General features: G+C 44.9%; 62 protein-coding genes (2 of these 62 cut by a window edge). 44 read left to right on the forward strand and 18 right to left on the reverse strand.

Annotated features, from left to right (window positions below; genetic code table 11):
- Window positions 1-113, reverse strand: the beginning of a protein-coding gene (locus tag R7093_RS04820) for a sigma-54-dependent Fis family transcriptional regulator (protein WP_047102709.1). 1,654 nt of this gene lie to the left of the window's left edge; only the first 113 of its 1,767 coding nucleotides appear in the window; its start codon is at window positions 111-113; its stop codon lies off the left edge, out of view.
- A gap of 239 nt (window positions 114-352) precedes the next feature.
- Here R7093_RS04820 and R7093_RS04825 point away from each other — a divergent pair, with 239 nt between their 5' ends.
- Window positions 353-1,873: an aldehyde dehydrogenase family protein gene (locus R7093_RS04825; RefSeq protein ID WP_005377169.1), complete on the forward strand. Its 1,521-nt coding sequence runs from the start codon at window positions 353-355 to the stop codon at window positions 1,871-1,873.
- Between the two features lie 126 nt (window positions 1,874-1,999).
- Here the strand turns inward: R7093_RS04825 and exsE2 are convergent, their stop codons facing one another.
- Together exsE2 and exsC are read right to left on the reverse strand one after the other, a co-directional pair.
- Window positions 2,000-2,305 (reverse strand): T3SS regulon translocated regulator ExsE2, encoded by a 306-nt coding sequence (exsE2, locus tag R7093_RS04830; protein WP_005377171.1) that lies wholly within the window; start codon window positions 2,303-2,305, stop codon window positions 2,000-2,002.
- Between the two features lie 8 nt (window positions 2,306-2,313).
- Window positions 2,314-2,760, reverse strand: coding sequence for a type III secretion system regulatory chaperone ExsC (exsC, locus tag R7093_RS04835; protein WP_005377174.1), 447 nt, complete (start codon window positions 2,758-2,760; stop codon window positions 2,314-2,316).
- A 388-nt stretch (window positions 2,761-3,148) separates the two neighbouring features.
- On the opposite strand from exsC, the gene R7093_RS04840 reads away from it, so the two are divergent.
- The 20 genes from R7093_RS04840 to R7093_RS04935 all read left to right on the forward strand — a co-directional run bounded on the left by R7093_RS04840 (window position 3,149) and on the right by R7093_RS04935 (window position 19,257).
- Window positions 3,149-3,562 (forward strand): YscW family type III secretion system pilotin, encoded by a 414-nt coding sequence (locus tag R7093_RS04840; RefSeq protein WP_047102708.1) that lies wholly within the window; start codon window positions 3,149-3,151, stop codon window positions 3,560-3,562.
- A 609-nt stretch (window positions 3,563-4,171) separates the two neighbouring features.
- Window positions 4,172-5,032: an AraC family transcriptional regulator gene (locus R7093_RS04845; RefSeq protein ID WP_047102707.1), complete on the forward strand. Its 861-nt coding sequence runs from the start codon at window positions 4,172-4,174 to the stop codon at window positions 5,030-5,032.
- Window positions 5,033-5,180: 148 nt separating this feature from the next.
- Window positions 5,181-6,161: a T3SS regulon anti-activator ExsD domain-containing protein gene (locus tag R7093_RS04850; protein ID WP_005377193.1), complete on the forward strand. Its 981-nt coding sequence runs from the start codon at window positions 5,181-5,183 to the stop codon at window positions 6,159-6,161.
- Window positions 6,162-6,173: 12 nt separating this feature from the next.
- On the forward strand, window positions 6,174-6,602 hold the full coding sequence (locus R7093_RS04855; RefSeq protein WP_318146536.1) for a YscB family type III secretion system chaperone: 429 nt from the start codon (window positions 6,174-6,176) through the stop codon (window positions 6,600-6,602).
- Window positions 6,599-8,473, forward strand: coding sequence for a type III secretion system outer membrane ring subunit SctC (sctC, locus tag R7093_RS04860; RefSeq protein WP_250154981.1), 1,875 nt, complete (start codon window positions 6,599-6,601; stop codon window positions 8,471-8,473). Before R7093_RS04855 ends, sctC begins: the two co-directional genes overlap by 4 nt.
- Before the next feature lie 5 nt (window positions 8,474-8,478).
- Window positions 8,479-9,780, forward strand: coding sequence for a type III secretion system inner membrane ring subunit SctD (gene sctD, locus R7093_RS04865; RefSeq protein WP_132937104.1), 1,302 nt, complete (start codon window positions 8,479-8,481; stop codon window positions 9,778-9,780).
- Window positions 9,767-9,970 carry an EscE/YscE/SsaE family type III secretion system needle protein co-chaperone gene (locus R7093_RS04870; RefSeq protein ID WP_005377198.1) on the forward strand — a complete coding sequence of 68 codons (204 nt, stop codon included), beginning with the start codon at window positions 9,767-9,769 and terminating at the stop codon, window positions 9,968-9,970. The genes sctD and R7093_RS04870 overlap by 14 nt, the downstream gene beginning before the upstream one ends.
- A gap of 18 nt (window positions 9,971-9,988) precedes the next feature.
- Entirely contained in the window at window positions 9,989-10,237 is a 249-nt protein-coding gene (sctF, locus tag R7093_RS04875; protein ID WP_005377199.1) for a type III secretion system needle filament subunit SctF, read from the forward strand.
- A gap of 3 nt (window positions 10,238-10,240) precedes the next feature.
- The gene (locus tag R7093_RS04880; RefSeq protein WP_170893413.1) at window positions 10,241-10,600 is read left to right on the forward strand and encodes a YscG family type III secretion system chaperone; all 360 of its coding nucleotides are present in this window, start codon (window positions 10,241-10,243) and stop codon (window positions 10,598-10,600) included.
- On the forward strand, window positions 10,597-11,232 hold the full coding sequence (locus R7093_RS04885) for a YopR family T3SS polymerization control protein (RefSeq protein WP_053307006.1): 636 nt from the start codon (window positions 10,597-10,599) through the stop codon (window positions 11,230-11,232). The genes R7093_RS04880 and R7093_RS04885 overlap by 4 nt, the downstream gene beginning before the upstream one ends.
- Window positions 11,233-11,240: 8 nt before the next feature.
- Window positions 11,241-11,585: a type III secretion system inner rod subunit SctI gene (sctI, locus tag R7093_RS04890; protein WP_005387149.1), complete on the forward strand. Its 345-nt coding sequence runs from the start codon at window positions 11,241-11,243 to the stop codon at window positions 11,583-11,585.
- Window positions 11,585-12,331, forward strand: coding sequence for a type III secretion system inner membrane ring lipoprotein SctJ (gene sctJ, locus R7093_RS04895; RefSeq protein WP_318120226.1), 747 nt, complete (start codon window positions 11,585-11,587; stop codon window positions 12,329-12,331). The genes sctI and sctJ overlap by 1 nt, the downstream gene beginning before the upstream one ends.
- A complete protein-coding gene (gene vscK, locus R7093_RS04900; RefSeq protein ID WP_005377204.1) occupies window positions 12,324-12,989 on the forward strand; it encodes a SctK family type III secretion system sorting platform protein VscK in 666 nt (221 codons plus the stop codon). Before sctJ ends, vscK begins: the two co-directional genes overlap by 8 nt.
- Window positions 12,968-13,606, forward strand: a complete 639-nt coding sequence (locus tag R7093_RS04905) for an HrpE/YscL family type III secretion apparatus protein (RefSeq protein WP_005387146.1) — start codon at window positions 12,968-12,970, stop codon at window positions 13,604-13,606. Before vscK ends, R7093_RS04905 begins: the two co-directional genes overlap by 22 nt.
- Window positions 13,607-13,791: 185 nt before the next feature.
- Window positions 13,792-14,223, forward strand: coding sequence for a type III secretion system chaperone (locus tag R7093_RS04910; RefSeq protein ID WP_005377206.1), 432 nt, complete (start codon window positions 13,792-13,794; stop codon window positions 14,221-14,223).
- A 3-nt stretch (window positions 14,224-14,226) separates the two neighbouring features.
- Entirely contained in the window at window positions 14,227-15,390 is a 1,164-nt protein-coding gene (locus R7093_RS04915) for a VopS family T3SS effector adenosine monophosphate-protein transferase (protein WP_149192510.1), read from the forward strand.
- A 255-nt stretch (window positions 15,391-15,645) separates the two neighbouring features.
- Complete coding sequence (locus tag R7093_RS04920) at window positions 15,646-16,092, forward strand: type III secretion system chaperone (RefSeq protein ID WP_236147238.1); 447 nt, start codon at window positions 15,646-15,648, stop codon at window positions 16,090-16,092.
- A gap of 10 nt (window positions 16,093-16,102) precedes the next feature.
- On the forward strand, window positions 16,103-17,080 hold the full coding sequence (vopR, locus tag R7093_RS04925) for a type III secretion system effector VopR (RefSeq protein WP_226084279.1): 978 nt from the start codon (window positions 16,103-16,105) through the stop codon (window positions 17,078-17,080).
- Between the two features lie 230 nt (window positions 17,081-17,310).
- Window positions 17,311-17,769: a CesT family type III secretion system chaperone gene (locus R7093_RS04930; RefSeq protein WP_005387141.1), complete on the forward strand. Its 459-nt coding sequence runs from the start codon at window positions 17,311-17,313 to the stop codon at window positions 17,767-17,769.
- A gap of 9 nt (window positions 17,770-17,778) precedes the next feature.
- A complete protein-coding gene (locus R7093_RS04935) occupies window positions 17,779-19,257 on the forward strand; it encodes a CesT family type III secretion system chaperone (protein WP_318146537.1) in 1,479 nt (492 codons plus the stop codon).
- Window positions 19,258-19,346: 89 nt separating this feature from the next.
- Here the strand turns inward: R7093_RS04935 and R7093_RS04940 are convergent, their stop codons facing one another.
- From R7093_RS04940 to vscN, 10 genes are all read right to left on the reverse strand, one after another.
- Window positions 19,347-20,249, reverse strand: coding sequence for a DMT family transporter (locus tag R7093_RS04940; RefSeq protein ID WP_372035280.1), 903 nt, complete (start codon window positions 20,247-20,249; stop codon window positions 19,347-19,349).
- Between the two features lie 106 nt (window positions 20,250-20,355).
- Window positions 20,356-21,066, reverse strand: coding sequence for a helix-turn-helix domain-containing protein (locus R7093_RS04945; RefSeq protein ID WP_031781101.1), 711 nt, complete (start codon window positions 21,064-21,066; stop codon window positions 20,356-20,358).
- Between the two features lie 102 nt (window positions 21,067-21,168).
- Window positions 21,169-22,218 (reverse strand): SctU family type III secretion system export apparatus subunit VscU, encoded by a 1,050-nt coding sequence (gene vscU / locus R7093_RS04950; RefSeq protein ID WP_042523790.1) that lies wholly within the window; start codon window positions 22,216-22,218, stop codon window positions 21,169-21,171.
- 15 nt (window positions 22,219-22,233) lie between these two features.
- Window positions 22,234-23,019, reverse strand: coding sequence for a type III secretion system export apparatus subunit SctT (sctT, locus tag R7093_RS04955; protein WP_005387128.1), 786 nt, complete (start codon window positions 23,017-23,019; stop codon window positions 22,234-22,236).
- Entirely contained in the window at window positions 23,016-23,282 is a 267-nt protein-coding gene (gene vscS, locus R7093_RS04960) for a SctS family type III secretion system export apparatus subunit VscS (RefSeq protein WP_005377227.1), read from the reverse strand. The genes sctT and vscS overlap by 4 nt, the downstream gene beginning before the upstream one ends.
- A gap of 13 nt (window positions 23,283-23,295) precedes the next feature.
- The gene (vscR, locus tag R7093_RS04965) at window positions 23,296-23,946 is read right to left on the reverse strand and encodes a SctR family type III secretion system export apparatus subunit VscR (RefSeq protein ID WP_005377232.1); all 651 of its coding nucleotides are present in this window, start codon (window positions 23,944-23,946) and stop codon (window positions 23,296-23,298) included.
- Window positions 23,943-24,911 (reverse strand): SctQ family type III secretion system cytoplasmic ring protein VscQ, encoded by a 969-nt coding sequence (gene vscQ / locus R7093_RS04970; protein ID WP_047102698.1) that lies wholly within the window; start codon window positions 24,909-24,911, stop codon window positions 23,943-23,945. The genes vscR and vscQ overlap by 4 nt, the downstream gene beginning before the upstream one ends.
- Window positions 24,908-26,119 carry a type III secretion system needle length determinant gene (locus R7093_RS04975; protein WP_047102697.1) on the reverse strand — a complete coding sequence of 404 codons (1,212 nt, stop codon included), beginning with the start codon at window positions 26,117-26,119 and terminating at the stop codon, window positions 24,908-24,910. Before R7093_RS04975 ends, vscQ begins: the two co-directional genes overlap by 4 nt.
- A 9-nt stretch (window positions 26,120-26,128) precedes the next feature.
- On the reverse strand, window positions 26,129-26,590 hold the full coding sequence (locus tag R7093_RS04980; protein WP_047102696.1) for a type III secretion protein: 462 nt from the start codon (window positions 26,588-26,590) through the stop codon (window positions 26,129-26,131).
- Entirely contained in the window at window positions 26,587-27,909 is a 1,323-nt protein-coding gene (gene vscN / locus R7093_RS04985) for a SctN family type III secretion system ATPase VscN (protein ID WP_047102695.1), read from the reverse strand. Before vscN ends, R7093_RS04980 begins: the two co-directional genes overlap by 4 nt.
- Before the next feature lie 185 nt (window positions 27,910-28,094).
- Here vscN and sctW point away from each other — a divergent pair, with 185 nt between their 5' ends.
- The 13 genes from sctW to R7093_RS05050 all read left to right on the forward strand — a co-directional run bounded on the left by sctW (window position 28,095) and on the right by R7093_RS05050 (window position 38,934).
- Window positions 28,095-28,988, forward strand: coding sequence for a type III secretion system gatekeeper subunit SctW (sctW, locus tag R7093_RS04990; RefSeq protein ID WP_005388156.1), 894 nt, complete (start codon window positions 28,095-28,097; stop codon window positions 28,986-28,988).
- Entirely contained in the window at window positions 28,969-29,253 is a 285-nt protein-coding gene (locus R7093_RS04995) for a TyeA family type III secretion system gatekeeper subunit (protein ID WP_005377239.1), read from the forward strand. Before sctW ends, R7093_RS04995 begins: the two co-directional genes overlap by 20 nt.
- Window positions 29,240-29,614: a type III secretion chaperone SycN gene (sycN, locus tag R7093_RS05000; RefSeq protein WP_005377240.1), complete on the forward strand. Its 375-nt coding sequence runs from the start codon at window positions 29,240-29,242 to the stop codon at window positions 29,612-29,614. Before R7093_RS04995 ends, sycN begins: the two co-directional genes overlap by 14 nt.
- Window positions 29,611-29,988 (forward strand): type III secretion system protein VscX, encoded by a 378-nt coding sequence (gene vscX, locus R7093_RS05005; RefSeq protein ID WP_005377246.1) that lies wholly within the window; start codon window positions 29,611-29,613, stop codon window positions 29,986-29,988. Before sycN ends, vscX begins: the two co-directional genes overlap by 4 nt.
- Before the next feature lie 5 nt (window positions 29,989-29,993).
- A complete protein-coding gene (gene vscY / locus R7093_RS05010) occupies window positions 29,994-30,335 on the forward strand; it encodes a type III secretion system chaperone VscY (RefSeq protein WP_005377248.1) in 342 nt (113 codons plus the stop codon).
- The gene (gene vcrD / locus R7093_RS05015; RefSeq protein WP_086013853.1) at window positions 30,319-32,445 is read left to right on the forward strand and encodes a SctV family type III secretion system export apparatus subunit VcrD; all 2,127 of its coding nucleotides are present in this window, start codon (window positions 30,319-30,321) and stop codon (window positions 32,443-32,445) included. Before vscY ends, vcrD begins: the two co-directional genes overlap by 17 nt.
- Window positions 32,445-32,858 (forward strand): LcrR family type III secretion system chaperone, encoded by a 414-nt coding sequence (locus tag R7093_RS05020; protein WP_005377252.1) that lies wholly within the window; start codon window positions 32,445-32,447, stop codon window positions 32,856-32,858. Before vcrD ends, R7093_RS05020 begins: the two co-directional genes overlap by 1 nt.
- Window positions 32,859-32,918: 60 nt before the next feature.
- Complete coding sequence (locus R7093_RS05025) at window positions 32,919-33,203, forward strand: LcrG family type III secretion system chaperone (RefSeq protein WP_005377254.1); 285 nt, start codon at window positions 32,919-32,921, stop codon at window positions 33,201-33,203.
- 10 nt (window positions 33,204-33,213) lie between these two features.
- A complete protein-coding gene (locus R7093_RS05030; RefSeq protein WP_031778956.1) occupies window positions 33,214-35,037 on the forward strand; it encodes a virulence-associated V antigen in 1,824 nt (607 codons plus the stop codon).
- A 12-nt stretch (window positions 35,038-35,049) separates the two neighbouring features.
- On the forward strand, window positions 35,050-35,535 hold the full coding sequence (vcrH, locus tag R7093_RS05035) for a SycD/LcrH family type III secretion system chaperone VcrH (protein WP_005377258.1): 486 nt from the start codon (window positions 35,050-35,052) through the stop codon (window positions 35,533-35,535).
- Between the two features lie 7 nt (window positions 35,536-35,542).
- On the forward strand, window positions 35,543-36,742 hold the full coding sequence (gene vopB, locus R7093_RS05040) for a type III secretion system translocon subunit VopB (RefSeq protein WP_005377260.1): 1,200 nt from the start codon (window positions 35,543-35,545) through the stop codon (window positions 36,740-36,742).
- 10 nt (window positions 36,743-36,752) lie between these two features.
- Window positions 36,753-37,757 carry a type III secretion system translocon subunit VopD gene (gene vopD, locus R7093_RS05045; protein ID WP_005377262.1) on the forward strand — a complete coding sequence of 335 codons (1,005 nt, stop codon included), beginning with the start codon at window positions 36,753-36,755 and terminating at the stop codon, window positions 37,755-37,757.
- Window positions 37,758-37,962: 205 nt separating this feature from the next.
- Complete coding sequence (locus R7093_RS05050; RefSeq protein WP_005377264.1) at window positions 37,963-38,934, forward strand: TAXI family TRAP transporter solute-binding subunit; 972 nt, start codon at window positions 37,963-37,965, stop codon at window positions 38,932-38,934.
- A 293-nt stretch (window positions 38,935-39,227) separates the two neighbouring features.
- Here the strand turns inward: R7093_RS05050 and R7093_RS05055 are convergent, their stop codons facing one another.
- The 5 genes from R7093_RS05055 to R7093_RS05075 all read right to left on the reverse strand — a co-directional run bounded on the left by R7093_RS05055 (window position 39,228) and on the right by R7093_RS05075 (window position 44,125).
- Window positions 39,228-39,998 (reverse strand): sulfite exporter TauE/SafE family protein, encoded by a 771-nt coding sequence (locus R7093_RS05055; protein WP_005377266.1) that lies wholly within the window; start codon window positions 39,996-39,998, stop codon window positions 39,228-39,230.
- An 81-nt stretch (window positions 39,999-40,079) separates the two neighbouring features.
- Window positions 40,080-40,595: a hypothetical protein gene (locus R7093_RS05060; RefSeq protein WP_005377268.1), complete on the reverse strand. Its 516-nt coding sequence runs from the start codon at window positions 40,593-40,595 to the stop codon at window positions 40,080-40,082.
- 279 nt (window positions 40,596-40,874) lie between these two features.
- The gene (locus R7093_RS05065) at window positions 40,875-42,401 is read right to left on the reverse strand and encodes a tripartite tricarboxylate transporter permease (RefSeq protein ID WP_318146538.1); all 1,527 of its coding nucleotides are present in this window, start codon (window positions 42,399-42,401) and stop codon (window positions 40,875-40,877) included.
- A gap of 19 nt (window positions 42,402-42,420) precedes the next feature.
- A complete protein-coding gene (locus tag R7093_RS05070) occupies window positions 42,421-42,915 on the reverse strand; it encodes a tripartite tricarboxylate transporter TctB family protein (protein ID WP_005377273.1) in 495 nt (164 codons plus the stop codon).
- A 238-nt stretch (window positions 42,916-43,153) separates the two neighbouring features.
- Window positions 43,154-44,125: a tripartite tricarboxylate transporter substrate binding protein gene (locus tag R7093_RS05075; protein WP_005388181.1), complete on the reverse strand. Its 972-nt coding sequence runs from the start codon at window positions 44,123-44,125 to the stop codon at window positions 43,154-43,156.
- Window positions 44,126-44,391: 266 nt separating this feature from the next.
- On the opposite strand from R7093_RS05075, the gene R7093_RS05080 reads away from it, so the two are divergent.
- The 10 genes from R7093_RS05080 to R7093_RS05125 all read left to right on the forward strand — a co-directional run.
- Window positions 44,392-44,790 carry a GFA family protein gene (locus tag R7093_RS05080; RefSeq protein ID WP_318146539.1) on the forward strand — a complete coding sequence of 133 codons (399 nt, stop codon included), beginning with the start codon at window positions 44,392-44,394 and terminating at the stop codon, window positions 44,788-44,790.
- Window positions 44,791-45,054: 264 nt separating this feature from the next.
- Complete coding sequence (locus tag R7093_RS05085; RefSeq protein WP_005377279.1) at window positions 45,055-45,768, forward strand: GntR family transcriptional regulator; 714 nt, start codon at window positions 45,055-45,057, stop codon at window positions 45,766-45,768.
- A gap of 12 nt (window positions 45,769-45,780) precedes the next feature.
- Complete coding sequence (gene prpB / locus R7093_RS05090; protein WP_042523753.1) at window positions 45,781-46,677, forward strand: methylisocitrate lyase; 897 nt, start codon at window positions 45,781-45,783, stop codon at window positions 46,675-46,677.
- A gap of 132 nt (window positions 46,678-46,809) precedes the next feature.
- A complete protein-coding gene (prpC, locus tag R7093_RS05095) occupies window positions 46,810-47,952 on the forward strand; it encodes a 2-methylcitrate synthase (RefSeq protein ID WP_318146540.1) in 1,143 nt (380 codons plus the stop codon).
- A gap of 156 nt (window positions 47,953-48,108) precedes the next feature.
- The gene (gene acnD / locus R7093_RS05100) at window positions 48,109-50,700 is read left to right on the forward strand and encodes a Fe/S-dependent 2-methylisocitrate dehydratase AcnD (protein ID WP_169629147.1); all 2,592 of its coding nucleotides are present in this window, start codon (window positions 48,109-48,111) and stop codon (window positions 50,698-50,700) included.
- 9 nt (window positions 50,701-50,709) lie between these two features.
- Window positions 50,710-51,906 (forward strand): 2-methylaconitate cis-trans isomerase PrpF, encoded by a 1,197-nt coding sequence (gene prpF / locus R7093_RS05105; protein ID WP_005377286.1) that lies wholly within the window; start codon window positions 50,710-50,712, stop codon window positions 51,904-51,906.
- A gap of 77 nt (window positions 51,907-51,983) precedes the next feature.
- Complete coding sequence (locus tag R7093_RS05110; protein ID WP_182039219.1) at window positions 51,984-53,861, forward strand: propionyl-CoA synthetase; 1,878 nt, start codon at window positions 51,984-51,986, stop codon at window positions 53,859-53,861.
- Window positions 53,862-54,050: 189 nt separating this feature from the next.
- Window positions 54,051-54,530, forward strand: coding sequence for a GNAT family N-acetyltransferase (locus tag R7093_RS05115; RefSeq protein WP_005377290.1), 480 nt, complete (start codon window positions 54,051-54,053; stop codon window positions 54,528-54,530).
- Between the two features lie 191 nt (window positions 54,531-54,721).
- Entirely contained in the window at window positions 54,722-56,053 is a 1,332-nt protein-coding gene (locus tag R7093_RS05120) for a trypsin-like serine protease (protein WP_182039218.1), read from the forward strand.
- A gap of 385 nt (window positions 56,054-56,438) precedes the next feature.
- Window positions 56,439-57,436: the 5' portion of a bifunctional NUDIX hydrolase/phosphatase PAP2 family protein gene (locus tag R7093_RS05125; RefSeq protein ID WP_017633779.1), read on the forward strand. Its footprint extends 448 nt past the window's final position; 998 of the gene's 1,446 nt are visible here — the first part of the coding sequence; its start codon is at window positions 56,439-56,441; the stop codon falls past the right edge of the window.

Genomic DNA, 57,436 nt, shown 5'->3' on the forward strand with positions numbered 1-57,436 from the left:
GCTGGCGTTACTCGAATATCTTCAGGGCGTCGACGCTGTTTTAAACCCGCTTGTTCACTTCTGACCCATGAAGTTGAAAGCCAATTGTTATCGCTAATATGTTGAAGTTCCATGACTGTACCATTTTGTCACAGTGAGGGTGTGCCATTTTGGAACACTTGAACATTGGTGTTCACACCATACATCCGCTCAAACATCGCTCACTTGGTTTGTTATCGCTTGGTAATCATAGTTTTACATTTAATTAACAACAAGTGTGGCGTAGTTGGCGTGTGACTTGCGTAATGCTCTTTGTGAACAGTGCGATACGACACTGCAATAACACATTGAACGAGAAACAAAAGGAAGAGTTATGATCTATGCACAGCCAGGTAGTGAAAATGCCATTGTTAACTTTAAATCGCATTACGATAACTTTATCGGTGGGGAATGGGTAAAACCAACGGGTGGTGAGTACTTTGACAATATCTCACCAATCAACGGACAAGCGTATTGTAAAGTTGCTCGCTCTGGCGAGGAAGATATTAATTTAGCACTGGATGCCGCGCACAACATCAGAGCAAAATGGGCCAAAACCAGCGTGACAGAACGTTCGAACATCTTGCTGAAAATTGCTGACCGTATTGAGCAGCATCTAGAAGAGCTTGCTGTTGCAGAAACTTGGGAAAACGGCAAACCAGTTCGCGAAACCTTGGCGGCAGATTTACCTTTAGTAGTGGATCACTTCCGTTACTTCGCTGGCTGTATTCGCGCACAAGAAGGCAGTGCGGCAGAACTGGATGAGCACACCGCAAGCTACCACTTCCCAGAACCGATTGGTGTGGTTGGTCAAATTATTCCGTGGAACTTCCCAATGTTGATGGCGGCTTGGAAACTAGCACCGGCACTAGCGGCGGGTTGCTGTGTGGTATTGAAGCCAGCAGAGCAAACCCCAACATCCATTCTGGTTCTGATGGAAAAAATCGGTGACCTTCTTCCTCCTGGTGTCATCAACGTTGTAAACGGATATGGTTCTGAAGCGGGTCAAGCATTAGCAACCAGCAACCGCATTGCGAAACTCGCGTTTACCGGGTCTACGCAAGTTGGCAACCACATTCTGAAATGTGCAGCAGACAACTTGATCCCATCGACAGTTGAGTTAGGTGGTAAATCTCCAAACATCTACTTCTCAGATATCTTCGATTACGAAGATGAGTATCTTGATAAGTGTATCGAAGGTACGTTACTTGGTTTCTTCAACCAAGGTGAAGTTTGTACTTGTCCATCTCGCGTACTGGTTCATGAAGCGATTTATGACAAGTTTGTAGAGAAACTGACGGAACGTGCACAGCTGATTAAACAAGGTAATCCGCTCGATACCGATACTCAAGTTGGTGCTCAGGCTTCTCAAGAACAGTTTGATAAGATTTTAAGTTACCTGGAAATCGGCCGTGAAGAAGGCGCAAAAGTGGTCTTTGGTGGTGGAGTGTCAGAACAGCCAGAGTCTATCAACCAGGGGTACTACATTCAGCCAACCATGTTGGAAGGCCACAACAAGATGCGAATCTTCCAAGAAGAAATTTTTGGCCCAGTGATCGCTATCACCAAATTCAAAGATGAGGCTGAAGCGTTGGAAATCGCAAACGACACTGAATATGGCTTAGGCGCAGGTGTTTGGACACGTGATGCGAACGTTGCATATCGTATGGGCCGTAATATTGAAGCTGGCCGGATCTGGATTAACTGTTACCACGCTTACCCTGCACACGCAGCGTTCGGTGGTTACAAAAAATCGGGTATCGGGCGCGAAACGCACAAGATGATGCTGGATCACTACCAGAATACTAAGAACTTGCTGATTAGCTACAGCATCGACCCGTTAGGCTTCTTCTAGTGAAACTAAGTAATTAATAAAGAAAAAGCAGTATGAATCAAAACCCCGAATCTTCGGGGTTTTTTATTAGCGTGAGCTTGTCGGCTGAAGGTTAACTTAGATGTTTAACCTACTTATATTGTGATATCAGGAACGTTGAATTATCGCCACTTTTCGTTCCATAAGCTTTTCTACGGCGGCGTTTTGCTTGTCAATATTGAGTTGCGGATCAAAGTCCAAAACGCGATTGCAAGATTCGAGACTGGCAAATTGATTTAAACATTCACCAAGCTCTCTTTTAGAGCTTGTTCGCGTCATACTGCTTTCTGATGAGGAGAGTAGGGTGACTTTACGGCCATGAAACGTTCCTTGCGGCACTGCATCACTTTGCTGCGCTTGTTGAACGTCATGAACCGATGAATTGGTGTATGTGGATTGGATGTCATTGGACATAAAGACACCTAAACTCTCAAGTCTAAAGTTTGTGGCATCGGTGGTGCCTCATCAATGGTTACATGAGAAGACAATAACGCTTCCCACGACTCGCTGTGCGTCAGCAATTCTGCTAAAGCTGTTTCAAAATATTCGTAATCCAGTCGCCTAATGTTAATGAGTCGGTTTAAACATAGGACATGTCGGTGGTTATCCAAACTAAAAAATAACTGGTGCTCAGGCCAGTGATAATTAAAGGCCAAGAAAGAGCGATAGAGATCGGAATTTACAATTTGAAGGCCAACAATCTCAGCTTCGAGCTGCAGAGTTGTCGATTCAGGATGAAAGATGATATGCACCCTTAGATTATCATCAAAGGCTAAGCTTACTTCATTTTCCGTTAGATGCAGTGCAGGCAAGCCTATTTGATGAGCAAACTTTAGCAAAATCTCATCGATAGTTTGGCGTGCTGACATAGGAATAGTCCCTTTTGAAATTTTATCAAGGAAAATATTAGATGTATCTCTTCATGTTTATCAATATTAGTCGGTTGTTATTATATTTTGGCTTTTAAATGTGTTGAGAGAAATAGAAAGGCAAAATTAAATGTGTTCAGATGCATATCTCGATGGCAGTGAGATATATGAATATCATTTTTCTCTAATAAACTTCAATTAAGGAAGGAATGAAAGTGAGCAGAAACTGCTTTTGAAATTACAGTCCATGTTAACTACGTGTTGTTGAAAAGTGCGATTTATTGTCCGCTTGTAGTATAAATATAAGTTGATCTTTTATATTTTTACATAAAGAATTGTGTGAATTTCAAATGAGCTAGATTATATAAAATAAGTTTATGGGGTCATAATGAACAATTCTATATGGGCTGGGTTTATTGGGTTATTCATACTGAGTGGGTGCAGTCAGACTGTGTCCGTTAATGGGGTGGATGGCTTTGATACACAGAGTCAGGCATCAGTCTATGGTTGGGTTTCTGTCGACGGCTACTTTCCACCTTCGATTACTTCTCTTGAAGTGGAAATATGTAAAATTATTGATAATCAATGCTTTAAATCGGCATCTCAGAGCTACCAAGGTGTTCAGTTGCCTGTGCAGTATTCGTTTTTAATTGCACCAATTCAAGCTGGTGAAGGAAAAATGAAGATTATTGGAAAGCTTTATTCAAACGGTGATCTCGTTGCGGAAAAAGAAAAGAACTATTTATTTTTTGAGGGAAATAAACAAGAAAACTTGATTCTTGTTCCAAAAATAAACAGATAAAATTTTAAGTACTACATTTTTATTAGAATTTTCTAATTTATAAAAATAAAGACTATATCTTTCCTGTTGTGAAAGATTTGTTGTCTTTTATAAACATTAATTACATGACTTTGAAGTCATCGGGTCAGTTGTTTTTTAGACTCATACTTGTTGCAAAAACAGTATTTTTTATGATTATATCTCGCTCCTTGAACACGTTGGCTTGGCGTTTTAGGCTATAAAACATACATTTTTATGATTTTGGAAATTTAATTTTGTTCTAGAAACGATGCCGAAATCTATTTAATTGTATTCTAATGTATAACAAAACAACCAAACTTAAATAACGAAATGATATTTAAGTTTTGGCTAATGATAAACGCTATCTGATAAAAATAATAAAGACGGACAGCAGAAATTTACTAAGTCAAACTTTTACCTTTAGGTAAAGGTAATGCTTGGGTTATTCGCTAATTATTCGGGGGGTATGGTAAGTGATAGAACTTCTATGCTCTTTTCTTTGCTTCTTTAATTCATACAGCAGTACTTAGAAATAACAACAATCAAAGTAGTGCTTTGAAAGTTTCTCAACATTTGCACTGAGAAACTCAAAATAATGAAGGGTAGAAAATGGATGTGTCAGGCCAACTAAACTCAGAAAGGGTCGACTCGAGTTCACGAAAAATTCGTAGTTTTTCCTGCTATGAAAAATCTGACGAAGTATTTCACTCAGACCAGTCTCACATTGTTGTCGTTCACAATGGTCAGCTTCGAGTTCAAACAGGTGATTGCACAATCGATGTTGCTGCAGAAAATGGGGTATTTCTATCCCAAGGAGATTACTTGTTAGAGTACTCTCCGCTAGATGGGGCATACAAAGCGTCGATTATTGCCTACGACAATGAACTCGTTAGTCAGTTGCTGCAAAAACACAGTGATCTCTTGATGATGCTGCCTAAGGTAGACAAAGTTTGTTCTGGTTTGTTTACTTTTGGTTTGAACATACTCGTTGAACAAGTGCTTTCCAGCATGCAGACGCTTGAGCAACAAGCGTACCCTGATGCCATTATGTGCCTAAAATACGAAGAACTACTCATTCTCTTGCTACACAGCAAAGGAGGAGAATCACTGTATGCGTTGCTGTTACAACAAACAAACCGTACGTCGGAACGGTTACGTCGATTTATGGAACAGCATTACTTAAAAGAATGGAAGTTGACAGACTACGCGCAGGAGTTTGGTGCCAGCTTAACCACTTTTAAAGAGCTTTTTAATGAGCACTATGGCATTTCTCCAAGAGCCTGGATCAGTGAGCGTCGACTACTGCATGCTCATAAACTGCTGTTGACGAGCAAGATGAGCATCGTAGATGTGGCGATGGAGGCAGGGTTTTCCAGCCAGTCTTACTTTACGCAGAGTTACCGTCGTCGTTTTGGAACGACCCCAAGCCGCGTACGTTCGGGAGACGATCAAGTGGCTATCGCGAAATGAAATGACTTGGGACTAAAATTTTCTGACTAATTTTGAAAGTCACTCACCAGTGTAAATTCTATTATGTATCGTGTAACAACGAACGATTAAAAATTATTACATCTCTTTCTTTCTGGATTGTTCGAAAGGGGTGCGGAGACGAACATAAATGAAAAAGCAGCATTGGCGACGCCGTTCGCTTTTTCCAGACAGCATAGTGACACAGCGGAAAGTGACTGTTTTACAAAGAGGAGCTCGTTATGAAAGCGCCTCGAAACCTACGCAGGATCTCAATGTTGTGCACGTCAATCACCGACAATTGTTGAGTGAAGGCGTCATAAATTATGAGCAGTTATCTTTACTTCAACGCTTGTTGGATAGAAATGTCGTCGATAGCCTATGCGCTAGCCAGTTAGTTAAAACGTATCAAAAACTTGGTGCTTCGATAGACCGGTTTGCCATGCGTTTATTTTTGGAAATTGGATCGCAGCTCAGTGATAGCAGCACAATCACAACGTTCGAACAAAGGCTGGACTACATCAACTCTCGTCTGGGCTTTCGCTTTAATTTGGCTGTCCCAAAAACGTTGATGCTTTGTTTCCATTTATCACTCAACGAGTGGATTAACCGACAAGTCGATCAAAGTGCTCTTCATGCTTCGATTAAAGTTGAACAACTTATCAATCAACTCGATATTCAGAAGGAATATTGGTCGAAGCTATCAGGGGAAGACACCAGTGCCGTCTTTGTTCAACAGCAACTCGATCTTATTAAGAGCCAGCAGCATCAACTTAAAAAGCAACTTGGGACGTTAAGCGAACAACAGTTGCAAGTGATTGAATGTCATCGTTTGTTAATTGAGAAGTGGCAACCGTCTTTAGACGAGCTGAAAGGGTTCGCGGAGTACACCTCTACAACCGAACAATTTATTTCTGAGTGGAAAAATTGGTGTTCGGAAGTGCGACTTGAAGCCCCTGAGCTGAACGAAGTTTGGGATGCATGCGATGTGGTTTACAACGACCAAAATGCGGTTGCGAAAGTATGGCAATGGTTCAAGAACATGCAAACTGTTGGTGATATCGATCACTACTATTTTGATACTCAAAGTGGTCAGTGCGGCCAGGCTTGCAATCACCTCAGCCAGATCTAAATAGGGCGTTAAATGTTAGATAAGATGATGAAATCTTTAGCGGAAGCGCTAAAGGTAAGGGATTTTATTGCCTCAGAAAATGGTTCTTACAACATCGAGGTTGACCAGTTATCACTGACCATCAAGCAACGTGCGTCATGGATTTTATGGGAAGCGACGTTACCCTTCCAGTTTAAAGAGCATCTAGATTATCAACAAGAACAAGCGTTACAACGTTGCATGCAGCTCTCATTAAAAACCATTCGTGAGGATGGCGGCGTACTGACAACCAATGATGATCAGCAATTGATTTTGCAAAGTAAAGTACGGGTTGAGGACTGTTCGGTGGAACGGTTCTCTGCTTTGCTTTCTAAGCACGTCAATCTATGTGAGCGTTACATTGCATTATTGGAACAAGAACGCGTGAATCACACAATCAACCATACAGTGTGGTTACCATGATGCTAAAAATCTTTCCCAACATTAGGCGTGCTGCAACAAAGGCATTGTTATGCGCAGTGAGTGTTGTTCCTTTGGGATACGCGCAAGCAACAGACTTACACTGGCCCGAACAATCGTTCCGCTACTATGCAGATAATGACTCATTAAAAGAGTTGTTGAATAACTTCGGTGCAAATTATCGTGTCTCGGTTTCTGTTAGTGACAAAGTCAACGATCGAGTGAATGGGCGTTTTACCCCTGAAGATCCGGCGGAATTCCTCGATTACTTATCGCAAGTGTACAACTTGATGTGGTATTTCGATGGAGCCGTCTTACATGTCTATAAGGCGACAGAAACTCGCTCACGTTTACTTCAATTGGAATTACTTACGGCTAGAGAGCTACGCAGTACGTTAATTTCCACCGGCGTTTGGGATTCTCGTTATGGTTGGAGAGCTGCTGAGAGCAAAGGGTTAGTCTATCTTGCTGGTCCTCCACGTTATGTCGACTTAGTGGTACAAACGGCGGAGGCATTGGAAACGCGCTTGCTGCAGAAATCGAATTCAACCGACGAATTATTCGTTGAGATAATTCCTTTGAAGTACGCTTCTGCAACGGATAGAGAAATTGCATATCGAGATCAGACAATTACGGTCCCGGGCATCGCATCGGTGTTAAAACGGGTCGTGTCTGGTGTTCAAACGCAAGTGGCGAGTGCGTCTAGCAAAGAAGTTACCAGTCCAGATAAGCCTGTAAAAAGTAATAAAACCGCCTCAGTTCATGGTGGCGCAACAGTTGAAGCAGAGCCGGGCCTTAATGCGATTATCGTTCGTGATACTCAAGCACGATTACCGCTCTATCGTAAACTGGTCGCGCAATTAGACCAGCCGCAATCAAGAATTGAAGTCGCGCTATCGATTGTCGATATCAGTGCCAACGATTTAAGTCAGTTAGGAGTGGATTGGCGAGCGGGAGTGTCTGTCGGAAACAACCGCATTGTCGATATCAAAACAACAGGTGATGTGAATTCGGGGGATGTGACGCTCGGCAGTGGACAGAACTTTAAGTCCTTGCTTGATTCAACCAACCTAAATTACTTGCTGGCTCAAATTCGTTTATTGGAATCCAAAGGCAGTGCTCAAGTGGTTTCAAGGCCAACATTGTTAACTCAGGAAAATGTCGAAGCGGTACTGAACAACAGCAGCACGTTTTACGTCAAGCTGGTTGGTAAAGAAACCGCAGCGCTGGAAGAGGTCACGTATGGCACGTTACTGAGAATTGTCCCACGTATCGTTGGTGATAGATTTGCTGCACGACCTGAAATTAACCTGAGCCTTCATCTCGAAGACGGTGCAAAGATCGCTGATGGTGGTGTCGATGATCTTCCTTCCGTTCGTAAAACTGAAATCAGCACCTTAGCGACGGTTAAACAAGGGCAAAGCTTACTTATCGGTGGTGTGTACCGAGATGAAGTGAGCCATCAGTTACGTAAAGTGCCATTGCTAGGAGACATCCCATATTTAGGCGCGCTGTTTAGAAGTAATACCAATACTAAGCGCCGCACAGTACGAATGTTTATTTTAGAACCTCGAATTGTTGTGGATGGTATTGGCGATAGTGTGTTGATTGGCAACGAATATGACTTGCGACCAAGTATAGGCAGGCTTAACAACATCTCCAACAATAGCGCTGAATTTAAATCGGTAGTGGAAGTATATAGCTGCACATCGAGGGTTCAGGCCGAGCGCTATCAACAAGACTTATTGTCACAGAAAAAGTCGTCTCAATTAACGCAGTGCCAATTACCAACAGGGCAAAAGGGTTGGCGGGTGAAAGTATTGGAATGTGATGACTCACAAAGTGAGTGTGTGCGCCCTTCAGAGGAGTCTTAACCGCGATGCAGCAATGGAAAATTCGTATTTTATCAGGCGTGCATACCGGAGTAGAAGTCACCTTACCTGAAGGTGTTCTCGTGCTTGGCAGTGACGACTTTATTGCTGATCTTGTACTGTCTGATGCTGGGGTCGAAGCGAACCATTTCACCCTCGTTTGCCATCAAGACTCGGTCATTTTACGAGGCTGCGAAGAGGCAAATATTAACAGTGAAGACATCGCTGTTGCAGGTGATGGTATCGAGTTGTCACGCCATGCTGTTGTCTCGGTCGGCGTTGTGAAGTTCGCTCTGGGATACGCGGAAGATGCGTTAATTGTGAGTAACGTCAGCGACGAATCTAGCCAACAGAATACACCTGTGGTTGCTGTGCAACGCTCTAGCTGGAAAAAAACAACGCTCATCGCTTTGCTCTGTAGTTTTGTCCCGAGTGTCATTTTTGCCGGTATGTGGTACAGCCAAGCTAACGGAAACAACAATGAAATTGTTACAGAAGCAGAACCCATTGTTTTGGTACGTAACATCTTAGGCGAGCTCAAACTTAGCGACGTTCGTGTGGAATGGAATGCCGCCGCACGCCAAGCAGTCTTAGAGGGCTATGTTGAAGACCGAACACAGAAACTCGATCTGCTTGGTCGAATTGATGTATTGGGCATCAATTACAAAAGTGACTTAAGAACGATGGAAGAAATCCGTCGCGGGGTTCGATTTATTTTGCGCAACCTCGGCTATCACCAAGTGAAAGTCGAAAATGGCGATGAGACCGGAACACTGCTGCTGACGGGCTATATCGATGATGCAAGCCGCTGGAACCAAGTTGAACAAATCTTGGAGCGAGACGTGCCGGGTCTTATTGCGTGGAAGGTTGAACTGCAGCGAGCGGGTGCCTACATGGATACGCTAAAAGCGTTATTGACGGATGCGGAGTTACTGAAAAAAGTCCAGTTGGTCACCAGCGGTGATCGCATCGAAGTTCGTGGTGAGCTTGATGATATCGAAACGACTCGATTTTACGGTGTGACCCGAGACTTCCGGGAACAATATGGTGAGAAACCGTACTTAGTTTTGAAATCCATACCTAAGGTGAGTAAAGGCACCAATATCGATTTCCCGTTTCGTAGCGTTAACTTTGGCCAGGTTCCATATGTGATTCTGACCGATAACGTTCGCTATATGGTCGGTGCAAGAACGCCTCAGGGCTACCGAATATCCAGTGTTACACCTGCTGGTATTGAGTTGGTTAAAGGCGGGCGGGTGATAACAATAGAACTCGGATATGAAGGCGAGACGAACAATGACAAATCTTGAACAAATTTTAAATAACGACACAAACGGTGCGGAAGTGCACAAGATTAAGAGCAAGCTCTTAGAAGCACAAGCGGTGGTGAAACGTCAGTTGGATTTAGGGTGCTCACCACAGCAGTACCAATTGCTACTCAAACAGTATGAAGCTTACACAGCCGCCCATGCGGTCGTTGAATCATACGAAGCTAACTAAAAAATACGAGGAAGTCTTATGTCATTTTACGATGCTAGTAACAGTGTAAACCTTGATGATGTTAAAGCTAAGTTAGAACAACAAGCGAAAGATGCCAACACAGAAGTGACGGCAGCCATCAAGAACCTAGAAACCAATGCCGATGATCCATCAAAGCTTGCCGAGCTTCAGCACGCGATCAACAAATGGTCTGTTGTTTACAATATCAATGCGACCACCACTCGTGCGATTAAAGATGTGATGCAGTCGATTCTCCAGAAGGTGTAAAGCATGGAACGAGAAACGCGCCAACTGCTGGCTGAAATCGCGCTGATGGCAACAGGTATGCATCGTCATCAAGAAGCCAACACGATTGCAGATGGCCTTGAAGCAAGCTCAGGTTCTGAAGAGACCGTTGCGATGATTCGTGCAATGAGCCTCATGAATAAAGGCTTGTATGAAGAGGCTCATCAATTACTCGAACCACTTTGTAATGCCTATCCAGATCTGATCAGCTTAGCGGCTCTTGCTTCTGCCAAAGCCGGTTTACTGAGCAAAGCGGAAAGCTGGGTAAAACTTGCGTCACAAGGAAGCGAAGAAAGCCAAGCATTTGCTGCGAGCTTTTCTCAGGACATTAGGAATCTTGGATGATCATTGATTCAAGTAACCTAAGTCTTCAACACCAATCTTTGCGTCAGTTGGAGTCGCGCCATTATGAGCGGAGCGATGAAGACAAGATGAAAGCACTCATGGAGCGAAGTGACAAGCAAGAGCAAGTTTCACATGTTTCTCCAAAAGAGACGCTAGAGAAAACAGAAGCCAAACTGGCGGAGATTAAAGCGTGGTACGAATCATTAAAAGACGCAGAGGTTGTCAGTAAACAAAGTGTCTTATCATCGTTAAATGAAGCGTTTTCCGACCCTCAAGTTAAACGAGAGGCAATGTGGTACGCCTTTCATGAGGCGAAGAGTGCAAAAGGCAACGAGCAGCCACAATCTGATTTGTTAAAGGTGTTGAAGCAGGAGTTACTAGGGAATTTTTCGGGACAGCTTATTGCCGAACCACCTGCTGATAAAACAGCACTAAAAGCAATGCTAGCGCAGCATTTTCCACTGGGTGCCCAGAAAGAACAAGCCTTATGGCATTGCTGGGCAGAGTTGAAGTCGTTACCTGATATGGCCTCAACACTGGACATGGTTCGTGATGAACTTAGCTTCATGATCCAAAAAAATGCGATGGTGAAAAACATCATGACTCACAGTCACAAGTTAGATTTATCTTAGGAGTACATATGATAAACACGCAGTACACCGAGGTGATGCAAACCAACATTGATAAGTTACAGGATGCGCAAGTCGAAGACGGTTTAAGCGAACGTTTTGAGCAAGCCATGTCGGTTCCCGAGGCAAGTAATGGCCTGGAGGGCGGTTTGCTAGAAAACATCAGCGAGTTGAAAAACACTATCGATAACGCGAAAAGTAACCTGCAAGACAACATGAAGATGGTGGGTGATGATCCGGCGCAATTACTGCAAATGCAGTGGGCGCTGACACGCATTACTTTTCAAGAAGAGCTGATCGCGAAAACCGTGGGTAAAACCACACAAAACGTAGAAACCTTATTGAAGGCACAATAGTGATGATGAATAAAATGAGAGCAGTTTTCATCATGCTCACGTTGTTTCTGGTAGGTTGTCAGACCGAGTTATACACCAACGTTACTCAGAAAGAGGGTAATGAGATGTTGTCGATCTTACTATCCGAAGGTGTCGTTGCAACAAAAGAGCCTGACAAAGACAACACCGTCAAGTTAATGGTAGACAGTTCTCAAATCGCCTTCGCGGTAGACGCGCTAAAGCGAAAAGGTTATCCAAGAGAGCAGTTTTCCACACTGAAAGAGGTGTTTCCCAAAGACGATTTGATCTCGTCACCATTAGCAGAACGAGCACGTTTGGTATACGCGAAATCTCAAGAGCTCTCCTCAACCTTATCTCAGATTGATGGCGTGCTAGTGGCACGTGTTCATGTTGTTTTGGAAGATCAAGATCTGCGTCCAGGAGAGCGCCCAACTCCAGCTTCTGCCTCCGTATTTATTAAACACGCGGCAGATATTGCGCTTGATTCATATGTTCCGCAGATCAAATTATTAGTGAACAACAGTATTGAGGGGTTGAACTACGATCGAATCAGCGTAGTGATGGTACCCTCATCAGAGGTTCGAGTTGCTACTCAAAACAACCAATTTAAAAGCATTTTGTCGGTTCAGGTCACCAAAGAGACGGCGAATAATCTTATCGCCATTTTGGTGTTCTTGGTAGCGGCACTCATCGGCTCGAATATCGCTACTTTTATATGGTGTCGTAGGAACACGAAGCGTGGTTAAACCAGAAACACCACTCGCGCAGGTACAACACCAGTTTAACTATGCGCCTTGCCAGTACATCCATAGAAGTTGGATAGAGCAAAAGCAGCCTTGGTTACTAAATATCGAAGGCTGGAGAGATAACCCCATGTTCAACCAATGGTGTATCAATGAGTGGGCGTTATCTCCCGTTCCTGAGACGGCTTTTAACAGACCTTGTCATAGTTTGGCATTGCTCCCGACAGACGCGTTGAATCAACTCGTATTGATGGTGGGTGGAGCTTTGCATTGTGTTGCGATGCGAAGCGTTGTCTTAAAACATCCTAAACAGGTTTTGAACAACGTTTTTGGTTTGGAAGGCGCTCGGTTCTTAATTCAAAACGGGCCGATGCTGTTATCCTGCTGGCCGCAAGGCTGGCAGCGTTCGTTACCAGAACTACTGGATGAAAGGTCTGTTGAAGCAAGCATGAGGGCGCTGGGATATTTTTGGATGAGGTTTATTTTGATTAACTCACCGGAAGATGTTGTTCTTCGTTGGCAATTCAAATTGGAAAAGCAACTTAGCGAAAACGCGGAAACAGCTAACTGGTTGGAAGCGGATCAACGAGATCTGGCGTATCGACTCACAAAAAAAATCGCAAAACAGGTTATTCCTCAATGGTTTCATTTGTTGAAATAAAAACAGACAATTTGCAGCTGGCACCTGGCTTAAAGGTGCTGAAAGCGAAAGATTATGCCAGTTATCTGGATTCGCAACACTTAGTTGAAGCCGCGAACTCCAAAGCTGAAAGCATCATTGCTAATGCCCAACAAGCCTACGAAACCGAAAAACAACGTGGTTATCAAGATGGCCTTGCACAAGCCAAGATTGAAAATGCGCAAACGATGGTTGAAACCTTAGCACGTTGTAATGACTACTATCAGCAAGTCGAAGAAAAAATGACAGGTGTGGTGTTAGAAGCAGTACGTAAGATCATCGATACCTTCGATGATGTCGATACCACGGTGAGTGTAGTTCGAGAAGCGTTGCAACTGGTGAGCAACCAAAAGCAGGTCATTTTACATGTCCACCCAGAGCAGGTTGTTGAGGTGAGGGAAAAGGTGGCTGGTGTATTAAGTGATTTCCCTGAAGTCGGTTACGTTGACGTGGTAGCAGATGCGCGCTTGAAAAATGGAGGCTGCATTTTGGAAACAGAAGTTGGGATCATCGACGCCAGTATTGATGGACAGCTGCATGCATTAAAGCAAGCCATGGTGAAGCAGCTCAGCGAGCGTAAAATTACGATTCATGAATAAACCTCAAAAACTCAGCACTTGCTGAGTTTTTTCATTTTAATGCCTTTAAACAAAAAAAATCCGACCATTTCTAAAATATTCACTGCCATAAATCCTTAAGAATACACCTAAGAAAGCTGCTTAGTTGATAAGTGTTGCAACCAAGCAGCGCCTCTAAAACAACAAAAATAGGATTATTTAGTCGAATGGCTAATGGATTTATAACTTCTTTACTGACAGATTTTGCCAGCCGCTGCCAATTGGAGCCGTTGGTTTTTGATGAGGATGATTGTTGCCATCTACTCGTTGAGCAAAACACAGCAATCACAATTCGTGCACAAGAAGATCGTGTGACGCTTATCGGGCTGATTTCAGGTAATAAACCGAGTGCTGATATTTTGCATCAACATATGAAAGATGCCTTAACGCAAGGCTCTCCAGCGGTATGCTGGGAGGAAGAGACCGGATATATCGGTTTCATACACCTGCCTCAGCAACTGCTAACTGCATCTTTTTTCGATGAGTCATTTGCGAATTTCATCGAGTGGTTAAAAAGTGCGAATACACAAGAAGTAACCAATAAAACAACCGAAGTACCGGAAACGAATACCACTCATTTTTCCACATTAAGGGTTTAAAACATGATCAGTTTTGGAAGTGTTAGCGCGTTGCAGGCTGCCATGCCGCAAGCTCGTAACGAGATACTTAACGAAGGTAAGCTGAGTATTGGTGGCAAAGAATACCAAATTAACGCAGCGACCCAAGAATTTACTCGCGCCAATCCTACGAATGGTGCAGTAGCGCGATTTTTTGAAGCGACAGGAAAACTGTTTCGCGAAGGTAGCCCACAATCGGTAGCGAAAGCCCTTACAAAAGCCGTATTTGATAATGAGCAAGGACAAGCTCAGCGTTTACAAGCTGCTTCTTCTGTTGAGCATGGACAAATGTTCTTCAAAGATGGAAGCATAAAAACCGCATCAGATGTCTTAAATGCCTTTGCGAAGTTAGACAGTAAATCAGTTCAGTCGAACTCTGCTGAGCTAAACCAGTTAGCAGAGCGAGCGATGACAGAGGCAATGTTAGAAACCGATTCTGGTAAAAACCTCACATCACTGATTGGCGAAAGTGCAGCGAAGTCGCTTGCTGGACGTGTAGTAAAAGACTACGGCGGTGGTGTATCTGCAGCGCAGAAAAACCCGGCAGGTAGCATTAATCAAATGCAAGCGGTGTTTGATATGGAGGTGATGCATCTTAAATCGGCGCAACGTCATATCGAAGGTCTAGCAAGCACCGATCTAAGCCAAGGTGTATACGCTGAAGGACTGGCAGAGGACGCGTTTAACAAAAGTGGCGTAACCAATAATGTTGAAAGAGCTACGGCGTGGATCATTAATGCTTCTAACTCTAAAGGAAACGATGCCGAAAATATTACGTCTTTACTGAAAGAATACGCGTCTAATGGTAAAGATTTATTGAATATGGAAAACCTAAAAGAGCTGCACACTCGATTGGTGCCTAATGTTGAGCGTGATTACCGAGGGCCAAATATTTCGGGTGGCACTTTGCCTTCAAGTATTGGCGGTGAGGGCATGTTAAAGCAGCACATTGAAGGCTTTTTGAAAGAGAACCCTGTAGAAGATAAAGACTTAGGTAAACATTTGTTCGCCGGAGTTATCGGGTACCATGGCTTTACCGATGGAAATGGTCGCATGGGTCGCATGCTATACGCGATAGCAGAACTTCGTAACGACTCGTTCAATCCTTTAGCTATGGATGCAGAAAATAGCCTTCACGGTATTAAGTGATTTTCTACTTCTATTTAATTTTCGGAGCGGCGATTGCCGCTCTTTTATTTTCCAGCTTAACCTTAATTTTTCTTCTCAATAAAACGGCTAATAGCAATAAAAATGAGACGTTGAAATAAAGTGTCGGTTTCTATCTCGCCATAAAATCTCTTTTATCCTTATTCGCTTATTTAAATGAGCCGTTATACCCAAGTGGCTTCGCTGCAATAAATATATCGATGTCACTTAGTTATAATAAATTAGACAGGACACAACATGGATACAGGAAAGATTAATATGCTTCTCTCTGAGCTAGGAGAAGTGCTGAACCTTGAGCGCGTGACAGCGTATGACGATCAAATGTGGTCACTGCATTTTGCTGAAAACAACAGTGTCGATGTTCTGCTCGTAGAGGAAAAAGGCGAGTTATTGATTTCCAAAAAACTGCTTATAGAACAAGATGATATTACGCTAGATAAACTTCAAGTTTTACTTGAATACAACTTCTTGTATCGAGAAACAGGTGGTGTGCAGTTTTGTGTGAATCCAACACGCAAAGACGTTGTTCTTCAAGTTGCTATCGCGGCTGGAAGTGAACTCACCAACATTGCTAACTTAATCATTCAGTTGAATGAATTAGTTGATACTTGGGTACAGTTATTTCAAAACAACACGGTTGTAGATTTTAGCCAAACAGACGTACACGCATTTATTCAAGTTTAAGGCATCACACATGGTCAATATTAATACATCGCACATGCACTCGTTGAGTCAGTTAACGTCACATTTGGCGACACAAAATCAAGCTGACGACAAAGAGGTTCGAGCACACAACGGCAAAGATATTTTTGTTAAAGAGGGTGCACCAAAAAATAAAAGTATCAGCGCGCGTATTAGCCACCAGAATAAAGCGAAAGATATTGTAGTGAACCTGGTTACTAAGCAGGGTATTCCTAAAGATGTTGCGAAGCTCATGCTGAAAAATGTGTTGAACGGTGAAAACAAGTTAACGCTTGGGAGCCTGAAAAATCTTGAGAGATTGTCGTCTGGTCCTAGCTCAAATTGGCCCACTGCACAAACGGCAGCCTCTTCTTCCAAAACCAATAAAGCCTCATCGAGTGTCGCGCTTATCAACGAACATAAAGCCAACCTTCAAAAGCTTGGTGATTTTGCCTGTACGGACTTAAATACGTTCGGTGTTAAGGGGTCACAGTTTTATGAAACAAAAGGAAAGCCACGACTAAAAGAGCTTCACGCGGATCAAGCGCGAATCATGCAAGATCACAGAGCGACGATGTCCGCAAACGGAGTTCAAGCTGCAGCACAAAGAGGAACCGCACCGCAATTAAGCACTCTACAGAACATTGCTAAGGCAGTACAAACCGCGAAAGCCGGCTGCTGTACTACATTTGCCTTTGCTGCCGCCGCTGAGATGATTCAAGGCATGTCAGGAACACCTGAAAGTGAACCCAAAGTAGAAGTGGTTGCGTTTAAAAAGGGTCATTCAGGTACACACCTTTATGTACTGGTTGGTCGACAAGAGGGGAGCGACATAAAAGATCCATCAACGTGGAGTAAGGATGTGAAAATTGTTGACCCGTGGGCGACATCTGCATTCGGTGCACCAATGTTTGGAGATGCACAACGACCACCTGTTTCGAATATGTTCCCGCCAACAGAAGTCATTTTTGATAGCCATAAACTGGGTTAGTCAATCTGCAAAAGAAGTGAGCAAATACACCATGCTAAGCATCTAACCTTTATTGAAAGAGCAGCTCTGAGCTGCTCTTTTTTATTACTCTGGCAACTCGATTTTAGAGCGAGATTTCTGCGGAAAACCTCACAATGAAGGCGAAAAAGTGACAAAAATAAAGCCATTACCGACATCGTTCAATCTGCAATCGTTGTTCAATAGAGTTATTGAAACAAAAGGAAAAAGTTATGAACACGATTCAACAACTGCTCTTGGAGTTTTGCCAACTCAATGAGTTGCCCGAACTGAATTTTGAAGAAAATGAACGTTGTCAGCTACTGGTCGATGATCGCTACATGTTGTATTTCATCGCGACAGATACGGATGATTTGATGTTGTCTGTAACGTTCGGAGGGTTAGAAAAATCCGGTGAACAACGACTAAAAGGCTTAGAGCTTCTTGCTCATGCTAACTATCAAGGAATTGGTAGTGGCAGCCTCGCACTTGCTTTAGCTCCAAATGGTCGACAGCTTGTCTTAGCAGGACGTAAACCCGTTGAGCATCTAAATACGACGAACCTTACCGCTTGGTTTCACGAAGTTATTGAACAGGCCGAGCTGTGGCAAGCGCGTTTCGCAATGTTGGATCAAGCGATTCCAACCACCTCTAATCATGAACAAGCTCATGTTCAATCACTTCGTGTGTAGGAGAGAAAAATGGTTAATACAACACAAAAAATCAGCCAAAGCCCAGTACCTGATCTAGAACAGTTTCGTGCAGTTGCTGCGCAAAAAGATGACCGAGTGATCAGTAAAAGAGGTGAAGTAAAAGAACCTTTCACATTCCACAAAGGTCATAAGTTTGCTTCTATTCACGAAGGCGTATTGAGAAGCAAATACACTAAGTTTTTCCAAGAAAACATCAAAACTCACCTTGATTTAAAGCAGGCGCTACTTAAGCAAGAAAAACCTGAGGTTGCGCTGTTGGCTTACTCCCTAGTGAGTCCTTCAGGCTATCGCGGTGAGCCACTTACTGAGCGTAAAATCTTAGAAGTTGTCAGCCTATTGGATGAAATAAAAGTGAGCAGCGATGCGTACCAGCAGCTTAAAAATACGTTTGATGCGATCAGCAAAGATCCGCGTATGCAGGTGAGTTTAGAAGCCCAGTATCCAGGAAAAATGGATGGCTTCGCTGCTGAACTGTTACAGATGGGCAAAGAAAAGCTAAAAGGTTCTGGTGTGAACGCCGTTATTAACTTGGCATTACCTGGCGTTGGCTTATTGATTTCTACAGGTCGAGAGCTGCACAAAGCGGCCGTAAATGGTGATGCTGAGGCTTACCATCATCAGTTAGAACAAATTTCACAGCTGCCAGGGCGAGATCAACGTCTTTCTATGCCGATGCAGCAAACCTTGGCTCAAGGTCATGCGATACTGTCGGCTGAAGGTGGCATTGGAGCTACGTTGGGTATGGCGACGGGGAGCCTGGGCACGTTCGGTGTTAGCTCTGTAGCAACGGTGGGCGTCACACCGATAGCAAAAGAGGCAATCGGTTCTGCGGCAACGACTGTTATCATGAGCGGCGGTGGTTTTGTGGCGAACCAAGCTGGGGCATACGGGTTAAATACGGAAGTAAAAGAGCAACTTATGCAAGGTGAAATGTCTGGTGTTTTACCTAGACTTGAAGTTTCCAATGCAAAAGGAGACTTTACCTTCAGTATGCAAGATCCGGCTTCTGTCCGCGCATTAATGGCGTACCTTGGTCCTAAGGAGAATACTGAAATGACTTCTCCTCAAGCGCCTAAAGAGGCACAAGAGATGGAAGCCGCTCGATTAACACTGAAAAAGATGTTGGGTTCAGAGCCAAGTGAGCACTTGGTTCCTGACGTAGATTCTATCTTGAAGCTAAGCCCAGAGGATGCACCAAGTAAAACCGAGTCTATTGCTAACGGGGCGTTTAAAAAACTGTTAGGAGAAGATTGGGATTGGCTCATGCCAGCTGTTCGAGCGATTGATAAAGGGGAAGCAAGTAAAATAAACGAAAAGTTAACCTACAAGCTCCCCCTAGATGCAGCAAACGGACGAGTTTATCTTGATAAATGCCCAAACCTGAGTGACGTCCAGTTAGATGCGCTAGAAAAATTAGGCTCACCAAGTCAATTGCGATTGATGTACTTGGCAGAAGGCTGGGTGTAATTTCAAATGGTAAAGTAGGGGGTAGGTGCTGCTCCTTACTTTATCTACCGTCAGCGTTCCTTTTTGGGGCTGGCTCATGTCCATTGAATTTAACTTTTCGACTGAAGAAACAAACACACAAGTGTCAACGTTATACCAACCCAACCAATGAAAGAAATTTCTTCCCCAACAATCGCAACTGCTAGTGCTGCTGCGATAACAGGTTCAAATAGCGTGAGTATGCTAGCTCCACTGGCTGTAACAAACCGTAGCCCAAACCCAAAAGCGACGTAACCTAATCCCATTGGAATCAAGGCCATGTAGAGCATGACCGTCGTATTAGTTGATGATGCAAATAGATTATCGCCCGTGATGAAAAGTGTTGGTAGAAGCAAAACTCCACCAATACCAAAAACACTTCCCATGGCCGTTTGCGATTCAATGCCGTGGTCAATCATAGTCTTTACTCCCCATGAGTAAATGGCGTACGTCAAACCTGCCAATAGGCCAAGTAATACACCCCAATGCTTCATATCATGATCAAATAAGCTATTTGCGGATGACTCAGAAGCCAACAACAAGGTAATGCCAATGACCCCGATTGCGAAACTCATCATCCAGCGCTTGGTTATGGTCTGATTTCGGCTAAAGAGACACTCTAACAAAGCAGAAAAGAAAGGTGCAGTGGAGATAGAAACAACCGTACCAATAGCCACACCGGCGAATCGCATTGATGAATAAAAAGCCAGTGGGTAGGTGGCTAAGGCGATAATACTAACCAGTAACGTTTTCTTCTTATGTACGACTTTTCGAAAATCTCTCTTCAGTGACTTCGCAGACAGACATGCTTGCATAAATCCACCAATACCCATAGAAAATGCGCCAATGGCGAGAGCACTGACATCCGGTGCCAAGCTGGCAGCGGTGCCCGTCGTTCCCCACAGGGTTGAAGCAAAAAGTATGGATAAAGTTCCTAATTGATAGTCGGTGAAATGTTTTTTTAACACTGTAATTTCTACCTAGTGAATGGCTGTTTTAGGGTAGAAAGAATAAAAGAAAGCGATAGAGATTTTTGTGCTGAAAAGACGGAATACTTGTTCCAGAGGACTATTTTAGTGACTACCGGGAAAACTCTCTAGGAGACATGCCAAAATGCATTGAAAACCGTCGACTAAACGCGGAAAGGTCACTATAGCCAACTCGTTCAGCTATCAACTGAACTGGAAGGTCTGTATGAGTCAGTAGTGCTTTGGCTTTTTCCATACGTTGTAATGTAATGTATTTATGAACGCTCACTTTTAGCTGCTCTTTAAAAAGCTTTTTAAACTGCGTCGGACTCAAGCAAGCGGCATTCGCTAATGAGGCAATGGTGAGTGGCTGATCAAGCTGCTCGGCGATCACAACCTGTACATCTCGAATACGCGAATCTACGGAGCGAGACCGCTTTTGTTGCTCCAGCAACAGATAGAAGGTTGCAACCATTGAGTTTTCAATTTCATCATTAACCTGATACTCAAGCTGTTTTTCGACAAACTGGATAAAGCTCAGTAGAGGCGGGCTAATCGAAAACACAGCCACACTACTATCCATCAAATGAGTGGGCAAAGTGGTCATATCCGCAACAATAAAGCGTGATGACTCTTCGGCATTAAAACCGTGAGCACAACTTTTGGGGATGACTATGCAGTCGCCAACCGCCACCTTTCCGACATAACTATCCATATCAATATGTATGTTGCCCTGGAGAGGAAGCACCAGTTGATGATAATCACTATGAGTATGTCGGCTCATACGTTTCGTGTAGGAGCGAATGCTTAAGCTAGATTTCATAAAAACAACATACAGTTAAAGGATACCGCATTATAGCGTTGAAAGTATCGAGGTTGAAAGCTGGGCAGTTGTAAGCCCAGATCTTGAATGGGATGTGGTTTGTCAGTCCGCCTCGGACTCTAACGAGGCCAACCAACGAAGCACTTCCGCAGTTGCTTCAATAAGATCGCTTGGGATGTACTGGTCGACGTTGCCGTCGGCGTATAGTGCACGAGCAAGAGGGACTTTTTGCATCACAGGAACGCCTTCTTCTTTAGCGATTGCGACCATACGTTTGGCTACCGCCTCGGTTTCCATCAAAGTGATGACGGGCAGGGGCGTTTCGCCTTTCTTGTAATAAAGGCCAACCGCGATATGTGTTGGGTTTGTAACTAATACATTAGAACGTTTAACGTTTTCGCGCTGATTGGAGGCTTGTAGCTCTTGGTGCAACTGACGACGTTTGCTTTTTATTTCTGGACTGCCTTCCATCTCTTTGTATTCGCGCTTCACTTCGTCCTTGCTCATTTTGAGCTTTTTCGTGTGATCAAATTTCTGGTACGCAAAATCTGCGGCAGCGATGACGATGAAGCCTACCGAAGAGATAATCATTAATTGTTTAATCATGACGCCAGTAATGGTCGGGACACATTCTAGCCCACAAGTTGGAATTTGCATTAAAGCGTTGATGTTACCGCGTAATGTCACCCAGATAATGCAGGAAAGAAGAGAGACTTTAAGGATCGACTTGATAAACTCAATCACACTCTTAAGGGAAAAAATGCGTTTGGCCCCTTCGACGGGATTGATCTTTTTGATGTCGGGTTTAACGGATTCACCACTAAATAGGAACCCGAACTGCCCCATATTGGAAAAGATGGCGACGAGTGCAGCAACCAGAATAATCGGAGCGAGTAGATAGGCAATTTCTTTTGCGATGGCGATAGCGACATCGACTAGCGCATCTTGGAAACCCTGATAAGCAAGCTTACTTGGTAGGAGAATAAGCGCTGAGATGTGCGACATGTAATAATCGGCGAACGCAAACAGTACAATTATGAGCGCCAAAATTAATGCAGACGATACGATTTCTTGGCTTTTGGCAACCTGACCTTTCTGTCGAGCATCGCGTAACTTTTTTGCGGTGGGTTGCTCTGTTTTTTCTGCACTCATAAAGAATCCTAAGCGTTATTGCCAAATGGTATTGAGTTGTTCTGCGAATCGGGTAATGCCGTAAAACTGTACTTCAAAGTGATCCATCATTATTCCGAGATACACGATCAGTAAAACACTCGCGATGGCACTTTTTATTGGCATGGCAAGGAAAAAAACATTCAATTGCGGTGCAAAACGACTGATAAGCGCCAGACCAAACTCAGCAAGAAACATTGCCAACACTAGTGGAGCGGACATCAACACACCAAGCCACATAAGCTGTTCAAATTGCGCGTAGAAGAAGCTAACCCATGCGTCGCTAACGGTTGGGAAAAAGTCCACGATCGGCCAAGATGTATAGCTTTTGAATAACGCATAGATAAAAGTGACAAAGCCCCCGCCAGAGAAGAACAGGGTAATCAGCGTTTGGGTCAGTAATACCGCTGTTGGTGTGGATTGTGAGCCTAGCGTTGGGTTAAACATACTTGCCATGGCAGCCCCACGTTGGTTGTCGACCAGAAAACCGGCCGCTTCTATCGCCCAAAAGGGGATAGCAGCAACAAATCCTATCAATAGCCCAATTAATACCTCCTTACCCAAAATCATTATCAGCCAAATGCCGTCGGTTTCTGCAGGCAAGGTTTGCTGATTAATCATCGGAAATATAAACAGTGCGAGTGAGCAAAGCACACCATTTCTCACCATGGTGCCGCCTAACATTTGCTTGCTCAAAATAGGCAAAAAGATGAAGCATGCCATTAACCGAGGTAACGTCAGGCTGTACAAAAATAAAGCCTGGTGTAAGTCGTGATAACTCATCGTATTTGAGGAATTTTATCCATAGCAAGCGAGGCGAAGGCGTGGAGCTCTGCCCCTAGCCATTGCGTTGTGACGAACAGCGTAATAATGACCGCGATAAGCTTGACCACAAAGCCTAACGTTTGTTCTTGGACCTGAGTTAACGCCTGAATAAGCGACACCAATGTACCAACCAATGCTGCGACTAAAATCGGCGGTAATGACAAGTACAACACTAGGGTTAATGCTTGAGTCGTGAAATGAATGATTTCAGCAGAATGCATACTTTCTCCGTGATTAACCGTAACTCAACACTAAGCCGTGGGTGAGCTTTGTCCAGCCGTCAAGCAAGACAAAAAGCAACAATTTGAAGGGGAGGGAAATCGTCATTGGCGATACCATCATCATCCCCATCGCGAGTAGGATATTCGACACAATTAGGTCAATAGCGATGAACGGTAAGTACAACAGAAAGCCAATTTCAAAAGCGCGAGTAAGCTCGCTGACGGTAAATGCGGGCAGTAAGAGCAATAAGCTGTCCGACTCTAAACGGTCTACGTACTTCTGCGGCCACAATGTGCGTGCAGCATCAGTGAAGAATATGGCTTCGGTTTCCCGAATATGCTTTTTCAAAAATTCTCGATAAGGCTGTAAACCGCTTTCAATGAGGCCTTCTACACTTGCAGAATCTTCAAGGGAGATATCATGCTGCTTTACGTAGTCGTAGGTTTCAAACCCGACGGGAGCCATGATGAAAATTGACAGAATGATAGCCAATCCGTAAAGCGCCATATTCGGCGGAATTTGCTGTACACCGAGAGCGTTACGCAGCAGTGAGAATACAACGGCGAGTTTCACAAACGACGTCGCCATCATAGCGATAAATGGGATCAGTGCCAGCAGTGCTAAGCTGACAATGAGATTGAGCTCGTCGGGTAACTGGATCATGCTGGCTCCTGCGTGCCACCGAACAGCTCCAGTACGCGCACACCTAAATGTTCGTTAACATTAACCAGTTCACACTCACCAATGATTTTGCCGTTGGCACGCAATGTTACCGGCTTAGATACAGGCTGGTTTAGCTCGAATACGTACCCTGGCTGAAGCTGGTTAAGCTGCTCTAGCGTGATGGTTTGATGGCCGATATCAAACGTGAGTTCCACAGGCAGTTGCTGGTGGTCGGTTAACATTTCTGAAGTGTTTACGTCATTCATATTGGTTTCTTTTTCAATAATGTGAAGAGTTTGGTCATCTAGCTGGCAGCGCCAGAGATTCTGGTTAGATACTTGAAAAATGGCTTGTTGCTTGGCGATGTAACCATCGTCAAAAAAGATGACATCTCCCAGCTCGAGCGAATTAAATTCGCTTAACGTCAAATGGGTCCTTCCAAGACTTAACCACACAGGTAAAGCGAGGTGTCGAGCTTGTAGAGCAGCGCTGTTTGGTAGCGCATCCAACAACACGTCTGATCCTTCGCTAACCCACAAACAAAGAGAGCCGTTAGGCTTATTGAGGGTTAACATTAAAGTATGCTCTTGGGCCTGGCTCGCCTCTAACGGCTGTAGTTGACTAAGAATGGGTAACTGACCAAATAGCGCTTTGATTGCCTCACTATGCGGTTCTATCTGTGAGCTCAAAAGTGCTAACTGGAGGGAGTTAGGCAGGGACTCAAACGCAGTAGCATTTAAGGTCGATTTCAGCCAATGTTGGAGCTGCGCACGAGAAAAGTCTACTTGTAGGGTTTGCCCTCCAATCAACGTGGTTAAACGGAACCCTTCAAATGAAGGGATTTGAGCAACAGTAATCGATAAGCTCTGACCATCAGTCCCTTGGAAGTGGCACTGTTTTGCACAAAGTTGATTGCTGAGCGCGATACTTTCTGCATCCACTTTGGGGATTATTAACGGCGTCATAGGTCATTCTCCGCTTGCCATTCTTCATACACGCTGCGTTGTTGGCGTGAGTGTTGTTGTTCATGTTGTTGTTGATCGAGCTGTTGAGTTTGTTCGCTGATCGCTAAGCGAAGTGGCTGCTCACCGCCGAATCGGTTTAGCCGTTCAGCAAGATCTTGTCTAGCTTGCTGGCTAATAATGGAAAGGGCATGCTCTTGTCGAATCGTCACGCTATACCCTTGAGCGTCCAACTTTATGTGGATTTCACCACCTTTTAATTGCCCTTCACTTAGAAACAGCCGAACCTCTTTGTTGTCCGATGCGGTTGGCAGAGCAACATAGATTTTGTCCACCAATTGCTGGAGTAATTGGTTTACGTCTCGCGTTGGGCTTGGTTGAGCCTGCGAAGCAACACTTTTTAGGATGACATCGCCTTGTGTTACCGCACTTGCAAAGGGTTGAGAAGGTACTTTTTCTTCATCCTTTTTCACGGCGACTAGTGCGCTTTTCGTCTCGATTTTTTCAAGGGGCTTGGTTTCAGGCAGGCCATCAGTTTGGTCTGATCGTTTGCCTGTATTCTGTAGCGGCGGAGTTGCACGCTTATTGTGCGCTGTTTCAGTTTGCTTTTTCGTTAAGCCAACAATGTTAATCCCATCTTGAGCGAGCTCTGTCGCTGTCGCACTTTGGGGGAGCAAGCCAGATTCAAGCGTAGAGAGACAATCCGGTGAGGTATGTTTATCCATCGGCGTCGGTTTATCATCTTTCAAATGAGCTTGAGCTTGAAAGTGAGAATCAACACGCTCGGTAGAAGGGGAGCTTAGAACTGTGTCGCCATCGCTTTTTCCATCATGTTTAAGCAATTTATTGTTTTCACTAATTATTTCTTCGCTATTTGCTGCGTCGTCTTTCGATTTCTCTACGTCTCTCTTAGTGACGACGTCACTTTTACCTTTTAAAGTGGAGATGTTTTTGTCAGCGTTGGCTTCTTGGTTCGATAGGTTATGTTTCTTATCTAGACCTTGAGATGTCTTATGCCTTAGCGGTATGTCTTCTTCGCCAGTATGATTCTTTTGGGGATTCGCAACGATAGACTCCTTTCCCTTGCTAGGCTTCTTCGTCATTGCATGCTCGAATTGTGATTGAAGCTCGGCCTCCTTCTCGAGAGGCGCTTGTTCTGGCGTTGATTTGTGCAGCGTATTCGATGTTTCAGTTGTTGTGGTAATGCGCATAGTGAACCTTTAGATAATGTCGACAGTGCGAAACTCTTCCTGTTCGAGTTCTTCTTGGTATTGCCTTTCTCGCGATTTTTCCGCGACTTCTTGTTGCTGCAACTGAACGAATTTTTCTTTGGTTTTATGGGCTTGTCGCGCCTCTTTTTGCTTTTCTTTAAGTGCCGAGCGTTCGATTTCAAGCGCTTTTTTTGACTCGGCCACACGTTGTTTAAGTTCGGCTTCTCTCTCTCTTAACAACGCGACTTCTTGTCTTAATGTTTCTAGCTCTTTGAGAACGAGCGTTTGTTGTTTTGCTTTAGCAAAACGTCGCTCTTCTTCTTCCTGGCGCCAAACGTGATAGTCCGCGACAGAACGTTCGGCCTTTTGAACCTGTGCTGCGGCGTTTGACACTCGGTATTCTTGACGCTTGACGGCTTTATCCGCACGTTCAGCGCGAATTTTTTTGATTTCTAATAAGCGTTCTATCATTGTTTCGCCATCCCTTTAAGTTGAGCGATAGCGCCATCAAGATCGCTTGGTTCATGAGTGCCTTGGCGTAAAAAGGCGCGTATATCATCACTTTGTGCAATGGCCAAATCCGCTCGACTATCTGCGCCATGTTGGTATTCGCCAATTTTGATTAGCAGTTCAACTTCTTCATACTTAGCTAACATTTCGCGAATATGAGCAGCAGACGCCTGATGATCGGATTCAACGATTTGATTCATCACTCGGCTTGCTGACCGAAGTACATCAATCGCAGGGTAATGGTTCATTGCGGCAAGTTTACGCGAGAGAATGATGTGCCCATCTAAAATGGAGCGAGTTTCATCCGCGACAGGCTCTGTCATGTCGTCACCTTCCACCAACACGGTGTACAGTGCTGTAATTGATCCTTTGTCTGATTGTCCAGCTCGTTCCATCAGCTTTGGCAAAGCGGCAAAAACAGAAGGCGGATAGCCACGTCGTGTTGGTGGCTCGCCTGCGGCTAGTCCAATCTCCCTCTGTGCGCGGGCGAAACGCGTTACAGAATCCATCAGCAGTAGCACGCGTTTACCTTGGTCACGAAAATATTCTGCGATAGAAGTGGCAACAAAAGCGGCTTTGGCGCGCTCCATTGCTGGGCGATCAGAGGTAGCGACCACTAAAACCGATTTGGCCATTCCTTCTTCGCCTAGGTCATGCTCAATAAACTCGCGTACTTCGCGTCCGCGTTCACCAATTAAGGCGAGAACGGTCACGTCAACTTCTGCGGAGCGAATCAGTTTTGCCAGTAGGGTACTTTTACCCCCACCAGCCGCTGCAAAAATACCCATGCGCTGACCTTCACCACAGGTCAGTAGCCCATCAATGGATCGAACGCCAAGAGAGATTGGCTTTTCAATTAGTTTACGTTGCATTGGTGGTGGCGCATCGCGATAAACAGGATACCAAGCACTTGGTTCCTGACTCTGCGTACCATCGAAAGGACGTCCAAGCCCGTCAAGCGTTGTACCTAACAGGTGGTCGCCAACACCCACTTCGTGCATTTTGCCCATTGGGCTTACTTCTGTATTTGAGGAAATCCCAAACATATTTCCTAACGGGGTGAGCAGAGCGTGATGCTGCTGGAAGCCAACCACTTCCGCTAACAAAGACAGAGTTTGATCGGGATTACGCAACTCACACAGTTCACCTACACGAACGCCAGGGACGACAGCTTTGATAATGGTGCCGGTGACTTGTGTAACGCGCCCGCGAATTTGGATCAAACGCGTGTGTTTAATCGCAGATTGTTGGATATCAGTGATGTATGAGAAATCGTTCAAGGTAAAAATATGCGCAATGATTGATGCTGAGAGGATAGAAAGTATAAGAATCAATTTATAGTGAATATCAGTCGGGAGTTTTTAGAAAACTGAAAGCGCACTAAAAAAACACGTCTGATTTTGACAGCTTCAACAAAGCGCACTTCCTATAATTCGCCTGTATTGTGCGGAAGGAGTGCAAGTGAATGAGTATTATCAACAATCATATCGCAACAAATCCAAAGTTTGATGCGTCTATCCAAAACGGGTTGGAATCGTCTCGCCCCGACGTTTCACAAAAAGGCAATTATCGCGGTGAAACCGTCCGTGTTCACAATGCCACACAATCACTTTTTGATGCGATGGAAGAACTCACTTCACTCGGTTCCGAAAAAGCAGAGAAAGATCTGACCAAGCGCAAAGTGAAAGACAGTGGTGTTCGAGTTAATGAAGCACATGAACTCGTTTCGGACTATTTAAGAAAAGTCCCTGATCTTGAAAAGAATCAAAAGATCAAAGATTTGGCTACAAAAATGGCGGGAGGAAATATCTCGACCATCGCGCAATTACAAGCCTACTTGAATGGGTTTTCCGAGGAGAAAAGCCATCAATACCTCGCCCTAAAAGCCGTTAAAAAGTTTTTGAGTGCGAGTCCAGAAAGTAAACACCTACTAGCGCTGATTGACCAAGCACTTCTAAGAATCGAGCAAAACCCAGATACATGGTCTCAAATTGATACGGAAATCCGTGTCTCAAATTTTGCTGATGAATACAGCCAAGAGCAAGAGTTTAGCTCTTTGCATCAGCTGCGCGGCTTCTACCGCGATACCGTTCATAGTTATCAAGGGCTCGGCGCGGCTTATCAAGATGTAGTGGCGCGCTTTGGTGAGCAGGAGGTATCGACTGCTGTTGACTTTATGCTGCAAGGCATGAGTGCAGATCTTAGTGTTCAAGGTAGCAGTATCGATTCGGTTAAGTTGCAGTGGTTGATGTCCGATATGCAAAAACTCAAAACTCTAAATACGTTGCAAGATCGTGTGAATCAGCTGTTCCAAATGTTTAAACCGGAAAGGACGAATTATGGCTTATCAAGTTTCTAATTTGATGGCTGATGTGATTGCGTTGGTAGAGCAGCGATGGGTAAGCAGTGATGAGATATGGAAAGTCGCCAACGCAATGGAATTGACGGCGGTAGAACAAAAAATCGATTTTTTTCGAGAGTTCCATAAGTTAGTTCGCGCAATCCCAATTGACGTATTCGCCGATGAAGAACAACGACAGAATTTAATCCAAGCGGTACAAAAGGCGCTAGACGAAGCCATTGATATAGAAGAAGAGGAAGCGTGGGAAGATGAGTTGGATTGATGCATCCGTCGATGAATTTTGCCGAGGAATGGGGCTCGATGCCGTCGATTTCTCATCAGCTGGACGGGTGCAGCTGGATTTTGAGCAAAGTGGTACGCTGCATATTGAGCGACAGGGTGAGCAGTTATTCTTGATGTTGTCTCGAGCGTTATCTTGGCATCAAACCAGTGACATTATTCAAAGTGCACTGTGTTTGTGTCATGCCGATCAAGGCTGGCCTTTCGAAATTAAAACCGGCTTGTTAGATGAACAAACTCTGGTTTTTTCAGCAAGGCTAAAAGGAGAAGAAGTAACACTTCCGACCTTAGAGCAAGCGTTTACGCTTTTGGCTCGTCTACATAACGATGTGGCAGGCTCATGACTCGAGTCAGCACTTTAAACGTAGGCATCGAAGCCTTTACGCATGTTACTCATAGTGAAGTTAAGGCCGATTTCCCAGAGCGATTTCAATTGCTTCCTGATGGTCAGGCGGTCGCTACACATTTAGAGAAGCTCTATGATCTCAGGCCTTCAGACCAATATCTCATCGCGTTAACTAAGCCCAAGCTGCTGCACTCAGAGTTGTTGCGTCCAGAAAAATACCGTCAACAATTTGATGAAACGTTAGCTCAGCTGCAAGTTCTTGCACAGGATTCAGGCTCCGCTTCTTTTATCAAAGCATCTGAAACGCTACAAAGTACGCAACTAGATCAGCGTTACCTCACTATGGCGCTCAATCTCCTTATTCAGGTCTAACCAACATGTTGAGATCCAAAGACATTGAACTCTTACTTGTTCACGCTGCGCTACAAGTTCAATACCAAAAGCCAGAGCATGCCATTTCTATTCTCGATGCGGTTCTAGAAATAGAACCGCAGCACAAAGAGGCGATGCAAACACTTGCTGTGGCGTGTTTACAAAGTGGTCGATATACCCGGGCGATTGAGGTGTGTGAGCACTTATTAAAATCTGACCTTCATCCTGACTCGGCAGGACTCTGGTTTTGTTTAAGCCAAGCGCGTTGGAAACAAAATGACGTCGATGGGGCACGCCAAGCGCACCGACGCTATCTGCAATCTTTAAATAGTGAATCACATGAATAAGTTGATCGATATTCTAAACAAAGTAGGGCAACGCAAAGACATCATGCTTGCGGTGATGTTACTCGCGATCGTCTTTATGATGATATTGCCACTTCCTACCGCACTGGTGGATGTGCTGATTGGCACCAACATGAGCATTGCGGTGGTGCTGCTTATGTTAGCGATTTACATCACCACGCCACTTGAGTTCTCTGCATTTCCTGCGGTGCTATTGATCACGACATTGTTTCGTCTGTCTTTATCTATCACGACAACCCGCTTGATCTTGCTACAAGGCGATGCTGGTCAAATCGTTTATACATTCGGTAACTTCGTTGTGGGCGGTAACTTAGTGGTCGGTATCGTTGTGTTCCTGATCATTACCATTGTTCAGTTTATGGTGATCACCAAAGGCTCAGAAAGGGTAGCAGAAGTTAGTGCGCGCTTCTCACTCGATGCGATGCCTGGTAAGCAGATGAGTATTGACGGTGACATGCGTGCCGGAGTAATTGACGTACACGAAGCTAGGCACCGACGATCACTGATTGAAAAAGAAAGCCAAATGTATGGCTCGATGGATGGCGCGATGAAGTTCGTTAAAGGCGACTCCATTGCGGGTCTGGTCATCATTGTGGTCAACATCTTAGGTGGCGTCACGATCGGGGTAACGCAAAAAGGCATGAGTGCTTCTGAAGCACTTGAATTGTTTGCGATTTTGACCGTTGGCGATGGTTTGGTATCGCAGATCCCGGCACTCTTTATCGCGATTACCGCCGGTATTATCGTGACGCGTGTTTCTCATGAAGATTCTTCTGATCTTGGGTCGGACATTGGTGGGCAGGTCATTGCTCAGCCACGTGCGCTTCTTATTGGTGGTGTGCTTTTGGTGCTGTTCGCACTCATCCCTGGGTTTCCAAAAATCACTTTTCTGGTCTTGGCCGCCGTGGTTGGTGGTGGTGGTTTCTTCCTTTTCTATCAACAGAAAAAACAAGCTGAATCAGATAGCACCGACTTATCAAGCTTTGTTTCGCAAGGGGCCGGTTCGCCAGCAGCGAAGCCAAACAAACCCACTCCATCTAGAAACAGTAAAGGCAAATTAGGTGAGCAAGAAGAGTTTGCCATGACGGTCCCACTCTTGATCGATCTTGACGCGAGCCTTCAGGAAAGCTTGGAAGCGGTCGCATTAAATGAAGAGCTAGCAAGGGTTAGACGCGCACTATATCTCGACCTAGGCGTGCCTTTCCCAGGCATCCACCTGCGCTTTAACGAGGGGATGCAAAATGGCGAGTACTTAATTCAGTTACAAGAAGTCCCGGTTGCACGAGGACGAATTGTTAAAGATCAACTCTTGGTGACAGAAGGGAATGAACAGATCGATTTATTAGGCGTGCCTTATGAGCAAGATGAAGATTTTCTACCCGGTATTTCTAGCATTTGGGTGGCACAGAGTTATGAGCAAAAACTCGTAGCCAGTCATGTCGGTTTTCTCACACCCGACAGGATTTTAACGTACCACTTGTCTCATGTTCTTAAGGAGTACGCACAAGACTTTATTGGTATTCAGGAGACGCGTTATCTGTTGGAGCAGATGGAAGGCAGTTATTCGGAGCTAGTCAAAGAGGCCCAGCGTATTGTTCCGTTGCAAAAAATGACGGAAATCTTGCAACGCTTGGTTTCTGAAGACATTTCTATCCGAAACCTTCGCGTGATCTTGGAAGCGATGGTTGAGTGGGGCCAAAAAGAGAAAGATGTTGTACAGCTGACGGAGTACATTCGTTCCAGCTTAAAACGTTACATTTGCTACAAATACGCGAGCGGACAAAACATGTTGCCCGCTTACTTATTGGATCAAAATCTCGAAGACACAATACGCAGCGGTATTCGTCAAACCTCAGCAGGGAGTTACTTGGCGTTAGATCCGTCAGTAACGCAACAATTTGTCAGTGATGTGAAACAGACCATTGGTGACTTAAGCCGCATGCCGAATAAACCTGTGCTAGTTGTGTCTATGGATGTACGCCGATATGTGCGAAAGCTTATTGAATCGGAATACTACGATCTGCCCGTTTTGTCATTTCAAGAACTAACCCAGCAAATCAATATTCAGCCACTTGGAAGGGTGGGGATGTAATGAAAACAAAACTAATACTCTCGCTGGCGCAAGCGGGGATCGAAGTGACGCCATACTTTTGGCAACAAAGTGAAATTCAACTTGGTTATCGAATTGAAGTTGAGGGCTTAGAGCTCGTTTTTCGGGTGGAGGACGGTGAAATCATCATCGTTCTTCTGAAACGCGTTCGTCCAAAATTGGGGTTGAGTAACCCCTTTGCCGGCTTATTTCTCTTGGCTGAACATGCCATTCAACTTTATCCCTCCGATTGGGTCATTCGCGGCAACGTCGATGTGTTACGTGGTAGCAACATGAGCAGCCAGCGATTGGCACAGTTCTATCTAAAAGCATGCGGTGCAAGCCATGATGAGCTAGAAGACTGGTACTGTTTACGCCTAGCAGATTATAGACCTTTGAAAAAGTTGAAAAAGTAAAAACTCACGACTGTTACTGACAGCACCGATGAGATGACCCGCTTTAAGATAGGAATCAAGATGAAGCAACCGTTTACCGATGCGATTGAGAACGCTGAGCTTGCCATTAGAAAAGCTGAAGACAGAACCGATATTTTTAACGAGCTATTGGAAGGCTTAGGTGTTGGTCCTGTTGCGGGGGATGTTTTACTTGGCGGCATAAAAGCGCCAGTAGATACCATGAAACGTGCAGAGCAAGAGCTAATAGACGAAGTCCAGCGCCGCCGGCAGCAACAAACTCAGCTACAAGGTACGTCAGGTAAACGCAGAAAGCGTCCCACAGTGATGCGCGGCATGATGATTTAGAGGTTTGGAAATGACGAATATGAAAACGACTGGCTCTACGACAGGAGCAACAGACACAGCTGCGAGTAGTGCACCATTACCCACTTTCCAACAAAACTTGATAGAGGCATTTACCCCTGTACTGGGTGAAGCAGAGACTCAGCAACTTGCCTCGATAATCTCTTCATTGCCAACTATCTCGGGACAAACGGAATCACAAAGCATCGCGCTTTATGTTGATACGCTTGAAAACCTAAAAGCGAAAAATAACACGTTTGCTGGTATATCATTGACCGACACCGCATCTGTTTGGATAAAGTCGCTACAAAGTGCTAACTCAGATGGCGAATTAACCGCAGCCGAGTTTAATGCTCAAACAAACCAAACGCTATCAAATCAGTTTCAGGCTTGGTTTAGTAAGCTACTGACGGAAAACGTAGATAGCTCGTTATCTACTGAGTTTGTTAGTCAATTTAATCTGGGCACCCAGAGTAACCAAGCGGAGCAGATCGCCAACCTCTCCGAGACAGAACTGGCTAATGCCACCAAAGAAATTTCTCTTTTTGTTGCAGAGCTTGCTAATCAAATGGGCTCCCGTGAAGTGAGAGATGCTTCTATTTCTTTTCTTCGCAATGCCTTTAGTAGCTTAGGTTCCGTTAATCTCGCGCAACTGAAGAGCTCGGACTTTCTGTTGACTAAAGAGAGTTTCGCCCTTCAAGTCTCAGCTCAATTAAAAAGTAGTTTTCAAGGCATTGGTATTACTTTAAGCACCGATGACGCAAGTGCGCTAGCTAGCAGAATTACCTGGACTCCTGGTATTTCTAAACAGCAGCTTAAAGAAGCGTTAGATGAAATGGCCGCTCAAGTGAAAGGCCAATATAGCGCAGCTTATGGTGAGGCGAGTGGAACGAACAATCTAAAAGCAACACTTAATACTGTCATTGGTGGAACTGAGCCTTTGACCCTTTCTAGTCTGTTCGCCAACTTCGCGGTGAGTTTAACAAATATAGAAATCGATGACTTTTACCAGGACAGCGCGATAGCCGATGTCCAAAAGACACAAATAACGGCAGCTCAAGTTAATTTGATCAAAGAAAACACCGAACGAGATATCCGATTACAGTTTGAAAAAATAGTAAAAGGTGAATCTACCGGGGCTTCATTTACTGAGCGATACGAGGCATTGCGCAAAAACTTAGGGGCATTGAAAGAGCGTCTACTCAATATCACCGATAAAGAGAAAGCGGATCGCGAGGTGAGAGCAGAGCACTCTCTAACGGCTCGTGATTTGTTGGCCGTTGTTGAGTCCAGCATTGGAGACCGTTTTGATGAGCAAGTGCTGCTTGCACTAAATGAGCGTCGTGTTAACCGTTTAGAGAAACGTAATGACCAGAAAGAGGCATTAGAGGATCTCACAATACAGCTTAAAGTTTTTGGTGTTGTGCAATCAAAAATTCACTCTACGCAAAGTGTTGATGGGGTTTATAAACCGGGATATCCAGAAAGTAACTTCAAAGCGAGTGACTTTAACTACAGCAATCAAACGGATTTTGAAGCTTCACCTGAGTACAAGTATTTGACGGATAATAAGATAACAAACCATCGAGACTTCCTTCAAACACAAGGTATTACTATCGGTGATGGTGCTTCGTACCAAGACGAAGAGAAGTCGAAAAAGCTGTCTAATTTTTCTAGTTCTGTCAGTGCTAAATCCAAGTTGCTTAACGATGAAGTGCAAATCAAAACCACTGAGCTGAACGACACCAGTTCTCAATACAACTCGACCGTTGAAGCGATGAACAAGTTTGTTCAGAAGTACCACAGTATTTTACAAGAAATCCTACGAGCCATTTAAGGATAACCAACCATGACTAAAACAAACGCGACCGATCCATCTCAAATGCAAGCAGAAGAACTGCTGTCTTTTTTGGAAGAGGGAGGCACGCTAAAAATGTTGCACGATGTGTCTCAGGACACCATCGAACACATTTATGCCGTAGGTTACAACTTTTTCCAATCGGGAAAGATTGAGCAAGCAGCGAAAGTATTTCAATTACTCAGCATGCTTGATCATTATCAGGCGCGATTTTTCATTGGCCTTGGCGCGGCTCGTCAGGAGTTGGGTGAGTATCTGCAGGCAATAGACGCCTACAGCTACGCAGCGCTAGTGGACGTAAATGATCCACGCCCACCTTTTCACTCTGCTGAATGTCACCTTAAACTGGAACAACTGACAGAAGCAGAGAGTGGGTTTTACAGCGCGAAGGAGATGTCTGCCGGAAAATCACAATATGCAGATTTGCATGAGCGTGCAGGCATCATGTTAGAAGCGGTGAGAAATAAAAAGGAGTAATTAGACTATGAGTTCTATTGCACTTGACCGCATCCAGACACAGGTTTATAGCCCTGAATCTGGCCAAGCCACGTTAGATAACGTGCAGAAAACGGCGTCTACAGCGACGCCTTCTGTGACGGTAGAAAACGTGAAGAGTAAAGATGCAGATGTACTGAACACCGGAAAAGTAAAAGTTCAGTTAGATGCACCTAACGCAGCTGTTAGTGACAAAGTGAATGATTTGACGCTAAAAGCCATGGCACAGCTGCAAAAGATCGTCGATACCATTGCAAAATCTCTCCATGCAGTTGCAGACCAAACAGGTTCGATTGCCGTCAAAATCATCGCAGGATCTGCTGATGATTTTGAAGTAGAGCTTGCTGCTATCACGGATAAACTGAAAAGTGCTCAAAACGAGCTGAAAATTCAGGAAGTGAAGGTCGCAAAAGCTAAGCACGAAAAAGAGATGGTGGAAAACCAAGACAAAATCAAAGAATCGGAAGCCGCTGCAAAAGAAGCCCAAAAATCAGGCTTAGCAGCGAAGATCTTTGGTTGGATCAGTGCGGTGGTTTCTATTGTTGTTGGTGCCGTAATGGTGGCAACGGGTGTTGGTGCAGCAGCCGGTGCACTTATGATCGCTGGTGGCGTCATGGGAGCAGTGAGCATGGCGTTGCAAGAGCCAGCCGTTCAAGATGCGCTAAAAGAAGCGGGCGTAAATGTCGATGTGCTAAACAAAGTCGTAATGGCATTAGAAATCGCCGTCGCGGTTATCGGAGCTGTTGTGACGTTTGGTGGTGCAGCTGCTGGCGGTATCGCGAAACTTGCAGCAAAAGGTGCTGGTAAGGTAGCTCAAAAGGTCACGGAAATCGCTACGAAAGCCGCTGCAAACATGGCGAAAGTGGCGGATATGGGCACAAAAGCTGCGACAACAACAGCGAAAGCGATTCGTTATGGCGCAGAAACCGTCGATCTTGCCGTCAACGTGGGTAAAGGCGCAACGGACAGTGTCCATGCTGCTAACAATGCTCACGTAACAGAGATTCAGGCTGATATCACAGACCTTCGAGCCAAAATGACGTTAAGCCAGGCTGTCATTGATAAGCTCAAAGAAGAGATTGGTAAGTTGATGGAAGACTTCCAAGAGCTGATGAGCCTCATCATGCAAATGATTCAAGCGAAAAGTGAAACTATGCAAACGGTGTTAAGCCGTCCTGCAACGGTATAAGGAGTTTATTATGCTAGATAAAGTAGGCGGAACGGGTCGTGGTGAACTATACGGTTTAGGCGATACCATTAAAACCAACAAAGCAGAAAAAGCGCCGGAAACAAAGCTTGAAGCGGGTGCCGTTAAAAGCCAAAGTGAGTCAGGTGTTTCTGGTGCAGCACGCTACCAGTTAGAGACACCTAAAGCTCCCACAGTGAGTAACCAAGCTCAAGTTGTTGCAAACTTAATGAGTGCTCTTGCGCCGACGGTGAGCTCATTAATGAGCACAACGATGAAAGCGCTTAACGGTGAGGAGGTGATCAAGTCACCATCAGATGCGGTATCACAATCGTTGACGCTATTAACATTGTTGTATCAAGTATCAAAGCTGAGCCGTGAGCAGCAAGTGCTACAACGTGAAATTGCTGTTGAAGCAAACGTCGCGAGTTTAGAAAGCCAAGCGGCAGAACTAAACAACTCGGCAAGCGCAATGATCGCGATGGCAGTCGTTTCGGGTGTATTAGCGGGTGCTACCGCAATTATTGGTGCCCTTGGTTCTTTCAAAGCAGGGAAAGAAATCAAGAATGAAATGGCGAGCAATAATGTACTGAAAACGCAAAAAGCTGGCTTCGATCAAGCAGAAGAGTTATTAAATAACAATAGCTTGTCTAAAACGCAGCAAGATCAGGTTAAGCGTGCGCACTCACTAGCGAAAGACAATATCGCAGACACGACAGCGCAGCTGACAAGTGGTGGCCGTAAGTTCGATAAGTTGATGAGCTCAAACCAAGCGAAGAACGCGATTCTTCAAGCTTTGGGCCAGATGGCAAACTCAGCATCGAATGTAGAGCAAACCAAAGCGCAAGCGCGCAGCAAAGATGATGAAGTACAAGCGACTCGCGCACAAGCAGCCAAACAGAAAGCCGATGAAAACATTGGTTTCCAAGAAGGTTTATTGAAAGAGCTACGTGACTTGTTCCGATCTATCTCAGATAGCCAGAACCAAGCGTGGCGAGCGTCAGTCCCAACGGTGTAACCATCCGTTTCACTAACTACAAAGCGTTGTTTATACAACGCTTTTTTTATGGGATAAAAGTATAAACGCTATTTATCAGCAGGTTAAGTTGATAAAAAAATATATATCTATAAATCAACCTCCAAGGATGAGAACTCAAACGTTATCAAATTGTTAACGGTTGCTATACTTAAACGGTCATCAACACAGGTAAAAGGGATGTTCAATGTTTAAGTTTAAGCAAATCGCACTTGCGGCTTCTTTGGCTGCACTCACAACAGGCTTTTCTGCGTCTGCGGAGGAAACGTTTGTCACGATTGGTACCGGTGGCGTAACAGGGGTTTATTATCCGACTGGTGGCGCTATTTGTCGCTTGGTTAACAAATCGCGAGAAGAGCACGGTATCCGTTGTTCGGTAGAAAGTACTGGGGGATCGATTTATAACATCAACACTATTCGTGCTGGTGAATTGGACCTCGGTATCGCGCAATCAGACTGGCAGTATCATGCTTACAAAGGAACCAGTAAGTTTGAAGAAAGCGGGCCTTTTAAAGAGCTGCGCGCCGTATTCTCCGTTCATCCAGAACCGTTTACTGTCGTTGCACGTAAAGACGCGAACATCAAAACTTTTGATGACTTGAAAGGTAAGCGCGTCAACATTGGTAATCCTGGTTCTGGTCAGCGAGGTACTATGGAAGTGCTAATGAACCAGTATGGTTGGAGTAACGACGACTTTAAGCTTGTCTCTGAGTTAAAAGCAGCAGAGCAATCAAAAGCACTTTGTGATAACAAAATTGATGCGATGATTTATACCGTTGGTCACCCAAGTGGAGCGATTAAAGAAGCCACTACGTCGTGTGATAGTAATATCGTAACGGTAGCTGGACCTAATGTAGAAAAACTGGTTGCAGACAACAGCTTCTATCGTGTCGCAAATGTCCCAGGTGGTATGTATCGTGGCACAGATAGTGATGTTCAAACCTTTGGTGTGGGCGCGACGTTTGTTTCTTCTACTGCGGTACCAGAAGATGTGGTTTATAACGTGGTTAAAGCGGTATTTGAAAACTTCGATGATTTCCGCCGTCTCCACCCAGCGTTTGCAAACTTGAAGAAAGAGGAAATGGTAAAAGACGGTTTATCTGCGCCTCTTCACCCAGGTGCGCTCAAATACTACAAAGAAGTAGGGCTGATTAAGTAAGCGTTACTTTCTCTTATTATTGATGTAAAACGCCATCTTTCTCGATCAATGCCACTCGTTTAACCGCGAGTGGCATATTTCTATTTCTCGTCACCCTGTACAGCGACGAAGGAGCGTGATACAGGCTCTTCCATCCGAGCACTTTGTGATCAAAATGGTTTCATTAGCCGCTCAGTGTAGTGCTATTAGATTCCTAACCTCGCTGGAGTGACACAAAAAATCGTTAAGCCATCTGCATTAATCTTTCGCGCTGGCGTTTTTGTAGGAGTGTTATCCACTTGTACAAGTTTTGCTTAAACATAAACATCAATGAAAAAGTAGATAGTGATGAGAATAGAAGAAAGAGCAACAAACCCTTTAACATGATTAGGATTCAGTTGACGAGAGACACGAGCTGCAAGATACCCACCTACCAACGTACCGACCAAAACAACACTACCTGTGTGCCAGTCAATGGAGCCATTGGCAACAAAAATCACGATAGCAATGAGTGAAACACACGTAGATACGAGCAATTTCAAACCGTTCATTAAATTAATGTCTTGGTGGCCAGCTACTACCAGATAGCTCAGAACAATAACCCCTAAACCTGCGTTGAAAAAACCACCGTAAGCAGAGACACCAACAAGTAGTGAACCCAACGCGATTGCTCCGAGTATGCCAGCATGTTTGTGCTCTTTCGCGACAGTTTTGATTAGCATTGTTAAACGAGAACCGGTGAGAAAAAGCACGGTGGCAAATAAGAGTAACCAAGGGATAGCTTCCATAAATAGCGATTCTGGCGTGTTGAGCAACAGATATGCTCCGACAGCGCCGCCGACTAAACTGAATGAGACTGTGAACAGCAGTTCATGCTTGTTCTTCATGATCTCTTCTCTGAACCCGACGGCTCCACTAATGTAACCCGCACATGAAGCATATGTGTTTGTTGCGTTAGCCATAATAGGAGGAACACCAACTGCCAATAGAGCCGGAAAAGTAATAAAGCTTCCGCCTCCCGCTATGGAGTTAATGATCCCACCAATTACGCCAGCAATGAATAAAAGTGAGAGTTCTAAAAGCATAAACAATCCTTGTTATGTTCTTTTTTATTGTTAGAGCTTCAGATGATCTAACCTACATGCTCTAATGTTCTGATATGAGGTTTACTTTACCCGCTCTAAAACAAAATTGTTCAGTTCTGTAACGTTTTTGATGACATGAACGGCTTTACTTTGAGAGTACCCTTCGAGGCGATACATAAAGTCATCATTCCAGAATGCGGGGCATTGCTGAAGAACTTTGTAGCTTTGTAACGTTCCTTTCAGTACCGAACTACCATCAGGCCAACCTTCAGGTTTTATGAATAGTCCTTTAAGGAGACGTTTCGTCACAAACCAATAGCTTACGGAGTATGGTAGATCAATATAAATGAGAGTATCGGCTGCATCTAAACGAGCGTTGAAAGAGCTGATCGGTCCAAGGCCATCTATAATCCAACGATCTGAGCTTAGTATATTGCTATGGGCTTCATCAAAAACGTTACGCTCAACGGGAGCACCGTTTGGTTTATAGACTATTGAATCTAATTGATGAAGAGGAAGACCGGTAGCAGACGCGATTGCTTTACTTACCGTCGATTTTCCACTGCCGGGTTTACCAAAAACTGCTATTTTTTGCATTGTGACCGCCTCCAAGAGAGCTTTTCCCATACGGTAGAGACAGAAAACCCACCGCTATGGGTGGGTTCGATAAATACTGAGCGCATCAAAAAATCCCACCATTCCTATGGAATGATGATAATTCGTTGGTTAAGTTGCGCTAAGTGTGTGTTCATACAATCACCTTCATATAACGACAGTGATTTGTCAATACCATCTGCACAATAAGCGAACGATTTGGAGGGTGGAAGATAAAGCCATCACGATGGATGGCTTTATCTAGGTTGAAAGAGACAGCGATTACTGCTCAACGCTGACTGGCTGTGCTTTAAACTTTTGAATCAGCTTTACGATTAGTGGACTTGCCAATACCAATACAGCTAAAACAGTAAAGGTAAGGGTAATAGGACGCTCCCATAGGAAACTCAGTTCTCCATCTGAAATCATTAATGCGCGGCGTAAGTTCTCTTCCATTAATCCTCCAAGGATGAAGCCCAGCAATAAAGGTGCGAGCGGGAAGTTAGCGAGCCGAAGTGCAATGGCAGCCATAGCCACAATCAGCATCACGAACACATCCATAGTGTTAAAAGAGACCAAATAAACCCCGGTGATTGAGAAGAATAAAATCATCGGTAGAAGCACCGTTCTTGGAACCGCCAAAAGCTTTGAAATGTACGGAATCAATGGTAAGTTCAGGATCACAAGTACGATGTTGCCGAAGTACATGGAAATGATCACTGACCAGAACACATCTGGGTGTTCAACAAATAGGCGAGGGCCAGGTTGAATACCATAAGCGATCAGCGCACCGAGCATTATTGCTGTTGTACCAGAGCCCGGAATACCAAGCGTTAATAGCGGTACAAATGAACCACTAGATGCTGCATTGTTCGCAGACTCTGGCGCAACCAAACCACGGATACTGCCTTTACCGAACTCATCCTTTTTCTCTTTAGGTGCGAGGTTGCGCTCCATACCATAGCTTAAAAAAGCAGCAATGGTTGCCCCTGCGCCAGGAAGAACGCCAGTGAAGAAACCTAATATTGAAGAGCGAATTGAAACAGGCGCAACATCTTTGATTTCTTCCTTGGTCACTTTCATTGAGCCAATGTTGCTCAGCTTTTCTTGTTCTTCATTGCTGGTGTCTTTTGATGGTTTAAGGATGCCCATCAGTGTCTCACCCAGTGCGAATGTCGCCATTGCAAGCAACAAGAAGCTAAAGCCATCCATTAAATCCGTTAAACCGAAGGTAAAGCGTTCAACGCCTACGCCTTTATCGATTCCAACTGTAGATAGCATCAAACCAAGAATGGTCATCATCCACGCTTTGATTACCTGACCTTTCCCCGCAAAAGCCGCGACTGCTGATAACCCAAGTAGCATCAACGCAAAATAGTCCGACGATTGGAAGCTAAGGGAGACGCTAGCCAATGCTGGTGCGGCAACAAGCAACATAATGGCAGATAGCGTACCGCCAGTGAAAGACGAATAAGCTGCCAAAGCTAATGCTTTACCTGCCTGGCCTTTTTGAGCCATTGGGTAGCCGTCGAATGCTGTGACCACGGTTGAAGAACAACCCGGCGCGTTAATTAAAATCGACGATGTAGAACCACCAAATACCGCACCGTAATAAACCCCCGCCATTAAAATAAGGCCAGAGGAGGGCTCTAGACCATAAGTAATTGGGATCATCAAAGCAATGGCTGAGATCGGCCCAAGTCCAGGTAACATGCCGATAAATGTACCGACGAAGCAACCAACGATCACCATCATAATGTTCATTGGCATTGCTGCGGTGGATAAACCTTGTAGAATTCCATCTAACATAATTCAGTCCTTTCTTTGGCTACCAGATGGTGAAAATCAAACCCGGTTCGAGATAGATGTCCAAACCTTGAGTGAGTAATAAGTAGAACGCGATCACGAATGGAAACGACGCGCCAAACAGAACGGGTTTACGTCTTTCCCCGAGCAGATAAAAGCCAGCCAATAAAAACAAGCCAGTAGCTATCACAAAACCTAGATAAGTCAGGCCCACGCCGTAGAGCGCCATTAAAATTAAAAAGGCAATCAGTAACTTCCAATTGAAGGTCAGCACTGCGCCACTTTGTTTATCTGGTTGTCCTGTCACCAGCAATAGCAAAGAAAGGCCGACACCAACGTAAGTCAGGATGGTTGGCAGAGTGCGTGCGGTGAATGGTTCATACTCATCACCTGGAAACAATGGAATCTGCGAGGTTTGATAACCGTAGCAAAGACAGAAGAGTAGAAAGATCATTGCGCCGACGCGGTCACGACAGAGCAAGTACTCTTTGGTGAAAAAGTTGGTTGAACGAGGCATATTCAACTCCTAACAAAAGTAAAAAAGACCGCATATGGACGTCAATGAATAAACTAAACCATTAACAATTAAGCATTTCGCTGCTAGTCGAGCCGCTTTGGGTATATAAACAAAGGAGTGTGCATGCCGATTGTCGACAATGTCCATATGCGGTGAAACTTAGAGTGCAAATACAATGGGGAAATACCAACCTACGTTATTCATTGAGGTTGGTATCTGAGGGACCCCAATTCGACTGTTACTTCAGGAAGCCTAACTCGCGCATTAAGTCACCCATCTGTTGCTCTTGATCTTCAAGAAACGCGAAGAATGCTTTATCCGCTTTATAGTTGTCGATCCAACCATTGCGGTCTCGAACGACTTGCCATTCGTCGGTGTTATACATTTTAGTAAATGCGGCATTCCATTCATCTAGCTTTTCTTGGCTTGTGCCTGGTGCTGCAAAGAATCCACGCCAGTTAGCAAAGACAGTTTCATTACCATATTCGGTGAGAGTTGGAATGTTAGGCGCAGCTTCTAAACGTTTTGGTGCTGTAATCGCTAACACTTTCACTTGCCCAGACTTAGACATTTCGAGTACTTCACCTAGCCCTGTAGAGAGCAGTTGTGTTTCGCCTGAAAGTAGGGCAGCCATGGCTTTTCCACCTGCATCATAGGCAATGTAACGAACTTTGCGCGCATCAAAACCTTCACCTTTGAAAGCTGCTGCTATAACCAAATGATCCATAGAACCACGAGCAGAGCCACCAGCAACCTTCACCTTACGTGGGTTTTCTTTAAAAGCTTTAACGACATCTTCCCAAGAGCTATAAGGAGAATCGGCTGATGTAACAATGGCGCCATAATCGGCAACCGTTGCGGCAACAGGTGTCAAGTCGCGGAAAGATTGTGGGAAGATCCCACTGAGCGAGCGAACGACGATCGGTGTTGAGTTCACCATGAGTGTGTCTTCTTGACGATCAGCCGTTTCAATCAAATGTGCGATTGCTTTGCCACCGCCACCACCAGATAGGTTTTGAAATGATACGGTTTCGACGATGTCTGATTTTATTAATACATCACCAGTACCTCGGGCGGTCATGTCCCAACCGCCACCGGCACCTCCAGGGATAAGAAAGTGCATTTTTTCAATATCTGCAGCAAGAGCGTTGAATGAAAATGAAGCTGCGATGATTGAAGCGGCGAGCGTTGGTTTGAGTACCTTTAACATGTTCACGTTCCTTATGTTAGCGACTCTATTTAGTTGAGCCTTATTGTTTTTGCTCAGTTGTCATGCCTTGTAAGCGTTAAAGCTGAACTTGGTGTAAAGGTTAATTAAGTGTTAAATATCTGTCTGTAAAAGAGATATAAAGAGAATATTGAGCATTTCGGTTATTTTGTTCATAAAGTTCACGGCGAGAAGTTGGTGTTAGGTCACGCGGCTTTACGCTTTGGTAGGCCATAATTAAATGACGGAAAATGAACGAGGAAAAGAGAATGAAAGGGACGTGTTTGTGCGGCGCAATTGAAGTCATCGCTGAGGTTAAAAATGAGGTTAGCCTGTGCCATTGCTCTATGTGTCGAAAATGGTCGAGTGGCGCACTTCATGCGGTGCATTGTGGGCCTAACGTGACGTTTAAGGGGGCCGAGCCAAAGCGTTATCAATCGTCTGGCTGGGCGGTGAGAGGTTTTTGTGGCGAATGCGGCACAAACCTTTTCTATCATTTGTTGCCGACAGGTGAGTACATTCTTTCCGCTGGTTTGTTCGATAACCCAGATTTCAAACTCACTTTAGAGATTTTTACCGATGAAAAGCCAGCTTATTATGACCTCAATTCCGCTTCACAAAAGATGACTTCGCAACAAGTCTTTGATCAATTTGTACCTAAAGAATAGTTTTTTATCCGATTATTGTTCGACAGCTGAGCTTTTAGTTTTTAGATCATAAGCTTAAAGGTTTATAAGTTGTCGACAATGTGAACTCACCATTCTTTATTTCTGCTAAAAAAGGCACTTAACGGGCATTTTATGCCCATTTAAATTACGACCTTAGTCTAAATTGTCGACAATTTACTTGATTGTCGACACTTTGATCGACTACTTTATATTCAGGTTAAGAAATTGTAGACATTTCGATGTCGGTAACAAGAGTATCTGAATATGAACTCTGAGTTGAAAGCTCGTTATAAAGTGCTGGGTTCTGAGAAAGAACACACCAAATCCGAAACGCTGACCGAAACACTGATTGAAGTCATTGTTAATGGCGATGTGAAGCCTGGCCATAAGATATCAGAGCCTGAGCTAGCAAAGAAATATCAAGTCAGTCGTGGGCCTTTGCGTGAAGCATTGATGCGCTTAGAGGGGCTAGGGCTCATCGAGCGAATTCCTCATGTTGGGGCTAGAGTGACCACTTTTTCTCCGGAAAAGCTGATAGAACTTTATGCCGTTCGAGAAGCATTGGAAGGCATGGCGGCAAGGTTAGCTGCGCGACACATTACGCAAGAAGAGCTCTTAAGCTTGGAAATGCTATTGTCGACACATTCCAAGCATATAGACCAAATGGAAGGCGCGTCTTACTTCCATCAACATGGTGACTTTGATTTTCACTATCGCATCATCCAAGCGAGCAGAAACAGTAAGTTAATATCTCTGCTGTGTGATGAACTCTATCACTTATTACGGATGTATCGTTACCAGTCGCCACGTGCGCAATCTCGCCCGAATGAGGCGCTCACCGAACACAAATTCATTTTGGAAGCCATTCGCAATCGCGATGAAGAGCTTGCAGAAATGTTGATGAGAAGACACATATCAGGAAGTCGAAAGCTCATCCAATCTCAAATTATACATACAGAAAGTTTAGACAAAGACTAGAAGGAATTCGTCATGAGCTTAACACCGGGAGCGAAATTCAGACTCGCCATTGAACAAAATAATCCACTACAAATTGTCGGCACTATAAACCCGTATTGCGCCATGATGGCAAAAAACTTGGGTCACCAAGCGATTTACTTGTCTGGTGGCGGTATCGCAAATGCGTCATACGGATTGCCGGATCTCGGTATCACAACATTAAACGACGTTTTGGTTGATGTTGACCGCATCACTAACGCATGTGATTTGCCTCTTTTGGTTGATATCGACACGGGTTTTGGCGGTGCATTTAACATTGCTCGCACGATCAAAGCGATGGAAAAAGCAGGCGCGGCAGCGGTGCACATGGAAGACCAAGTCGCGCAGAAACGTTGTGGTCATCGTCCGAACAAAGCAATAGTCAGCCAGCAAGAGATGGTTGATCGCGTAAAAGCCGCGGTTGACGCACGCAATGATGAAAGTTTCGTGGTTATGGCTCGTACAGACGCGCTAGCTGTTGAAGGCATGGACAGCGCAATCGAGCGTGCGATTGCGTGTGTGGAAGCTGGCGCAGACATGATCTTCCCAGAAGCGATGACCAAGCTGGATCAGTACCTTCAGTTCTCAAACGCACTTGAGCAAGCAACTGGAAAGCACGTTCCTATTCTGGCCAACATTACCGAGTTCGGCGCAACGCCACTGTACGGCTGCGATGAGCTTGCAAAAGCGAAAGTCGATATGGTGCTTTACCCATTAAGTGCGTTCCGTGCCATGAACAAAGCTGCTGAAACGGTCTACAAACATTTGCTAGAAGTGGGTAATCAGGAAGCACTGGTTGATTCGATGCAAACACGTAAAGAGTTGTATCAGCACCTGAATTACCACGACTACGAAGACAAACTTGACCAGTTATTCTCTGAAGGGAAATAGCGGGGGAAAAGCAAAAATAGACGGAAGCCCAAGAAAAAGATAATCGGAATTTATCTCATCTAATAACGTGAAATTCGTTTGGCTAAAAACACCCCAGAGAGGGAAAAGTCAGACAGAAAAGGAGTTCAAACAATGTCTCAAACTGCAGAAAAGAAAGCAGAATTAGGTGGCGCAGGCCTTCGTGGTCAAAGCGCAGGAAGCACAGCTTTATGTACTGTCGGAAAAACGGGAACTGGTTTAACTTATCGTGGATACGATATTACTGATCTTGCGAACAACGCACAGTTTGAAGAAGTGGCTCACCTTCTGTTACGCGGTCACTTGCCGAATCAACAAGAACTTGATGCGTACAAGACACACCTACTCAGCTTTAGAGGTTTGCCAGCCGAGCTAAAACAAGCTTTAGAGTTGATTCCTGCAAGCGCACACCCAATGGACGTAATGCGCACGGGTTGTTCTGTATTGGGTAACCTAGAGCAGGAAATGAGCTTCGAGGAGCAACTGAAAGCAACCGAACGTATGCTAGCCTTGTTCCCTGCCATCATCTGTTACTGGTACCGCTTTAGTCATGATGGCGTGCGTATCAACACCGAGGATCAGACTGAAGATTGCATCGGTGGTTACTTTTTGCGATTACTTACAGACAAAGCGCCATCTGCGCTGCACAAACAAGTGATGCATTGCTCGCTTATTCTTTATGCTGAACATGAGTTTAATGCTTCTACATTCGCAGCACGCGTTTGTGCATCAACGTTGTCAGACATCCATTCTTGTATCACGGCAGCAATCGGTACGCTTCGTGGACCACTTCACGGAGGTGCGAACGAAGCGGCGATGGAAATGATTGAAGATTGGCAAACGCCCGACGAGGCGGAAGCGAACATCATGAAAATGCTAGTCAATAAAGACAAGATCATGGGCTTTGGTCATGCGATTTATCGTGAAAGTGACCCTCGCAACGCCTTAATAAAACGCTGGTCCAAAGAGTTATCGAAGCAAGTTGGTGATACACATCTATATGCGGTTTCTGAGCGTGTTGAATCAGTGATGAAGCGAGAGAAAGGTCTGTTCTGTAATGCGGACTTCTTCCATGCATCGGCTTACCACTTCATGGACATTCCAACCAAACTATTTACCCCAATCTTTGTGATGAGTCGTTTAACGGGCTGGGCTGCACACGTTTATGAACAGCGTGCCAATAACCGTATTATTCGCCCAAGTGCTGATTACACGGGCCCAGATCATCAAGAATGGGTGCCTATCGAGAATCGCTAGCGCGAAGGTCAACGAGGGCATTATATGCTTTGGTTGACCACCTCCTTCCTTTGTCATTCTCTCTAACAGAGGAAGGAGATCCTCTCATCACTGTGTTTCTGGAGCAATGGAAAACCTTGATGAAGGCAAGATGTAAAGACTGAATGGAAGCAAACCATGAACACAAATATTAATACTCAATATCGTAAGCCGCTTCCGGGAACTCAACTGGATTATTTTGATGCACGCGAAGCCGTCAATGCCATTTCTCCTGGAGCCTATGAAACACTCCCTTATACCTCTCGCGTGCTAGCTGAGCAACTGGTCCGTCGCTGTGACCCGAACACATTGACAGATAGCCTGAAACAGTTAATTGAACGCAAACGCGATCTTGATTTTCCTTGGTATCCAGCACGCGTTGTTTGTCATGACATTCTTGGTCAGACCGCTCTAGTCGATTTAGCGGGTCTACGCGATGCCATTTCAGATCAGGGCGGCGATCCTGCAAAAGTGAACCCAGTGGTTGAGACACAATTGATCGTTGACCACTCTTTAGCGGTTGAACATGCGGGCTTTGACCCTGATGCCTTCGACAAAAACCGCGCGATTGAAGAGCGCCGTAATGAAGACCGATTTCACTTTATCGAGTGGTGTAAAACAGCGTTTGAAAACGTCAGCGTGATTCCAGCTGGGAATGGCATCATGCACCAAATCAACTTGGAAAAAATGTCTCCTGTGGTACAAGCAAAGCAGGGCATTGCCTACCCTGACACCTGTGTGGGTACGGACAGTCACACGCCTCACGTAGACGCTCTTGGTGTTATTGCGATAGGTGTCGGTGGTCTGGAAGCAGAAACCGTCATGCTTGGCCGACCATCAATGATGCGTCTACCAGATATTGTCGGTGTCAAACTGACGGGTAAACGTCAACCGGGCATTACCGCAACGGATATTGTCCTCGCGATTACTGAGTTTCTTCGTAATGAGCGTGTGGTATCTTCATATCTTGAATTCTTCGGAGAAGGCGCACGTGATCTAACGATCGGAGACCGCGCAACGATTTCAAACATGACACCAGAATACGGCGCAACAGCTGGCATGTTTTATATTGATGAGCAGACCATCAATTACTTGAAACTAACTGGTCGAGATGAAGAACAAGTTGCTTTAGTAGAAAATTACGCAAAACAAACCGGTCTTTGGGCAGACGATCTTGATAGCGCAGTTTACGAGCGTGTACTTGAGTTCGATTTATCATCAGTTAGCCGTAACTTGGCTGGTCCGTCAAACCCTCATCGTCGTTTACCAACTTCTGAGTTGGCACAGCGCGGTATTTCTGGAGCGTGGGAAGAGAAAGAAGGCGAGTTGCCAGATGGTGCAGTGATCATCGCTGCTATTACCTCATGTACGAATACTAGTAACCCAAGAAACGTGGTTGCTGCTGGCCTTGTGGCGAAGAAAGCCAACGAACTTGGTCTTGTACGTAAACCTTGGGTGAAATCGTCTTTTGCTCCGGGTTCTAAAGTTGCACGCTTGTATCTGGAAGAAGCGGGCTTATTACCAGAGCTAGAGAAGCTTGGCTTTGGCATTGTTGGTTACGCATGTACAACTTGTAACGGTATGAGTGGTGCGCTGGATCCAAAAATCCAACAAGAGATCATCGACCGTGATTTATATGCAACAGCGGTGCTTTCTGGTAACCGTAACTTTGATGGTCGAATCCATCCGTACGCCAAACAAGCTTTCTTGGCTTCACCACCATTGGTTGTCGCTTATGCGCTAGCGGGTACCATTCGTTTTGATATCGAGCGCGATGCATTGGGCTCGGACCAACACGGCAAACCAATTTATCTCAATGATTTGTGGCCAAGCGATGAAGAGATCGATGCAGTTGTCGGTACTCATGTTAAACCTGAGCAGTTTAAGCAAGTTTACATTCAGATGTTTAAGCTGAATGATCAAGAGCAAAATCCCAACCCGCTGTACGACTGGCGTCCGATGAGTACCTATATCCGCCGACCACCGTACTGGGAAGGTGCGCTAGCGGGAGAAAGAACATTGTCTGGTATGCGTCCATTGGCGATTCTGGGCGACAACATCACCACTGATCACTTATCACCATCCAACGCGATTCTCGCAAGCAGCGCTGCAGGTGAATACTTAGCGAAAATGGGTGTGCCAGAAGAAGATTTCAACTCTTACGCGACTCACCGTGGTGACCACTTAACGGCGCAACGCGCGACCTTCGCTAACCCAAAGTTGTTCAATGAAATGGTGAAGGAAAACGGCGAAGTCGTGCAGGGATCTCTGGCGCGTGTAGAGCCAGAAGGGCAGGTGGTTCGTATGTGGGAAGCGATTGAAACCTACATGAATCGTAAACAACCATTGATCGTGGTGGCTGGCGCGGATTACGGTCAGGGGTCATCCCGTGACTGGGCAGCAAAAGGCGTTCGACTGGCGGGCGTAGAAGCCATTGTTGCTGAAGGCTTTGAGCGTATTCACCGTACTAACTTGGTTGGCATGGGCGTACTACCACTGCAATTTAAGTCGGGCGTTAACCGCAATACGCTAGAGCTGGATGGTACGGAACTTTACGACGTGGTTGGAGAAATCAAGCCGGGCGCTGATTTAGCGCTGGTTATCACACGCAGCAACGGCGATAAAGTCGATGTTCCGGTTACTTGTCGCTTAGATACCGCTGACGAAGTTCACGTGTACAACGCAGGCGGTGTTCTGCAGCGTTTCGCGCAAGATTTCTTGGCACAATAAGGAGTGCGTATGTCAAATAATACTCCGAATCAAACAAGCCAAATAAAAGTGCCCGCGACGTACATGCGTGGCGGCACGAGTAAAGGTGTCTTTTTCAACCTAGAGGATTTGCCTCAAGAAGCGCAAGTGGCTGGAGCCGCACGTGACAAACTGTTGCTACGCGTTATTGGCAGCCCTGATCCTTACGCGAAGCAAATTGATGGCATGGGGGGCGCGACGTCAAGCACCAGTAAAACAGTGATTGTTTCGCGCAGCAGCAGAGCCGATCACGATGTTGACTACTTATTTGGTCAAGTGTCGATCGACAAACCATTCGTCGATTGGAGCGGTAACTGCGGCAACTTGTCTGCCGCTGTCGGTCCTTTCGCCATTCATGCTGGTCTGATCCCACAAGATCGCATTCCAGAAAATGGCATTGTGACGGTGCGTGTTTGGCAGGTGAACATCAGCAAAACCATCTTGATTCACGTGCCAATCGTCAATGGTTTCGTTCAAGAAACCGGCGAATTTGAGCTCGATGGCGTGACGTTTCCGGCCGCCGAGATTCAAGTCGATTTCGTTGACCCTTCTGATGGCGAAGGAAGTATGTTCCCTACGGGTAACTTAGTTGATGATTTAGTGGTGCCGGATGTGGGTACGTTCAACGCGACCTTTATTAACGCGGGCATACCAACCATTTTTATTGATGCTGAATCGATTGGATATCAGGGCACCGAGCTGCAAGACGATATCAACAACGATGACACAGCATTAGCAATGTTCGAATCCATCCGTGCATATGGCGCGTTAAAAATGGGCCTGATTTCTGATTTAGAAGAAGCTCAAACACGCCAACATACGCCGAAAATAGCGTTTGTTTCTAAACCGAAAAGTTACCTGTCTTCAAGTGGTAAAGCCGTTAATGAGTCGGATATTGATGTGCTCGTTCGCGCGCTGTCGATGGGCAAGCTACATCATGCAATGATGGGAACAGCAGCCGTTGCTATTGCTTCTGCTGCGTGTGTGCCCGGAACGTTAGTGAATTTAGCCGCTGGTGGCGGTGAAAAAGAGTCCGTGACTTTTGGTCATCCGTCAGGAACGTTAAAAGTTGGAGCACAAGCGAAACAAACTGAGCAGGGCTGGGTGGTGCAAAAAGCCATTATGAGCCGAAGTGCGAGAATACTGATGGAGGGATTTGTGCGTGTACCCTTCTATGTCTTCGATTAAAAGAGACGATCTTTGGATTAAAAGAGCGATCTTTGAGTAGAACGAGAGCAATGTCAGGACATACTGGAGGAAGCAATATGTCTTCATACGAAAAAGAATACTTATGGGCGAAGAATGAACCGGAGAGTTTTTGGCGCGCTCAAGCGGAGAATCTCGATTGGTTCGAATCTCCTAAAACTATCTTGAAATCTGATGAAAACGGCATAGAACGTTGGTTTCCAGATGGTGTAATGAATACGTGCTGGTTAGCATTAGATTACCATTGCGAGCAAGGACGCGGTGATAATACTGCACTCATTTATGACTCGCCAGTGACAGGTCGTAAAGCCACGTACACCTATAGCGACCTACGTGACCAAGTAGCAAAAATTGCTGGCATGCTGTCTGCTCAAGGTGTTGAAAAAGGCGACCGAGTCGTTATTTATATGCCGATGATCCCAGAAGCCGCAATGGCGATGCTTGCCTGCGCGCGTTTGGGGGCGATTCATTCCGTAGTATTCGGCGGTTTTGCTCCTAATGAGCTTGCTGTACGAATTGAAGATGCAGAGCCGAAAGTGATCATGACGGCGTCGTGCGGGATTGAGATCAACAAAGTCATTCCATACAAACCAATGGTAGACAAAGCCATTATGGACAGCCGTTGGAAGCCTGAGAAAGTGTTTGTTTTCCAACGTCCAGAGTGCGACGCTGAGCTAAACCAAGATAGAGACTTAGATTGGCAGCGAGAGTACAACCAAGCGCTGCCACATGGTTGTGTTCCGGTGTTAGCAACCGATCCGCTCTACATACTTTATACATCGGGTACGACAGGTAAGCCGAAAGGCGTTGTGCGTGATAACGGTGGCCATGCTGTCGCGATGAAGTACTCCATGAGCGCAATCTATAACATTCCTCAAGATGGCGTCTTTTGGGCGGCATCTGATGTGGGCTGGGTAGTAGGGCACTCTTACATTGTTTACGCTCCACTGATTCACGGTTGCACTACCATCCTATTCGAAGGCAAGCCTGTTCGAACACCGGATCCTGGGGCATTTTGGCGAGTGTGTGATGAATATAAAGTAGATGCGTTGTTCTCTGCACCAACGGCGTTTCGTGCGATTAAGAAAGAGGACCCGGAAGGCGAGCACTTAAAACAGTACGACTTGTCGAATCTGAAAAACATCTTTATGGCGGGAGAACGCCTTGACCCTCCGACACTGGAGTGGGTTCAGAGCAAAGCGGACAAGCCCGTTATTGACCACTGGTGGCAAACCGAGACGGGCTGGGCCATCGCTGGCAACCCGACAGGTGTCGAAATGATGCCAGTTAAAGCTGGTTCTTCGACGAAGCCCATTCCGGGTTATCAGGTCGAAATTCTGAATGAACTTGGAGAGGCTGTCGGGCCTAACCAACAAGGCTTTGTCGCATTAAAACGTCCGCTACCACCAAGTTGTCTGCCAACGGTTTGGCGTAATCATGACCGTTTTGAAACTGGTTATCTTAGCCAGTTCCCAGGCTACTACGTGTCTGGTGATGGTGGCTATCTGGATGAAGACGGTTACCTGTTTATTATGGGACGTATTGATGATGTGATTAATGTCGCGGGACACCGATTGTCGACAGGTGAAATGGAAGAAATAGTAGGAGGCCACCCAGCGATTGCAGAATGTGCGGTGGTCGGTATCCACGATGATCTAAAAGGTCAGCTTCCACTTGGTTTTGTTGTACTGAAAGACGGCGTCAAAGTGGATGAGCTAGACCTTGAAGGTGAGCTTGTTGGCAAAGTGCGTAGTGAGATAGGTGCAGTTGCTTGCTTCAAGCATGCGTTGGTTGTAGACCGTTTACCGAAAACACGTTCAGGTAAAATTTTGCGTCGAACTATACGTCAAATAGCTGATGGTGAAAAATACACCGTTCCGTCAACGATTGATGACCCAAGTAGCTTGAACGAAATTGAGCGAGTGCTACGACGCTGAGAAAAACTCAATTCTAACTAACCCCTGATCCTCGAACTCTGTAGGTTGGTTCTGCCTCTGTACGTTTATTAAGTACAGGGGCTTTTTTGTTGCTCAAACAGTACAAACGTATCGTGAAAGCTTTTGTGACTTGCCAATACGACGTTTTCCTCACAAACTACAGCCATTCCATTTTTAGTGACCCTTTGTATGACCACGTTTGCGATTAAACCTGCGTGTTTTAGCGACCTAGAGTTGCTCAACGATCTTATGTTCGAGCTTCATGATGAGCATCATCTTCAATCTCCTGAGCTTTTCAAAACGGCAGAGGAGATAGAACAAGAAAAAAGCATTGCTCGATATATTGATGACCCTGAGTGCCTTGTTTACGTAGCAAAACAAGGAGATGAAATTATTGGCTTTATTTCTGGTCACTTCTGTGAACTTATTTCTACCGTCAGCCAGCCAGTTATGATGGGAAGCGTGGATGAGCTCTATGTGCTGCCTGAATATCGAAAACAAGGTACGGCGCAGGCTTTGATTAATAAAATTGAGTCAACGTTCTCTGATTACGGTGCAAAACAGATGTTTGTTGAAGTATGGCATTTTAACCAGGGCGCAATATCTTTGTATGAAAAACAAGGATTTGCACACCATATCCACTATTTAAGAAAACCGCTGAACGAATAATCGTATTTAACTTTAATATTGTGATTTAGGTTCGATCGAATTGAAATCATTCAGTTCGTCAATAGACTTTTCTCTATAAGCTACTCGCAATGTTAACAAATTGATATGCACCTACATTGGTATCGGCGTTTTTGTCTGCTTGTTTATTAGTAGCACGAGGATCGTGCTTACAAAAACAAGAGGACAATATTTTGAAACTAACAAAATCGTTACTTGCTTTAGCCGTTTTGCCAATGTTCGCAAGTGCTGATGATTTGTCACAGACGCAAAATCACACTATCCAACCCCAGATCGTAGGCGGAGTAACTGCCGACCCACGTGACTGGAAATTCTACACCCAAATTGTTAGTCGTTATGGTAACCGATCGTATTGTGGGGCCAGTTATATCGGGAATGGTTACGTCCTGACTGCTGCACATTGTGTTGAGGGTGATTCTCCGAGTCAGATTGCGGTTAAAATCGGTGGCGTTGTTTATAACGGTAGTGATGGTGTTCGTGCAAACGTCAGTGAGATCCATATGCACCCGGCATATCGCCGCGCGACGCTTTCTCATGACCTCGCGGTATTGAAGCTCGACTCTGTGCCTCAAGGTGTTTCTTCAGTTGAGATTGCGAATGGTAGTCTAACGCAATACGCGAGCATCGGAGATTGGCTTAGTGTTGCTGGCTTAGGGCGAACTTCTGAAGGAGGAAGCTCTCCGTCTCGATTGCAAGAGGTTGACGTCCCACTTGTGTCGGATATGACTTGCCGTCAAGCCGGTGGCAACTACACAACGGTTGGAGAAGTGTCATTCTGTGCTGGTATTCCTCAAGGTGGGATAGATTCTTGTCAGGGAGATAGTGGTGGTCCAATCGTCATTAATCGCAGTGGTGTAATTACTCAACTTGGTGTGGTCAGTTGGGGAATAGGTTGTGCTCGTCCTGGTATGTATGGGGTTTATAGCGATATCGCTGCTATGCGCAATTTTGTCGATGGTGTTATCGGAACAGTAACACCACCAAAAGAGAATGTTTCTGTTGGATACACCACCGAACAGACACTGGCATCATTTAATGTTGGGGAGTTACAGCAACATAGCTTTGTTATCCAGAATTCAGGGAACACCACCTTCACTGTGGAAAATGTTCGCGCGTTTGCTTCGGGTGTTACTGATGCAGCTGTTATTGCCAATGATCAGTGCTCTCAGGCGACGTTAGCAATGAATGCAAGTTGTCGTATTGATGTTGAATTTGGTGCTACTCAGAGCGGAGAAGCAAGAGTGGTTTTGAACTTCAACGTTGATAAGACCAGCACACAATACCAAGCGTTAGTATCCGCTCAAGCGAAAACGGTGACAACGCCTCCCACAGATAGCTGTAAAACTGTATGGCAAGCCAGCTTAGTGTATCTCAAAGGAGATACGGTTACTTGGAATGGTAAAGTTTGGCAAGCGCAGTGGTGGACTCAAGGTGATAATCCAGCAGACTCAGGGCCTTGGGGTGTTTGGCAAAAAGTCGGCGATGCGAATTGTAAGTCTAACTAACGATCGGGCCAGTGAATTTGATTCGTTGACCATGAGATAAGATTCATTCTTGGTTTCAACGATCAGTACATAGTTACCATAACTGGGGTTTATTGTTTGCGAATAATAAGCCCTTTTTTATTGTGTCAACTATGAGAACCCACAAAATGTGTATGACTTTTTCCTGACGTTATCTTTATATAACTGGCAGAATTGCGATCAACATTTTATGTTTTGTCTGATTTTTGTCAGGTTTGCATTAAATTATTCTCCAGTGAGCGTTGAGATCAGGTTTTACGCGATCAACTCAGTTTGGCATAACTCGTTACTTAATTTTTGTCGAAAAAGATAAGATTAACTGCCATGATTCATTGGTTATCATTATGTTTATTTAAGGTCATATTTTGTGTTGAGACAGCTGTTATTACTCATCCTTTGTTTTATTTTGTTACCTGTTTCACCGATCTCTACGGCTAAAGCCACTGCGAGCGAAGTTAAAGGAGCGCTCTGTATTGTTCGCGCTGATGACAAGTTAGTGCTAGTTCATGAAGTATTAACGGATAAGATTTCTCTACCTGGCGGAACCATTATTGATGGTGAGTCTCCACAAGTTGCTGCTCAACGAGAAACGTGGGAAGAAACCGGTATAGTGGTTACGGTTGGAGAGGAGCTTGGCAGAACGGACACTGCGGTTTTTTACGACTGTATATCAGACTCTGACATTATCGCTTTTTCTATGAATAATTCTTTAGGTGGAAATGAACTGCCTATTTGGTTTGCCCCTCATTATGGAGTAGAAGTTGCGTCAGCGATGTTGCTTAGCCCATCTGAATTACCATCATCTTTATATCGTTATCCTGAGCAATGGCCACAAGCCACTCAGTTTTTTGATCAAGCTACCAAGCAATCAGTATCTTATGTGACTCAGTTGATCGAATCCGCGCCTTCATTTCGTCAGGTTGAATTGGCGTGGCTGATAGATTTACAGAGTTGGGTAGGGGCGTTGTCAGAAACGAGTTACGAGGTAGCTAGTCAGATCTCGAAACTCGTTATAGATCTGACAGAACCGACGGTACTACTCTTTCTATTTCCTTTTGCCATGATGCGCTTTGGTAGCCGGTTTGTGTACCGACTCTTTTTCGCAATTAGTGCAACGTCGCTTATGGTGCTTGTCGCTCAACAAGGCTTTTCGCTACCGCGCCCACATGTCTATATACCAATGATGGAGTTAACGCACAGCTTTGGCTTTAGTTTTCCTAGCTTGCCTATCGCTGTGTGGTTTTGTGTGCTGACGTTCTTGTTTCATAGAACCCAGTATTTTGGTTTGAATGGAACAACGGCAGTCTTCGTGTTCATCACTCTTACTGTGGTGTTAGGTAAGTTTTTCCTCGGCAGTGCCTTTAT

The organism is Vibrio sp. 1580, from assembly GCF_033340055.1.

Coding starts and splice junctions, on each gene's coding strand:
- R7093_RS04825 (WP_005377169.1), top strand. CDS start 353: ATGATCTATGCACAGCCAGGTAGTGAAAATGCCATTGTTAACTTTAAA.
- exsE2 (WP_005377171.1), bottom strand. CDS start 2,305: ATGTCCAATGACATCCAATCCACATACACCAATTCATCGGTTCATGAC.
- exsC (WP_005377174.1), bottom strand. CDS start 2,760: ATGTCAGCACGCCAAACTATCGATGAGATTTTGCTAAAGTTTGCTCAT.
- R7093_RS04840 (WP_047102708.1), top strand. CDS start 3,149: ATGAACAATTCTATATGGGCTGGGTTTATTGGGTTATTCATACTGAGT.
- R7093_RS04845 (WP_047102707.1), top strand. CDS start 4,172: ATGGATGTGTCAGGCCAACTAAACTCAGAAAGGGTCGACTCGAGTTCA.
- R7093_RS04850 (WP_005377193.1), top strand. CDS start 5,181: ATGAAAAAGCAGCATTGGCGACGCCGTTCGCTTTTTCCAGACAGCATA.
- R7093_RS04855 (WP_318146536.1), top strand. CDS start 6,174: ATGTTAGATAAGATGATGAAATCTTTAGCGGAAGCGCTAAAGGTAAGG.
- sctC (WP_250154981.1), top strand. CDS start 6,599: ATGATGCTAAAAATCTTTCCCAACATTAGGCGTGCTGCAACAAAGGCA.
- sctD (WP_132937104.1), top strand. CDS start 8,479: ATGCAGCAATGGAAAATTCGTATTTTATCAGGCGTGCATACCGGAGTA.
- R7093_RS04870 (WP_005377198.1), top strand. CDS start 9,767: ATGACAAATCTTGAACAAATTTTAAATAACGACACAAACGGTGCGGAA.
- sctF (WP_005377199.1), top strand. CDS start 9,989: ATGTCATTTTACGATGCTAGTAACAGTGTAAACCTTGATGATGTTAAA.
- R7093_RS04880 (WP_170893413.1), top strand. CDS start 10,241: ATGGAACGAGAAACGCGCCAACTGCTGGCTGAAATCGCGCTGATGGCA.
- R7093_RS04885 (WP_053307006.1), top strand. CDS start 10,597: ATGATCATTGATTCAAGTAACCTAAGTCTTCAACACCAATCTTTGCGT.
- sctI (WP_005387149.1), top strand. CDS start 11,241: ATGATAAACACGCAGTACACCGAGGTGATGCAAACCAACATTGATAAG.
- R7093_RS04905 (WP_005387146.1), top strand. CDS start 12,968: ATGGTTTCATTTGTTGAAATAAAAACAGACAATTTGCAGCTGGCACCT.
- R7093_RS04910 (WP_005377206.1), top strand. CDS start 13,792: ATGGCTAATGGATTTATAACTTCTTTACTGACAGATTTTGCCAGCCGC.
- R7093_RS04915 (WP_149192510.1), top strand. CDS start 14,227: ATGATCAGTTTTGGAAGTGTTAGCGCGTTGCAGGCTGCCATGCCGCAA.
- R7093_RS04920 (WP_236147238.1), top strand. CDS start 15,646: ATGGATACAGGAAAGATTAATATGCTTCTCTCTGAGCTAGGAGAAGTG.
- vopR (WP_226084279.1), top strand. CDS start 16,103: ATGGTCAATATTAATACATCGCACATGCACTCGTTGAGTCAGTTAACG.
- R7093_RS04930 (WP_005387141.1), top strand. CDS start 17,311: ATGAACACGATTCAACAACTGCTCTTGGAGTTTTGCCAACTCAATGAG.
- R7093_RS04935 (WP_318146537.1), top strand. CDS start 17,779: ATGGTTAATACAACACAAAAAATCAGCCAAAGCCCAGTACCTGATCTA.
- R7093_RS04945 (WP_031781101.1), bottom strand. CDS start 21,066: ATGAAATCTAGCTTAAGCATTCGCTCCTACACGAAACGTATGAGCCGA.
- vscU (WP_042523790.1), bottom strand. CDS start 22,218: ATGAGTGCAGAAAAAACAGAGCAACCCACCGCAAAAAAGTTACGCGAT.
- sctT (WP_005387128.1), bottom strand. CDS start 23,019: ATGAGTTATCACGACTTACACCAGGCTTTATTTTTGTACAGCCTGACG.
- vscS (WP_005377227.1), bottom strand. CDS start 23,282: ATGCATTCTGCTGAAATCATTCATTTCACGACTCAAGCATTAACCCTA.
- vscR (WP_005377232.1), bottom strand. CDS start 23,946: ATGATCCAGTTACCCGACGAGCTCAATCTCATTGTCAGCTTAGCACTG.
- vscQ (WP_047102698.1), bottom strand. CDS start 24,911: ATGACGCCGTTAATAATCCCCAAAGTGGATGCAGAAAGTATCGCGCTC.
- R7093_RS04975 (WP_047102697.1), bottom strand. CDS start 26,119: ATGCGCATTACCACAACAACTGAAACATCGAATACGCTGCACAAATCA.
- R7093_RS04980 (WP_047102696.1), bottom strand. CDS start 26,590: ATGATAGAACGCTTATTAGAAATCAAAAAAATTCGCGCTGAACGTGCG.
- sctW (WP_005388156.1), top strand. CDS start 28,095: ATGAGTATTATCAACAATCATATCGCAACAAATCCAAAGTTTGATGCG.
- R7093_RS04995 (WP_005377239.1), top strand. CDS start 28,969: ATGGCTTATCAAGTTTCTAATTTGATGGCTGATGTGATTGCGTTGGTA.
- sycN (WP_005377240.1), top strand. CDS start 29,240: ATGAGTTGGATTGATGCATCCGTCGATGAATTTTGCCGAGGAATGGGG.
- vscX (WP_005377246.1), top strand. CDS start 29,611: ATGACTCGAGTCAGCACTTTAAACGTAGGCATCGAAGCCTTTACGCAT.
- vscY (WP_005377248.1), top strand. CDS start 29,994: ATGTTGAGATCCAAAGACATTGAACTCTTACTTGTTCACGCTGCGCTA.
- R7093_RS05020 (WP_005377252.1), top strand. CDS start 32,445: ATGAAAACAAAACTAATACTCTCGCTGGCGCAAGCGGGGATCGAAGTG.
- R7093_RS05025 (WP_005377254.1), top strand. CDS start 32,919: ATGAAGCAACCGTTTACCGATGCGATTGAGAACGCTGAGCTTGCCATT.
- R7093_RS05030 (WP_031778956.1), top strand. CDS start 33,214: ATGACGAATATGAAAACGACTGGCTCTACGACAGGAGCAACAGACACA.
- vcrH (WP_005377258.1), top strand. CDS start 35,050: ATGACTAAAACAAACGCGACCGATCCATCTCAAATGCAAGCAGAAGAA.
- vopB (WP_005377260.1), top strand. CDS start 35,543: ATGAGTTCTATTGCACTTGACCGCATCCAGACACAGGTTTATAGCCCT.
- vopD (WP_005377262.1), top strand. CDS start 36,753: ATGCTAGATAAAGTAGGCGGAACGGGTCGTGGTGAACTATACGGTTTA.
- R7093_RS05050 (WP_005377264.1), top strand. CDS start 37,963: ATGTTTAAGTTTAAGCAAATCGCACTTGCGGCTTCTTTGGCTGCACTC.
- R7093_RS05055 (WP_005377266.1), bottom strand. CDS start 39,998: ATGCTTTTAGAACTCTCACTTTTATTCATTGCTGGCGTAATTGGTGGG.
- R7093_RS05060 (WP_005377268.1), bottom strand. CDS start 40,595: ATGCAAAAAATAGCAGTTTTTGGTAAACCCGGCAGTGGAAAATCGACG.
- R7093_RS05065 (WP_318146538.1), bottom strand. CDS start 42,401: ATGTTAGATGGAATTCTACAAGGTTTATCCACCGCAGCAATGCCAATG.
- R7093_RS05070 (WP_005377273.1), bottom strand. CDS start 42,915: ATGCCTCGTTCAACCAACTTTTTCACCAAAGAGTACTTGCTCTGTCGT.
- R7093_RS05075 (WP_005388181.1), bottom strand. CDS start 44,125: ATGTTAAAGGTACTCAAACCAACGCTCGCCGCTTCAATCATCGCAGCT.
- R7093_RS05080 (WP_318146539.1), top strand. CDS start 44,392: ATGAAAGGGACGTGTTTGTGCGGCGCAATTGAAGTCATCGCTGAGGTT.
- R7093_RS05085 (WP_005377279.1), top strand. CDS start 45,055: ATGAACTCTGAGTTGAAAGCTCGTTATAAAGTGCTGGGTTCTGAGAAA.
- prpB (WP_042523753.1), top strand. CDS start 45,781: ATGAGCTTAACACCGGGAGCGAAATTCAGACTCGCCATTGAACAAAAT.
- prpC (WP_318146540.1), top strand. CDS start 46,810: ATGTCTCAAACTGCAGAAAAGAAAGCAGAATTAGGTGGCGCAGGCCTT.
- acnD (WP_169629147.1), top strand. CDS start 48,109: ATGAACACAAATATTAATACTCAATATCGTAAGCCGCTTCCGGGAACT.
- prpF (WP_005377286.1), top strand. CDS start 50,710: ATGTCAAATAATACTCCGAATCAAACAAGCCAAATAAAAGTGCCCGCG.
- R7093_RS05110 (WP_182039219.1), top strand. CDS start 51,984: ATGTCTTCATACGAAAAAGAATACTTATGGGCGAAGAATGAACCGGAG.
- R7093_RS05115 (WP_005377290.1), top strand. CDS start 54,051: ATGACCACGTTTGCGATTAAACCTGCGTGTTTTAGCGACCTAGAGTTG.